The organism is Halomonas qinghailakensis, assembly GCF_025820815.1.
GTDB classification, from domain to species: Bacteria; Pseudomonadota; Gammaproteobacteria; order Pseudomonadales; family Halomonadaceae; genus Vreelandella; species Vreelandella qaidamensis.
The window spans coordinates 1,434,892-1,492,562 of the sequence record NZ_CP096973.1 but is presented as its reverse complement, the minus strand read 5'-3'; the positions used below and the strand labels follow the sequence as shown (position 1 = coordinate 1,492,562).

47 protein-coding genes and 4 tRNA genes (2 of these 51 only partly in view) are annotated in these 57,671 nt (G+C 52.8%); 29 read left to right on the top strand and 22 right to left on the bottom strand.

Going from position 1 to position 57,671, the window contains the following annotated elements; translation table 11 throughout:
- Positions 1–346, top strand: the 3' portion of a protein-coding gene (locus M0220_RS07045) for an OmpA/MotB family protein (RefSeq protein ID WP_030074253.1). It extends 326 nt beyond the left edge of the window; the window shows 346 of its 672 coding nt (coding positions 327–672); the start codon falls outside the window, past its left edge; its stop codon occupies positions 344–346.
- A gap of 23 nt (positions 347–369) precedes the next feature.
- The gene (locus M0220_RS07040; RefSeq protein ID WP_264019016.1) at positions 370–2,424 is read left to right on the top strand and encodes a sensor domain-containing diguanylate cyclase; all 2,055 of its coding nucleotides are present in this window, start codon (positions 370–372) and stop codon (positions 2,422–2,424) included.
- A gap of 31 nt (positions 2,425–2,455) precedes the next feature.
- Here M0220_RS07040 and M0220_RS07035 read toward each other — a convergent pair whose 3' ends face one another.
- Positions 2,456–3,010 carry a hypothetical protein gene (locus M0220_RS07035; protein ID WP_035536863.1) on the bottom strand — a complete coding sequence of 185 codons (555 nt, stop codon included), beginning with the start codon at positions 3,008–3,010 and terminating at the stop codon, positions 2,456–2,458.
- A 208-nt stretch (positions 3,011–3,218) separates the two neighbouring features.
- Between M0220_RS07035 and M0220_RS07030 the strand changes: the two genes are divergently transcribed.
- Complete coding sequence (locus M0220_RS07030) at positions 3,219–5,330, top strand: adenosylcobalamin-dependent ribonucleoside-diphosphate reductase (protein ID WP_264019015.1); 2,112 nt, start codon at positions 3,219–3,221, stop codon at positions 5,328–5,330.
- A 59-nt stretch (positions 5,331–5,389) separates the two neighbouring features.
- A complete protein-coding gene (locus tag M0220_RS07025) occupies positions 5,390–6,178 on the top strand; it encodes a hypothetical protein (protein ID WP_030074249.1) in 789 nt (262 codons plus the stop codon).
- Positions 6,179–6,273: 95 nt separating this feature from the next.
- Here M0220_RS07025 and M0220_RS07020 read toward each other — a convergent pair whose 3' ends face one another.
- Positions 6,274–7,011 carry a Crp/Fnr family transcriptional regulator gene (locus M0220_RS07020; protein ID WP_030074248.1) on the bottom strand — a complete coding sequence of 246 codons (738 nt, stop codon included), beginning with the start codon at positions 7,009–7,011 and terminating at the stop codon, positions 6,274–6,276.
- 192 nt (positions 7,012–7,203) lie between these two features.
- On the bottom strand, positions 7,204–10,053 hold the full coding sequence (gene uvrA / locus M0220_RS07015) for an excinuclease ABC subunit UvrA (protein WP_030074247.1): 2,850 nt from the start codon (positions 10,051–10,053) through the stop codon (positions 7,204–7,206).
- A gap of 170 nt (positions 10,054–10,223) precedes the next feature.
- Between uvrA and M0220_RS07010 the strand changes: the two genes are divergently transcribed.
- The 4 genes from M0220_RS07010 to M0220_RS06995 all read left to right on the top strand — a co-directional run bounded on the left by M0220_RS07010 (position 10,224) and on the right by M0220_RS06995 (position 14,109).
- Positions 10,224–11,603, top strand: coding sequence for an MFS transporter (locus M0220_RS07010; RefSeq protein ID WP_264019202.1), 1,380 nt, complete (start codon positions 10,224–10,226; stop codon positions 11,601–11,603).
- Between the two features lie 177 nt (positions 11,604–11,780).
- A complete protein-coding gene (locus M0220_RS07005; protein ID WP_030074245.1) occupies positions 11,781–12,413 on the top strand; it encodes a single-stranded DNA-binding protein in 633 nt (210 codons plus the stop codon).
- A 74-nt stretch (positions 12,414–12,487) separates the two neighbouring features.
- Complete coding sequence (locus M0220_RS07000) at positions 12,488–13,378, top strand: sugar nucleotide-binding protein (RefSeq protein ID WP_030074244.1); 891 nt, start codon at positions 12,488–12,490, stop codon at positions 13,376–13,378.
- Positions 13,375–14,109 carry a lysophospholipid acyltransferase family protein gene (locus tag M0220_RS06995; RefSeq protein ID WP_030074243.1) on the top strand — a complete coding sequence of 245 codons (735 nt, stop codon included), beginning with the start codon at positions 13,375–13,377 and terminating at the stop codon, positions 14,107–14,109. Before M0220_RS07000 ends, M0220_RS06995 begins: the two co-directional genes overlap by 4 nt.
- 99 nt (positions 14,110–14,208) lie before the next feature.
- Here the strand turns inward: M0220_RS06995 and fabB are convergent, their stop codons facing one another.
- Both fabB and fabA read right to left on the bottom strand, forming a co-directional pair.
- Positions 14,209–15,426 carry a beta-ketoacyl-ACP synthase I gene (gene fabB / locus M0220_RS06990; protein ID WP_030074242.1) on the bottom strand — a complete coding sequence of 406 codons (1,218 nt, stop codon included), beginning with the start codon at positions 15,424–15,426 and terminating at the stop codon, positions 14,209–14,211.
- Between the two features lie 12 nt (positions 15,427–15,438).
- Entirely contained in the window at positions 15,439–15,954 is a 516-nt protein-coding gene (gene fabA / locus M0220_RS06985; RefSeq protein WP_264019013.1) for a 3-hydroxyacyl-[acyl-carrier-protein] dehydratase FabA, read from the bottom strand.
- Between the two features lie 358 nt (positions 15,955–16,312).
- On the opposite strand from fabA, the gene M0220_RS06980 reads away from it, so the two are divergent.
- Positions 16,313–18,151, top strand: coding sequence for a putative bifunctional diguanylate cyclase/phosphodiesterase (locus M0220_RS06980; protein WP_030074241.1), 1,839 nt, complete (start codon positions 16,313–16,315; stop codon positions 18,149–18,151).
- Here the strand turns inward: M0220_RS06980 and M0220_RS06975 are convergent.
- The 9 genes from M0220_RS06975 to M0220_RS06935 all read right to left on the bottom strand — a co-directional run bounded on the left by M0220_RS06975 (position 18,148) and on the right by M0220_RS06935 (position 27,142).
- On the bottom strand, positions 18,148–18,666 hold the full coding sequence (locus tag M0220_RS06975) for a DUF2878 family protein (RefSeq protein ID WP_030074240.1): 519 nt from the start codon (positions 18,664–18,666) through the stop codon (positions 18,148–18,150). The genes M0220_RS06980 and M0220_RS06975 overlap by 4 nt on opposite strands.
- Positions 18,667–19,935 carry an SAM-dependent methyltransferase gene (locus M0220_RS06970; protein WP_030074239.1) on the bottom strand — a complete coding sequence of 423 codons (1,269 nt, stop codon included), beginning with the start codon at positions 19,933–19,935 and terminating at the stop codon, positions 18,667–18,669. It abuts the gene before it with no gap.
- The gene (locus M0220_RS06965) at positions 19,932–20,696 is read right to left on the bottom strand and encodes a DUF1365 domain-containing protein (protein WP_030074238.1); all 765 of its coding nucleotides are present in this window, start codon (positions 20,694–20,696) and stop codon (positions 19,932–19,934) included. Before M0220_RS06965 ends, M0220_RS06970 begins: the two co-directional genes overlap by 4 nt.
- Positions 20,693–22,045 carry an NAD(P)/FAD-dependent oxidoreductase gene (locus tag M0220_RS06960; protein WP_264019012.1) on the bottom strand — a complete coding sequence of 451 codons (1,353 nt, stop codon included), beginning with the start codon at positions 22,043–22,045 and terminating at the stop codon, positions 20,693–20,695. The genes M0220_RS06965 and M0220_RS06960 overlap by 4 nt, the downstream gene beginning before the upstream one ends.
- A complete protein-coding gene (locus M0220_RS06955; RefSeq protein WP_030074236.1) occupies positions 22,042–22,827 on the bottom strand; it encodes an SDR family NAD(P)-dependent oxidoreductase in 786 nt (261 codons plus the stop codon). The genes M0220_RS06960 and M0220_RS06955 overlap by 4 nt, the downstream gene beginning before the upstream one ends.
- A 59-nt stretch (positions 22,828–22,886) precedes the next feature.
- On the bottom strand, positions 22,887–23,318 hold the full coding sequence (locus M0220_RS06950; protein ID WP_030074235.1) for a nuclear transport factor 2 family protein: 432 nt from the start codon (positions 23,316–23,318) through the stop codon (positions 22,887–22,889).
- A 126-nt stretch (positions 23,319–23,444) separates the two neighbouring features.
- The gene (gene phrB, locus M0220_RS06945) at positions 23,445–24,857 is read right to left on the bottom strand and encodes a deoxyribodipyrimidine photo-lyase (RefSeq protein ID WP_264019010.1); all 1,413 of its coding nucleotides are present in this window, start codon (positions 24,855–24,857) and stop codon (positions 23,445–23,447) included.
- 65 nt (positions 24,858–24,922) lie between these two features.
- On the bottom strand, positions 24,923–25,843 hold the full coding sequence (locus tag M0220_RS06940) for a MerR family transcriptional regulator (RefSeq protein ID WP_030074233.1): 921 nt from the start codon (positions 25,841–25,843) through the stop codon (positions 24,923–24,925).
- A gap of 234 nt (positions 25,844–26,077) precedes the next feature.
- Entirely contained in the window at positions 26,078–27,142 is a 1,065-nt protein-coding gene (locus tag M0220_RS06935; RefSeq protein WP_264019009.1) for an NAD(P)/FAD-dependent oxidoreductase, read from the bottom strand.
- Positions 27,143–27,319: 177 nt separating this feature from the next.
- On the opposite strand from M0220_RS06935, the gene M0220_RS06930 reads away from it, so the two are divergent.
- Positions 27,320–28,222 (top strand): TIGR01777 family oxidoreductase, encoded by a 903-nt coding sequence (locus tag M0220_RS06930; protein ID WP_264019008.1) that lies wholly within the window; start codon positions 27,320–27,322, stop codon positions 28,220–28,222.
- Between the two features lie 10 nt (positions 28,223–28,232).
- On the opposite strand, the gene rapA is transcribed toward M0220_RS06930, so the two are convergent.
- Positions 28,233–31,178 (bottom strand): RNA polymerase-associated protein RapA, encoded by a 2,946-nt coding sequence (gene rapA / locus M0220_RS06925; RefSeq protein ID WP_264019007.1) that lies wholly within the window; start codon positions 31,176–31,178, stop codon positions 28,233–28,235.
- 114 nt (positions 31,179–31,292) lie between these two features.
- Positions 31,293–32,096: a TlpA disulfide reductase family protein gene (locus tag M0220_RS06920; protein WP_264019006.1), complete on the bottom strand. Its 804-nt coding sequence runs from the start codon at positions 32,094–32,096 to the stop codon at positions 31,293–31,295.
- Between the two features lie 66 nt (positions 32,097–32,162).
- Between M0220_RS06920 and M0220_RS06915 the strand changes: the two genes are divergently transcribed.
- Positions 32,163–32,408 (top strand): hypothetical protein, encoded by a 246-nt coding sequence (locus M0220_RS06915; protein ID WP_030074228.1) that lies wholly within the window; start codon positions 32,163–32,165, stop codon positions 32,406–32,408.
- Positions 32,409–32,505: 97 nt separating this feature from the next.
- The gene (locus M0220_RS06910; protein ID WP_030074227.1) at positions 32,506–33,714 is read left to right on the top strand and encodes an ABC transporter substrate-binding protein; all 1,209 of its coding nucleotides are present in this window, start codon (positions 32,506–32,508) and stop codon (positions 33,712–33,714) included.
- A gap of 107 nt (positions 33,715–33,821) precedes the next feature.
- Here the strand turns inward: M0220_RS06910 and M0220_RS06905 are convergent, their stop codons facing one another.
- From M0220_RS06905 to typA, 6 genes are all read right to left on the bottom strand, one after another.
- Positions 33,822–35,147, bottom strand: a complete 1,326-nt coding sequence (locus M0220_RS06905) for a branched-chain amino acid ABC transporter permease (RefSeq protein ID WP_030074226.1) — start codon at positions 35,145–35,147, stop codon at positions 33,822–33,824.
- Positions 35,147–36,151: a branched-chain amino acid ABC transporter permease gene (locus tag M0220_RS06900; RefSeq protein WP_030074225.1), complete on the bottom strand. Its 1,005-nt coding sequence runs from the start codon at positions 36,149–36,151 to the stop codon at positions 35,147–35,149. Before M0220_RS06900 ends, M0220_RS06905 begins: the two co-directional genes overlap by 1 nt.
- A gap of 16 nt (positions 36,152–36,167) precedes the next feature.
- Positions 36,168–36,896 carry an ABC transporter ATP-binding protein gene (locus tag M0220_RS06895; RefSeq protein WP_030074224.1) on the bottom strand — a complete coding sequence of 243 codons (729 nt, stop codon included), beginning with the start codon at positions 36,894–36,896 and terminating at the stop codon, positions 36,168–36,170.
- Positions 36,897–36,981: 85 nt separating this feature from the next.
- Entirely contained in the window at positions 36,982–37,752 is a 771-nt protein-coding gene (locus M0220_RS06890) for an ABC transporter ATP-binding protein (protein ID WP_030074223.1), read from the bottom strand.
- Positions 37,753–37,804: 52 nt separating this feature from the next.
- On the bottom strand, positions 37,805–39,238 hold the full coding sequence (locus tag M0220_RS06885; protein ID WP_030074222.1) for a sodium-dependent transporter: 1,434 nt from the start codon (positions 39,236–39,238) through the stop codon (positions 37,805–37,807).
- Positions 39,239–39,557: 319 nt separating this feature from the next.
- On the bottom strand, positions 39,558–41,384 hold the full coding sequence (typA, locus tag M0220_RS06880; RefSeq protein WP_030074221.1) for a translational GTPase TypA: 1,827 nt from the start codon (positions 41,382–41,384) through the stop codon (positions 39,558–39,560).
- Between the two features lie 163 nt (positions 41,385–41,547).
- Between typA and M0220_RS06875 the strand changes: the two genes are divergently transcribed.
- The 17 genes from M0220_RS06875 to fusA form a co-directional block, all read left to right on the top strand.
- Entirely contained in the window at positions 41,548–42,531 is a 984-nt protein-coding gene (locus tag M0220_RS06875; RefSeq protein ID WP_030074220.1) for a biotin--[acetyl-CoA-carboxylase] ligase, read from the top strand.
- Positions 42,528–43,367, top strand: a complete 840-nt coding sequence (locus tag M0220_RS06870) for a type III pantothenate kinase (protein WP_030074219.1) — start codon at positions 42,528–42,530, stop codon at positions 43,365–43,367. Before M0220_RS06875 ends, M0220_RS06870 begins: the two co-directional genes overlap by 4 nt.
- Before the next feature lie 139 nt (positions 43,368–43,506).
- Positions 43,507–43,590: transfer RNA gene (locus M0220_RS06865), tRNA-Tyr, on the top strand.
- A 105-nt stretch (positions 43,591–43,695) separates the two neighbouring features.
- A tRNA-Gly gene (locus M0220_RS06860) sits at positions 43,696–43,769 on the top strand.
- A 14-nt stretch (positions 43,770–43,783) separates the two neighbouring features.
- Positions 43,784–43,858, top strand: a tRNA-Thr gene (locus tag M0220_RS06855).
- A gap of 145 nt (positions 43,859–44,003) precedes the next feature.
- A tRNA-Trp gene (locus M0220_RS06850) sits at positions 44,004–44,079 on the top strand.
- Between the two features lie 73 nt (positions 44,080–44,152).
- Positions 44,153–44,536, top strand: coding sequence for a preprotein translocase subunit SecE (secE, locus tag M0220_RS06845; RefSeq protein ID WP_264019005.1), 384 nt, complete (start codon positions 44,153–44,155; stop codon positions 44,534–44,536).
- 8 nt (positions 44,537–44,544) lie between these two features.
- Positions 44,545–45,078, top strand: a complete 534-nt coding sequence (nusG, locus tag M0220_RS06840; RefSeq protein ID WP_009723912.1) for a transcription termination/antitermination protein NusG — start codon at positions 44,545–44,547, stop codon at positions 45,076–45,078.
- Positions 45,079–45,201: 123 nt separating this feature from the next.
- Complete coding sequence (gene rplK, locus M0220_RS06835; RefSeq protein WP_009098963.1) at positions 45,202–45,633, top strand: 50S ribosomal protein L11; 432 nt, start codon at positions 45,202–45,204, stop codon at positions 45,631–45,633.
- 2 nt (positions 45,634–45,635) lie between these two features.
- Positions 45,636–46,328, top strand: coding sequence for a 50S ribosomal protein L1 (gene rplA, locus M0220_RS06830; protein WP_030074217.1), 693 nt, complete (start codon positions 45,636–45,638; stop codon positions 46,326–46,328).
- A gap of 307 nt (positions 46,329–46,635) precedes the next feature.
- Complete coding sequence (rplJ, locus tag M0220_RS06825; RefSeq protein ID WP_030074216.1) at positions 46,636–47,139, top strand: 50S ribosomal protein L10; 504 nt, start codon at positions 46,636–46,638, stop codon at positions 47,137–47,139.
- Positions 47,140–47,251: 112 nt separating this feature from the next.
- A complete protein-coding gene (gene rplL, locus M0220_RS06820; RefSeq protein ID WP_030074215.1) occupies positions 47,252–47,623 on the top strand; it encodes a 50S ribosomal protein L7/L12 in 372 nt (123 codons plus the stop codon).
- Positions 47,624–47,973: 350 nt separating this feature from the next.
- The gene (gene rpoB, locus M0220_RS06815) at positions 47,974–52,050 is read left to right on the top strand and encodes a DNA-directed RNA polymerase subunit beta (RefSeq protein WP_264019004.1); all 4,077 of its coding nucleotides are present in this window, start codon (positions 47,974–47,976) and stop codon (positions 52,048–52,050) included.
- Between the two features lie 10 nt (positions 52,051–52,060).
- The gene (gene rpoC / locus M0220_RS06810) at positions 52,061–56,275 is read left to right on the top strand and encodes a DNA-directed RNA polymerase subunit beta' (protein WP_030074213.1); all 4,215 of its coding nucleotides are present in this window, start codon (positions 52,061–52,063) and stop codon (positions 56,273–56,275) included.
- Positions 56,276–56,473: 198 nt separating this feature from the next.
- Entirely contained in the window at positions 56,474–56,848 is a 375-nt protein-coding gene (gene rpsL / locus M0220_RS06805; protein ID WP_009098973.1) for a 30S ribosomal protein S12, read from the top strand.
- Positions 56,849–56,989: 141 nt separating this feature from the next.
- On the top strand, positions 56,990–57,460 hold the full coding sequence (gene rpsG, locus M0220_RS06800; RefSeq protein ID WP_009098975.1) for a 30S ribosomal protein S7: 471 nt from the start codon (positions 56,990–56,992) through the stop codon (positions 57,458–57,460).
- Between the two features lie 167 nt (positions 57,461–57,627).
- Positions 57,628–57,671, top strand: partial view of an elongation factor G gene (gene fusA, locus M0220_RS06795; RefSeq protein WP_030074212.1) — the 5' portion only. The gene runs 2,080 nt beyond the window's last position; only the first 44 of its 2,124 coding nucleotides appear in the window; the start codon lies at positions 57,628–57,630; the stop codon falls past the right edge of the window.

Here is a 57,671-nt window from a genome sequence, read left to right as displayed (position 1 = left end):
CGATAGTTTGCTTTTTCCTAGTGGAGACGCTGTATTAACGCCACAAGGGCAAGATGTGTTAGAAAGCCTTCTGACTGTATTAGATTCCTTTGATGGTCAAATTTCGGTAGAAGGCCATACGGATAACATTCCTATTGCCACATCGCGTTTCCCCTCAAACTGGGAACTGTCGGTTGGGCGTGCGATTGCCGTTGTCCGTCACCTTGAGCGTCAGGGAGTGGCTGTTTCACGCATGCGGGCAGTCGGCTATGCCGATACCCAACCCATGGAAAGTAACGCAACGCTGGAAGGCAGGTCTGCCAACCGGCGCGTTGAGTTGTTGCTACGGCAGCAGGCTGAGGGGTAAATAGATTTCTTGAGGCTATTTTTGTGTCGAAGCATCATCCGCTACTGCAGGCGTTCGGCGCCTTACTGGTTCTCGACGCTGATAGTCGACGCATCCAGGCCGTTAGTAGCAATTTGTCATCGCTGTTAAATATACCTATCCCTGACGTGCGTACCCAAACGTTAACGAGCGTGCTGGGCAAGCGCTTAAGCCAGCGCGTACGCTATGAACTACAGGGAAAGCAGCGCTTGTCCGGGCCGCTGACGTTTAAATGCCCCACCCGCTCTCAGCGTTTTCAACTCCATGCTTACCGTTCAGGGATGCATGTGGTGATTGAGATAGAACCTCTTCACACGTTAGGCAAACAGCGTTTACTCGGCACGGTGAATGAACGCTTGATGCGCCTAGCGGAAGCCACCCATCAAGAAGAGTTGCTCGACTATCTAGTGATGGCTGTGCAGGAGCTAACGGGGCATGACCGGGTGTCAGTGTGCCATTTCGATAGTGATTGGCATGGCTTAATTGTCGCGGAATCGTTGGCGACAGGCAGTGTTAAACCGGGTAGCGTTAGTCCAGGTAGAGAAGTGCCACTAGGCCGCTTACCTGCCTTGCTGGGTCAGCGTTTTCCCGCCAAGGACTTTCCGGTTGCGCTGCGGGGTGCCTACGAGCGACATCCGGTACGGCTTATTCAAGACGTTGCAGCACCCTGTGAGCACTTGCTGCCAAGGGGAGCCGTCGTAGACCTGAGTGATTGCTTCTTACGTGCTCCTGCTCCTGAACGGCAGCAGTATTTGCAGCGCCTAGGGGTACGCGGTGCGCTAAGCGTTGCTATGCAGGGCGATACTGGCCTATGGGGCCTGCTATTCTGCCATTCGGCATCTGCCTATCCGGTAACACCCCCGGTACGCGATGCAGTGCGCACCTTAGTACAAATGGCTACACAACGGTTGTTGTTACTGAGAGCCCGCCAGGAAGCACGCTATTTGCAGCGGGTACAAGATAGCTTGGTGCTTTCATCTAATAATCGGTTAAAGCCACAGAGTCCTTATCAGCTGTTTACGGAACACGCGGAGACATGGCAATCGCTCTTTCGTGCCCATGGCGTTGCACTGTGGGTAAAAGGCAGTGTCTATCAAGCAGGCAATACGCCTAAGCCTGAAGCCATTAGCCAGCTAGTGACGCGGATTGAAAAAGCACATGTCCATAGTGGTCCGTGGTGCACCCAAGAGACCGCAAAAGAGCCATTAACGTCCTCATTAGGCATGTCAGAGCAAAGTGGTGTGTTGGCAGTGCCGTTGCCTACTGACCCTTCTCAGCGTGGCTGGCTGATATTTTTTCGTCCTGAGCAAGTAGAAACCCTTTACTGGGCAATGCAGCCCCCTTCAGCGCCACTGACACCGATGATGATGCTGCCTTCTGCTGCATGGTGCGAAGAAGTCACGGGTAAAAGCGAAGCGTGGCAGCGGGTGGAACGTTTGGCTGCAATGGATCTAGGCGAAGATTTAACGCTGGCTATTTCCGCTTACGAAATTAGTACGCTTAACATGCACTTAGAGCGTGAGCGTAAGGCGCTGGCAGACGCAAATCAACGCTTAGAACAGCTGGCGCACTTTGACCCACTCACTCAAGTGTGGAACCGCTACCGCATTGAGCAAGCCATTGATGCGGAGCTGGTGGCGGCAAAGCGTTATGGAGCGGCGTTCGCCCTGCTATTATTCGATGTTGATCATTTTAAGCAGATTAATGACACTCTTGGCCACAGTGTGGGTGATGATGTGTTGATATCGTTGGCGCGCATGGTGGAAAGCTCCCTACGCGGCTGTGACCACTTAGGGCGCTGGGGCGGTGAAGAGTTTGTGGTGTTGGCAACCCACTCCAGTATGGACGCTGCTGAGGGGCTTGCAGAACGTTTACGTAGCCTAGTAGCCACACTTCAGGTAACAGGTTTGAACCAACCGATGACGGTCAGCATTGGTGTTGCCGTATGGCAACCCGATGATAGTTGTAAAACAATCATCGCCCGGGCCGATGCTGCGATGTACCGTGCTAAACGTAATGGTCGTAATCGTGTTGAAATTGCTGAAAAAAATGTGCAATAACAAGCAGCTTTGTTGATTGTCTGCACATGTGTTAATTATCAGCAGAGCTGCATAAGTGCTGCATTCTGTCGATGGCCTCATCTGCACCATCAAGGTTAAAGGTCATATACCACGGATCTCTATCTTGTTGGTCAAAGCCGAGAAACAGCTGCTCGCCTTGGCTCATTTGCGCCATCAGCGTGGGTAAGTCGTTCAGGTAGAAGTGTGCATAAAACCCATCATCCCCACGCTCGGTAATAAATTCCGCCATGGTGTCTATGATCGGCGTGTCATCTACCCGGATTCTGGTGGGCACTAAGTTTACCGCGCGGCTTTCGCCCTGCTGCTTATCCAAGGTAACGCGCATTTCCAACCACGGTAAGTCGCATACCCCCTGGGTTGCGTTAAGGCTTAGCGTGGCATCCGAATAACTATGGGTTTCCACGGCGCGAAAATGCCGTTCATCTCCTAATGAGAGCATCATTGATTGCCAGTGACCATGGGGCTGTATCGCGTCACTATTAAACGTGGCCGCAACACCAGACACGGCGGTACTGAGCAAGGTGGCGCTAAAGGCCGCTAACGCAAAAGGCTTTAAAGTAGGCATAAGGGTGGCATCGCACAAGAAAAATATTAGCCTATCGTTTGTTGAAGATAAGCAAAAGGTAACGCGCTGATTTTCCTATATGTAGTAGTCGTTAACAATAAGAGTGCCGCATATAGTGTGAAGTCATGTCTATACTTCATAGCCACAGGCCGTATAATCGCACCGTTTTGAGCGCTATATTCACCCCGTCGTGAAGGAGTTTCGCAAGATGAGCACCGCAACAAAGGCTATGAAAACCTCGAATGACGTCCCGCTACAGGTTCCCTCAAAAGATATCTGGGACGCTAAATATCGATTAAAAGATCGCCATAGCCAGCCTGTTGACCAGGATGTGGATGCCACCTTTGAACGGGTCGCGCGAGCGCTTGCGGCGGTTGAAGGAGACAAGGCCAATGAATGGCTGCCAAAATTTCGTTGGGCATTAGAAAATGGTGCCATTCCCGCTGGGCGTATTCTTTCCAACGCTGGTGCTGAAGCCTACAAACCTGCTGTTAGTCTAATTAACTGTACAGTCTCACGCACTATTCGTGATTCTATGCGCGATATCCTCGACTCGGTCGTTGATGCAGGCATGACGCTAAAGTCGGGTGCTGGTATTGGCTACGACTTTTCGACCCTGCGCCATAAAGGGGCGTTTGTGTTTGGCGCGGGTGCCGGTACTAACGGGCCGCTAGCGTTTATGGATATCTACGACAAGATGTGCTTCACCGTGGCATCGGCCGGAGGCCGGCGGGGTGCTCAGATGGGCACTTTTGACGTTGGTCATCCTGATGTTCGTGAGTTTATTCAAGCGAAGCGGGAAGCTGGTCGTTTGCGTCAGTTCAACCTAAGTCTATTGATTACCGACGAATTTATGGAAGCGGTGAAGCATAATGCCGACTGGCCGCTAGCGTTTCCATTACACCCGGGCGAAAAAGACGATGTAAAAGCCGGTGATTTGATTTACCGCGATTGGCCCGTTATAGAAGAAGGCTATAAGGTAGATGATGAAGGTCGCGTGGCTTGCCGTGTGGTTGAGGTCATTAAGGCCCGTGAGCTGTGGGACACCATTATGTCCTCGACATATGACTACGCCGAACCTGGGTTTATTTTGATTGATCAGGTCAATCGCATGAACAATAACTGGTTCTGCGAAGATATTCGCGCGACCAACCCGTGTGGCGAGCAACCGCTGCCGCCAGAAGGGGCTTGTCTGCTGGGTTCGGTTAACCTGACCAAATTTGTGATTGAGCCGTTTAGCGACAAGCCCCGCTTTGACTGGGAACGCTACCGTGAAGTGGTCGCTATTTTTACCCGCATGCTCGATAACGTGGTAGAAATCGCTGGCCTGCCACTGCCGCAGCAGCAGCGCGAAATTGAAGCCAAACGCCGCCACGGTATGGGCTTTTTGGGACTGGGTTCGACGATGACCATGCTCAAAATTCCCTATGGCTCTCAAGCATCACTGGCCTTTACCGAAGAAGTAAGCCGTCATCTTGCGCTGGAAGGCTGGAAGCAAGCGCTTGAACTCTCTAAAGAAAAAGGCATGGCTCCGGTGCTTGAGCAAGAGCACACGATTACACCGAAGATGATGCGTGAGCGCCCTCAGCTAGCGGCTGATGGCTATGAAGTGGGCGATAAAGTCCCAGGACGTATCCTGCATGCTCGCTATAGCCAGTACATGGCTAAAGTTGCCGAGCTAGCGCCTGAGTTAGTTGCGCAGCTGGCGGAACATGGCGCGCGCTTTACTCACCACAGCTCTATTGCGCCCACTGGAACCATTTCGCTGTCGATGGGGAATAATGCCTCTAACGGCATTGAACCCTCGTTCTCACACCGTTATTTCCGCAATATCATTCAATCGGGAAAGAAAACCAAAGAGCAGGTCGAGGTTGTTTCGTTCGAACTAGCTGCTTATCGCCACTTTATTGCCGCCGATGCAGTGGAAAGCGACTTGCCCGACTACTTTATTACCGCTGATTCAGTGACCCCTGAGCAGCACGTGGCTGTCCAGGCGGCGGCACAGCAGTGGATTGATTCTGCCATCTCCAAAACAGTCAACGTGCCGACGGAGTTCCCGTTCGAGAAATTCCAGGATCTTTACCTACAGGCTTATGAGAGTCGCCTGAAAGGCTGCACCACCTTCCGCTTTAATCCAGAAGCGTTCCAGGGCGTGCTGGTGCGTGAAGATGACTTGAAAAACACTACCTATGTGTTTGAGCTGGAAAGTGGCGAAACTATAGAGCTAGCCGGCGATGAAACAGTGGTCTACGACGGTGAAGAGCATAACGCCGCGAACCTGTTTGATGCCTTAAAAGAGGGCACCTACGGCAAATGGTAACGATGGGATGCGCTTTGTTAAGAACATTGCCCAATACCTTTTGCTAAGTGGAGAACATCATGGCTGTAGAAATTACTTCAAAAATAGTTGGTTACCGTATTAAGCAGCAGGAGCAGGCAGCCCCTGCCCCTGAACTTCCGGAAGAAGATCCGCTGACGGTAAGGATACCCTCGCGCCCAGAAGGAACGCTCGAAGCAGTATCTGAAAAGATCTCTTATGTAGGTGCAGAAGGGCGTAAAAAAGTTTATCTGCTAGTCTCGTTTATGCCGGTAGAAGGCGTGGTGGGTGGCCGACGTGTGGTGATTGAGCGCCCGGTTGAGTTCTTTTTCCCGTCAGGGCAGCTTTCCAGCGAGCATCAATGGATTACGGCGACGATGCGTAGCCTCTCCTTGGCTGCACGCGGGGGGTACGTCACCCAGGCGGTGGCTGACCTGCGCAAAGTTGCGTGGGATAAAGGGTTGGTGCGCTGTGGAATGAACCGCTGGAACAAGCCCATGTTCCACGATTCAGAAGTAGCGGCAATTGCCTGGTCGATCCAGCAAATTCTCTATCGGCGCGGTTTCTTGGACCAAGATGGCAATCAAGTGCCGGTAGAGACACTGGTAGCGCGCTATGCGCACCGTTTGCAACATGGCCATGCTTGGCAACCGCCGGTAGATGAACCAGAAAGCCACGTTGGTGCGGTTGAACCGATTGGCGGTGCCACTGAAACAGAGAACACTGCAAAAAAGCCTGAAGGCAGTGGCCCAGCTACCGTGGGTACCTGCCCTGAGTGTCGTGGTGACCTCATTATGATGGATGGCTGTCCAACCTGTTATGCCGGTTGTGGCTGGTCTAAATGCGGCTAAGCTAGGCTCACTAAGTCGAACATTAACAAAACCGCCGCGTGGCTTTTCAGGTCATGCGGCGGAGTTCGTTTAGATGAGGGAGCACGGCGTTTGATTTAGGCGCTAAGTAGCGGTCTGACATTATCCGTCAGGTAGCAGTCATCGAATTCACCTTCGGCAGCTAACGCTTTTAAGTCGGGAATCGTGACGTGATGGCGGTCACGGTATACCAAGCCATCTTCACTTAATGCACTGAACGTTCGGCTCACATGAACAGGGCTTAAGCCTAAAATGTCGGCTAACTGTTCTTGGGAGAGTGGTAGGCGGAACTGACCGCCAATGTCCTTATTGGTTTGGCGTAAGCGTAGGTACATTTCATGAAGGAAGTGGGCCATTTTCTGTCTAGCGCTACGTCTTGCTAAGTTAACCAATCGCTCGGTTAGCAGGGCCTGCTGGCGACTGCCAATGGCAAACATCACCGACGTGAGTGTCAGTGACTGCCTAAACAGGTCTAGCATGCGCTTATGGGGAAAGTGGCAGACTACGCCATCGGTAATCATGCGGACGTTTTCCAGTCGCTTAGAAAACGCAAACTCTCGCAATCCGATGATATCGCCAGGTAGAAATACTTCCAGAATTTGACGGTCGCCGTTTTCCAGGTGGCGATAAGAATAAGCCCAGCCACTGCGCAGGGTGCAGAACTCATTCGCGGGTGAGTCCACTTCCCACAGCAGCGCCCCCGCTTTTATATCGGTAGGGCTCTCTTCCAATTCGTTCAACAGCGCTTTTTCTTCTTCGGTTAGCGAGCAATAGTGACTGAAGTGCTTAATAATGCAGCTTTTATCCTGATCCACAGCTTCCTTCTCCTAAAAGGTTAGCAACGAAGGCTGCTTTGCTAGTAAATATAAACAGAGACAGCCAATGTTGCTTGCTCTTTTCGTAACGCTGGTTTTCTCTGTTGTTAGGGTTCGCTTGTTAGGGTTCGCTTGTTAGGGTTCGCTAGTTTTTATGTTCCCAGGTAAGGCGTGCTTGCCCTGGGAGCGGTGTTAGGATGTCTTTTTGGCACGATTGCCGCGTTTGAGCAGTGGGGCAAGGAAGCGACCTGTGTGCGATACGTCCTGTTTGGCAATCTGTTCTGGCGTTCCTTCGGCAATAATTTGCCCACCGCCAGAGCCACCTTCTGGGCCTAGATCAATAATCCAGTCAGCTGTTTTGATCACATCCAGGTTGTGCTCAATGACCACAATGGTGTTCCCGTGGTCACGCAGGCGGTGGAGTACCGTGAGAAGCTGGCGGATATCCTCAAAATGCAGCCCGGTGGTGGGCTCATCTAGAATATAAAGCGTTTTACCCGTATCACGTTTGGCTAACTCACGGGCTAGTTTGACACGCTGCGCTTCACCACCAGAAAGGGTGGTGGCACTTTGCCCTAGGCGGATATAGGAGAGGCCCACATCCAACAACGTCTGCAACCGACGAGCAATAGCAGGCACTGGGCTGAAGAATTCCAGGGCGTCCTCTACCGTCATGGCCAGCACTTCGTGAATCGTTTTGCCTTTGTAGTGGATATCCAGCGTTTCGCGGTTATAGCGCTTGCCTTTACACACATCGCAGGGCACATAAATATCCGGTAGGAAGTGCATCTCTACCTTGATCATGCCTTCGCCCTGGCATGCTTCGCAGCGGCCGCCTTTAACGTTAAAGCTGAACCGGCCTGGCTTATAGCCCCGCGAACGCGCTTCCTGGGTGCCAGCAAATAATTCTCGAATCGGCGTGAAGATACCAGTGTAAGTGGCTGGGTTTGAACGCGGCGTGCGGCCGATAGGGCTTTGATCGATATCGATCACTTTATCAAGCTGGTCCAGCCCTTCGATTTTTTGATAAGGCGCGGGGGTGAGCGTGGTCGCACGGTTTAGCTCACGGGCGGCGATGGGCATTAGGGTGCCGTTAATTAACGTTGATTTACCCGAGCCTGACACGCCGGTGATGGCGATAAATAGTCCGAGCGGAAGGCTAAGGGTGACGTCTTGCAAGTTATTGCCAGTCGCGCCGCGCACCACTAACTGTTTTTCAGGGTTACCAGGAATGCGATAGGGGGGAATGGCAATTTCCCGTGTTCCCGATAAGTACTGGCCCGTCAGTGAGTTGGGATTGTCCATCACATCTTGAGGCGTACCCTGGGCAACGATTTCACCACCATGGACACCGGCTCCTGGGCCAATATCCAGGACATGGTCAGCCGCGCGGATCGCGTCTTCATCATGCTCGACGACAATCACCGTATTGCCTAAATCCCGCAGGCGCTCCAAGGTTTTCAATAAGCGATCGTTATCCCGCTGGTGAAGACCAATAGAGGGCTCGTCAAGAATGTACATGACGCCTACTAGCCCCGCGCCAATTTGACTGGCGAGACGGATACGCTGGGCTTCGCCCCCCGAAAGCGTGTCAGCACTGCGCTCCAGGTTCAGGTAGTCGAGCCCTACATTAACTAAAAACTCTAGACGGGCATGGATTTCGTTAACGATTTTATCGGCAATTTCGCCTTTGCGGCCCGGTAGGGAAAGCTCGGCAAAGTAGCGCCACGCTTCGCCAATCGGTAAATGCACTATATCGGCAATGTTATGATCATCGACAAATACATGGCGTGACTCTTTGCGCAGCCGCGAGCCACCACAGGTGGCGCAGGGCTGCACGGCGATGTACTTAGCCAGATCGTCACGCACCATGTTGGATTCGGTTTCCCGGTAGCGACGTTGCATGTTGGGAAGCACACCCTCAAAAGCGTGCTCGCGCGTCACTTTTCGACCCCGGTCACCCACATACACAAAGGGAATCTGTTCGCTGCCACTGCCGTTTAAAATAATTTCACGCTCATGACTGGCAAGCTCGAGCCACGGCGTTTCAAGCTCAAACTGGTAATGTTTGGCGAGCGCTTGCAGTTGGGTAAAGTAATAAATGTTGCGCCGATCCCAGCCTTTAATCACACCTTCTGCTAGCGATAGTTCGGGATGGCTGATCAACTTATCAGGATCAAAATATTGCTGAACACCTAAGCCGTCACAGGTAGGGCAGGCTCCAGCGGGGTTGTTGAACGAAAACATCCGCGGTTCAAGCTCAGAAAGCGAATAGCCGCACACTGGGCAGGCAAAACGTGCTGAGAAGGCGAGGTCTTCCTGCTCGCCATCCATAAAGTGGATCATTGCCGTGCCGTCAGCGAGGTTGATGGCAGTTTCAAACGATTCTGCTAGGCGCTGGGCAATATCATCGCGCACTTTAAAGCGGTCAACCACGACGCTGATATCATGTTTTTTGCGCTTATCGAGCGGGGCAATATCGTCAAGTTCTAGCACCTGTCCATCAATCTGAACCCTGACGAAGCCTTGAGCCCGCAGTTCTGCCAGTAGCTGTAGATGCTCACCTTTACGACCTCTCACCACCGGCGCCAAAAGCATTAATTTGGTGCCTTCGGCCAGGTTCATGACCTGGTCGACCATCTGGGAAATGGTTTGCGCTTCCAGTTCTTCGCCGTGCTCTGGGCAACGAGGTGTTCCTGCTCTGGCAAACAGTAGGCGCAGGTAGTCGTAAATCTCGGTAATTGTGCCGACGGTAGAGCGGGGGTTGTGGGAAGTGGATTTCTGCTCAATAGAGATCGCAGGCGAAAGCCCTTCGATGTGATCCACATCGGGCTTCTCCATCATCGAAAGGAACTGACGCGCATAGGTGGAAAGCGACTCCACATAGCGTCGTTGCCCCTCAGCGTAGAGCGTATCGAACGCCAACGACGACTTACCCGAGCCGGAAAGGCCAGTTATCACGATAAGTTTGTCGCGGGGCAGCTCCACATCGATCTGCTTGAGGTTGTGGGTGCGTGCACCCCTGACCAGAATGCTGTCCATCAACACCTCGAATCGCGTGGCAAAAGTACAATTATACGTTTGCAGTACCCTTCCCGGCAAAACTCCATATCGATAGGCGGCTGCGCTTAGCGTTTCCAGCGTTGATACAAAGCGTTAGAATGGACGGTTATCTCGGGCTGTTCGGCCTCTTTATTGAGCACAAGGGTATTATGCGCAAGGTTTCCGCACTGCTGCTGGCCACTGAACGCCGTGCAATCAGCGGCTTAGCCGGGCTCTATGCGTCTCGTATGCTGGGGTTGTTTATGGTGTTGCCGGTGTTGGCGCTTTACGCCGACACCTTAAGTGGCACGACCCCTCTGTTAATAGGGGTCGCACTGGGTATCTATGGGTTAACCCAGGCAATGTTACAGATACCCTTTGGTCTGCTTTCAGATCGTATTGGTCGTAAGCGCGTCATTGCCATGGGCTTACTGATTTTCGCCGCAGGCAGCGTGGTCGCTGCCATGGCAGACTCCATAGGCGGGGTTATTGTGGGTCGTGCGCTACAGGGCTGTGGCGCCGTTGCCGCAGCAATTATGGCACTACTGGCAGACCAAACTCGCGAGCAGGTGCGTACGGCGGCGATGGCCACGATTGGGCTCTCCATTGGCGTGTCATTTGCTGTTGCTATGGTTCTTGGGCCGTGGCTGGCGGCGTGGGCGGGCCTGGCGGGGGTTTTTTGGTTTACGGCTCTGTTAACGCTCGTCGGCTTAGTGGTGCTGTGGCGGTGGGTGCCTCCTGCACCACGCCGTTTGCGCCACCGCGATGTGGGGATGGATCGCCAGCAGTTTAAAAGCGTTATTACACGCCCAGATTTATGGCGGCTAGATCTGTCGATTTTTTCGCTGCATCTGGTGTTAATGGCGATTTTTGTGGCGGTGCCGTTTCGGCTGTTAAATGCAGGGGTCGCCATCGAGTATCACGGACTGGCTTACCTGGCGATTATGGCGCTGTCGTTTATTGCTATGGTGCCGCTGGTGATCGTGGCAGAGAAACGCCAACGCATGAAAGTAATGTGCTTGCTGGCCATCAGCGCTATCGTGATTAGTTTGGGCAGCCTTGGCCTGCCATTCTCCCAAGAGAGCTGGCTGTTTGCATGGCTATTTGTTTTTTTTACAGGATTTAACTTGCTCGAAGCCACGCTGCCATCAATGCTCAGTAAGCTGGCACCCGCGGGAGCCAAAGGCACGGCGATGGGGGTTTACTCTACCAGCCAGTTTTTGGGCGCCTTTTTAGGAGGCACGCTGGGGGGCTTGTTGTCGAATCTTTGGGGACTCGATGCAGTGTTTTTCGGCTGTGCAGGGCTAGCGCTGCTGTGGTGGCTGGCAATGTTACGTATGCCGTCGCCACCGCCTCTCTCTAGCGAAGTCGTTGCATTGCATGATACTCAGCCTGATGCATTAAATCTGTTGATGGAACATCTGGCGGATGTCGTTGGTGTAGAAGACGTGATGGTGGTGCCGGAAGAGCGCTTGATGTACCTAAAAGTGAATCGCCAAGAACTTGATCAGGCAGCGCTGACGAGGTTGTTATCACCACCTAAAACGTAACCCGTGTAGGGTGTTTTTATTCTTCGCTACCGCAAACGTTTAAGCACCTAGGCTTTGGGTAGCTACCGACGCTTTTATACACATTTGCTGTATGGCATCGAGGCCTAGCAGCCGTATCAGTGATACCCTTGACAGCACTGATAGTGATAGATGACCGATTATTGAAAGGAGCGAGCTATGGCGCGCGGTATTAACAAAGTGATTTTGATTGGTAACTTGGGCCAAGACCCTGAGGTACGGTTTACACCTTCGGGAACGGCGGTGGCAAACTTGAATTTGGCAACCTCTGATACTTGGATGGATCGCCAGAGTGGCCAGCGTCAAGAGCGTACCGAATGGCACCGCATTGTGTTGTTCAATAAAACTGCTGAGATTGCCCAGCAGTACTTGAAAAAGGGTTCTAAGGTGTACATTGAAGGTCGCCTGCAAACCCGAAAATGGCAAGACCAAAATGGCCAGGATCGCTACAGTACGGAAATCGTAGCTAACGATATGCAAATGCTCGATAGCCGTGGCGGTGATTTCCAGGGTGGCGGCGCTCCTCAGGGGGGGTACGCGCAAAATAACCCTGGGCAAGGTGCTCCTGCTCAGCAGCACCCGGCTCCTCAGAACCAGCAAGGTGGCGGTATGCCTCAGCAGGGTGGTTATCCTCCCCAAGGCGGTGCACCCCAAGGTAACTATGGTGGAGCTGCTCAGCAGCCTGCACGCGGGCCGCAGCAAAATCAGCCAGCCCCTGCTAACCAAAACAGCAATTATGGTGCCCCTGATCCTGGCAACTTTGATGATTTTGACGATGAAATTCCCTTCTGATCGCCTAGTCTGACTAGTTTTTCATAACCCTGGGTACGCCTCGTCCTAGGGTTCGATGAGGGGGGAGGGCTGTCTTGAAGCTGCTGATACTAGATGCAGGGCACTGTTTGAGTTTGGCATTAGCCCGAGAAGCCAGTCGTCGAACAGACACTGAGCTTGTTATTGAGCAAGGCAACACAATTACATCCACTCAACTCCAGGCGATAGCACCTGACGCGGTCGTTATTCCGCCGTTGGCACATCCGCTTAGTATGGCACCTGCCGATGTGACAGCTCACGCTGATGCTGTAGATGCCTGTATGGATGCTTGTCAGGCTCAAGGAATTGCCTTGGTATGGTGTGTTTCCGACCAGCTTTATGAAGACGGGTTTGAAATACCTATCGATGAGCATGTCGTGCCTGCTCCTCGGGATGAAAGTCTGCGCCGCTTAGTGCAAGCAGGCGACCGGATACGTGCTGAGTATCATCGACATTTAATTGTTCGTTTAGGCCCCTTGTTTGCATTGGAAGGCAGCCATGCGTGGCTAAATGAAATAATCGATAGCTTGATGATAGGACAACCCGCTCGTGCAGCGGAGGACGTCATTTTTTGCCCAACGTCCGCTGACGCCGTTGCCATGGCATTAATCGGTATGTTGCAGCAGCAAGTTTGCGGAGCAGATGCCTGGGGGGCTTACCACTTGGCGGGCACCGAGCCGGTGAGTGCATTTACGTTTACCTCAATGGTGCGTACTCAACTAGCAACCCATTTGGAAGGGCGTGGCGAGAGTGTGACGCTTGGCGATGTACAGGCACTCAACCATCACCATGATGCCAAGCTGCGCCGGGTATTAAATTGTCGACGTGTACTTGATGTGTTTGGCGTACATCAAAAACCGTGGCGGCTTGAGGTAGGACGCATGCTAGACGCTTGGTGCTTAACGCGTGATCAACAGCAAGGTGACGAAACAGGAGAGCTGGCTTGATCAATTTGGTACGCAGCTTGGTTTTTTACGCGGGATATTTTTCTGCCATGCTGTTGATTGGCATTCTTTTTTTGCCAATTGCGCCGTTTTTGCCGTTGGCTGCCCGTTATCGCTTATTGAACCTCTATAACCATTTTTTGATGATGTGGTTTAAAGTGGCTTGCGGTGTTCGTTATGACATTCAGGGGCGCGAGAATATTCCTTCTGGCCCTTGTGTGATTCAAGCGAATCATCAGTGTGAGTGGGAAACGGTGTTTCTGCAGGTTATGAAACCACCCGTTTGTACGGTGTTAAAGCAAGAGCTCCTGCGTCTACCCATTTTTGGCTGGGGGTTACGCCTATTGCGGCCGATTAGTCTAGATCGCTCGAAACCTGCCCGCGCGATGAAACAGGTACTAACGCAAGGTGTCGCGCGACTGGGGACAGGGCTATCGGTGCTTATTTTTCCAGAGGGAACGCGGGTCGATCCAGGGGTCCGAAAGCGCTACAACAAGAGTGGTAGCGTAGTGGCCTGCCGAGCAGGCGTGCCGGTGCTGCCAGTGGCACATAATGCTGGTGAGCGCTGGCCTGGCCGTCATTGGGTAAAGCGTCCTGGCGTTCTGAGAGTGCGTATCGGAGCACCTATAGAGACCGCAGGCCGTACGCCAGACGAAGTGTTAGTCGATGTTGAAGCCTGGATTGAAGGCCAGCTGCAAGAGATTTCAGAAGTGCCTCGGCCGATCTCTCGTTAAGCCATTTTTGCGCTAAATAACCTCATGCTTAACATAAAAACGGCGCCGAAAAGGCGCCGTTTTTATGTTTGCATCGCAAGGGCATCGCATTACTGGCAATCAGGCGTTAAAGCGCTGAAAGACCAAGCAAGCATTCGTACCGCCGAAGCCAAAGCTGTTAGAGAGTACGCGATCGATAGTAACGCCATCACGTCGCTCCTTAACAATATCGAAGCCATCCGCCTGTTCATCAAGGTGCTCGATGTTAGCTGAGGCAGCGACGAAGTCATTTTGCATCATTAGCAGCGAATAAATCGCTTCTTGAACACCGGTTGCGCCTAATGAGTGGCCAGTGAGCGACTTGGTTGAACTCATAGCGGGTGTGGTATTGCCAAACACCTCACGGATTGCCTTTAGCTCTGCAACATCGCCCACTGGTGTGGATGTACCGTGGGTGTTGATGTAATCAATATCGCCCTGAACCGTTGCCATCGCCTGACGCATGCAGCGTGTTGCACCTTCACCAGAAGGAGCAACCATGTCGTGGCCATCGGAAGTAGCGCCGTAACCAACCAGTTCGCCATATATTTTGGCACCACGGGCTTTTGCATGTTCGAGCTCTTCAAGTACTAACATGCCGCCACCACCAGCGATGACAAATCCATCACGCGCTTGATCATAAGGGCGAGAGGCTTTTTCCGGCGTATCGTTGTAATGGGTCGATAGGGCGCCCATGGCATCGAACAAGCAAGAAAGGGTCCAATGCTCTTCTTCACCACCACCAGCAAACACGACATCCTGTTTGCCCAGCTGAATCTGCTCCATCGCGCTGCCAATACAGTGGGCTGATGTCGCACAGGCCGAGGAGATAGAGTAATTGACGCCTTTGATTTTGAAAGGCGTAGCCAAGCATGCCGATACGGTGCTGCCCATGGTGCGGGTAACCCGGTAAGGCCCCACACGGCGCAGGCCTTTCTCGCGCATGACATCCGCTGCTTCTACCTGATTGGCGCTAGATGCCCCGCCAGAGCCGGCAATAAGCCCAGTACGTTCGTTGGATACCTGCTCCTCAGAAAGCCCTGCGTCTTCAATTGCTTGTGCCATCGACACATACGCATAGGCAGCTGCGTCACCCATAAAGCGGCGCAGCTTACGGTCAATGAGTGTATCAAGGTCGATATCGACGCTACCCGCGACATGGCTACGAAAGCCGCGTTCAGCATACTCTTCCTTAAAACGAATACCGCTGCGCCCGTTTTTAAGCGCGTCCAAGACCTGTTGCTGGTCGTTGCCTAAGCACGACACGATGCCAAGGCCGGTGACTACCACTCGTCGCATGGAAGCCTCCTGTTAGAAATTCGCAGTGGAGGTGAATAGGCCAACGCGCAGGTCATTAGCCTGGTATATATCGCGTCCGTCGACGGACACGGTGCCGTCGGCGATGCCTAGGATAAGCCGACGGGTAATAATGCGTTTCACATTAATGTGATACGTCACTTTTTTCGCGTCGGGCAAAATTTGGCCGCTGAATTTAACGTCACCACAGCCAAGTGCACGCCCACGGCCTGGATGGCCAAGCCAGCCAAGGTAGAAGCCTACCAGCTGCCACATGGCATCTAGCCCTAAACAGCCGGGCATGACTGGATCACCTGGGAAGTGGCAATCAAAAAACCACAGTTCCGGGGTGATGTCCAGTTCAGCGATTAACTCGCCTTTACCATGCTCACCACCTTCTTCGTGAATGTGCATGATGCGGTCAAGCATCAGCATGTTGGGAGCTGGAAGCTGGGCGTTGCCAGGGCCAAATAGCTCGCCGCGCGAGCAGGCCAGCAGTTCTTCGCGATCAAAGGAATGTTGCTTGGTCACTGAATCGTTCCGAGTATCAAAATGGTTGTTGGCCGCGTGCGGCACCAAGAGCCGAGGCATAGCATCGGAGCATAGCACAGGAGTCGAGCGCCGAGGCACGGTCCACAAGGCCAACCCTAGTCTACTTCCCGAAACCACTGAATGCACGTTGTCGGTTATTTATCGTGTTATCTACAGCTTTTTTATGATGTGCCGATAACCTTCTATGGCCGCTGTTATTCCATAAGTTACGAATTCGTACAACAAACGCCTTATAAACGTAATATTATGTGTCCAAGTTTTTTGCTAAGCGGCATGATGGCATGCCAGTAACGTTTCATGCCTCGTTAAACTTATTTACAGGACATCGTTAATCGCCATGTGGCTGTCTGTTTCTCTTAACCGTCCATTGGTTTGGATGGCATTAATGGCATTACCCGCCTGTGTGTGGATACCTGATACGGCACTCCGTATGGTGTCAGCCAGTATGGTTGCCTGTGGTTTGTGGGATGTTTGGAGGCAGCTGCGACAGCAGCAGTTGCGACTGCGTCTTTCGCAAGATGCGATAGGCTTGGCAGGTGATGCCATTGTGATCAGCGATGTACATAACCGTGTATTAACGGTCAATCCTGCTTTTACCCAAATTACCGGTTATGAAAGCCAGGAAATGATTGGCCGTAAGCTCGAAACGTTGGCCGCTGCGCGTCATGATAAAGCGTTTTATCAAACATTTTGGAGCACGTTAAAGGCGACAGGCCGTTGGGAAGGCGAGATGTGGAATCGTCGCAAACATGGCGATGAATACCCTGAGTGGCTAAAAGTCCGTGCGGTTACCGACAAGCGTGGCAACATCACTCATTTTATTAGTTTATTTACCGATATCTCTGCCCAGAAAACCCGTGAGCGTGATTTGCGCCGTATCGGTTATGAAGATCCTTTGACGGGCCTGCCAAACCGTCGGCGGTTGCACGACCTGATGGCTTCTCGGCTGCGCCATTTGCGTGCAGGTGAAAGTTTAGATACGGCGCTGATTGATATTGATGGACTCAAGTCTGTTAACGATAGCTTAGGTGTAGAGCAGGGGGATCGTCTGCTCGCGCGCTTTGCTCAGCGGTTAACCAGCTATATGGCAGGCAGCGTCGTAGGTAGGCTCGGTGGCGATGAGTTTATGGTGATTCGTACGACTACCTTCGATGATCACGATAAGTGGGTAGCCATGCTTCGCGAGCATATGAGTCGCCCGTTTGAAATCAATGAACAATCTTTGCGCTTAGGATTAACTATTGGCAGCTGCCGTGCTCCAGAAGATGGGCGGGACTCAGGCGTGCTGTTTCAGCGGCTAGAGTCTGCCTTATATAGTGCTAAGCGCCTGGGGCGTAACCATAGCCAGCGGTTTCGCCCCGCGTTAGATAAACAAGATAATCCCCAGCTCGCGCTGGTGAGCGATTTGCGGGCAGCGCTGATATCAGGCGATCAACTAGAGCTGCACTATCAGACACAGCATCATCCAGGAACTGGCGATTTAGTAGGCATGGAAGCATTACTGCGCTGGCGCCACCCTCAGGATGGGATGATTTCACCAGGAGATTTTATTCCACTAGCAGAGCGGCATGGGCTTATGCCTGAGCTGGGTAGCTGGGTGATTGAAAAAGCGTGTGCTCAGCAAGCGCATTGGCAGCACAGCGGAATGCCAAACGTGACGGTGTGGATTAATATTTCCGCGCTGCAACTTTTTCAGGGAGATCTCGAAACCCAGCTATCTAGCTGTTTAGAGCGATACCAGTTAAAGCCATCCCAAATTGGCTTAGAGTTAACTGAATCTGTTTTATTAGATGAGCGTGCAGGCGATATGGGGCCTCGTTTGCAGGCGCTACGTGATCAAGGCTATGCCATTGCTATTGATGATTTTGGAACAGGTTACTCATCGCTTGGTTACTTGAAGCGACTGCCGGTGGATAAGATTAAGCTGGATCGCGCCTTTATCCGTGAGTTGCCTAACGATCAAGCCGACGCTGCTATTGTCACGGCTGTCTTGGCGATGGCAGAGGGCATGGGGCTAGAGGTGGTAGCAGAAGGTGTCGAAACCCAAGCGCAGTGTCAGTTTCTTATTAACGCTGGTTGCACTTTGGTACAAGGTTTCTATTTTGCGAGGCCGCTACCTGCTGCCGAGCTTGAACAGCGTTGGGTGCCGCAGACGTTGACTGAAGAAGCCTCTTAGCGAGTGTTAAAAACAGTGGTTTTTTGATTGGCATAACGGCTAATGCCAAAACAGAGCACTGCCCAAATAAGGGCTTGTGCTGGCAATAGCCAGGGGGCCAAGCTAACGCCGGTGAGTGCAGCGCCACCAACATACGATAATGGCCCGCTGACCGCCCCACAAAGCGCCGCAATGCGTGGGTATTGCCACAGCCAGGCAAGTGAGTGAAATACCAGCGTTGCAAACAGAGGCCACAGCATCCAAAGCCATAGTGGCAACAATCCTGCCACCAGGGGTTGTTCACCGAAGTCGAATCCTCCCGCGACATGTAGGCCGCCGTCTAGCGCCAACCCAAGTAGTGCAAATACACCAATGAAGCGCCATTCGCCGGGTTTGGCACAGCGCCAAAAATGCCAGCCGAGCAGTATGCTCCCGGTAATGGCCGCTATCCATGACCCTCCTAATACGCACAGTAGCCAGCCCGCTTCAAAGCGCAGTGCGTTGAACAGCAAACCTTGCCAGCGTGGGCTAGCCATTTATAGCGCGCCTGTTAGCGGTTCAGGTTTGGCGGCTGGTTTCGCCAGCAACAAGTGGCACGTGCCAATAGAGCGCTCAATAAAACCTCCCTCGCAATAACACAGGTAGTAGCGCCACATGCGGATGAAACGCTCGTCGTAGCCTTGCTGGCGGACTTGCTCCAAGCTTGCTTCAAAGCGGTGCCGCCATTCACGTAATGTACGGGCATAGTGCTGGCCGATTTCATCGAGCGCTACCACGTTCAGTGAGGTTTTGCGCATCACGCTGGTTAGCATAGCGTGATGGGAGGGCAAAAAACCGCCGGGAAAAATATAGCGCTTAATAAAGTCCATATCCCGTTTAGCTTCTTCAAACCGCTGGTCTCGGATAGTGATGGCTTGCAGCATAGCTTGACCATCATCCGTCAGTAGGCTGTCGACTTTTGCAAGGTAGGTGTTTAAATACTGATGGCCGACGGCTTCAATCATCTCAACAGAAATCAGTCGATCGTAGCGTCCCGTCAACTCACGATAATCTTGCTTTAGCAGGGTGATTTTATCGTCGAGTCCCTCTTCTTGGATACGGCGGGCGGTATGGGCGTACTGCTCTTCAGAAATGGTGGTGGTAGTAACATGGCAGCCACGGGTTTTAGCGGCGTGTATTGCAAGACCACCCCAGCCTGTACCAATTTCTAGCAAACGGTGTTCTGGGCGTACATCTAGCTTTTCGAGCATGATGTCGAGTTTGTAGGTCGACGCTTCTTCTAGGCTGGCTTCTGGGTAGGGGAAAACAGCGCTTGAGTACATCCAGTGACGTTGATCAAGAAACGTGGCAAATAAGTCATTTCCAATATCGTAATGTGCAGAGATATTACGCTTTGACCCGGAAAGACTATTACGTTGGAAACGATAGGCAGCGCCAAGCAGCCAGCGGGTAAAGCGAGCACTCCCATTTTCCATGTTACCGTTTACATGATCCAGGTTGGCCGCAAACAAACGCACCAAGGCCACTAAGTCATCAGCATCCCAGTCGCCATCCATATAGGATTCAGCTGCACCAACCGTGCCGCCAAACGCGAGCCTTTTCCATGCGCGGGAGTGGCGTATCACGACGGTCACTTGAAGCGGCCCTTCTTGACCAAGATGATGACACTGATTGCCTTCAATTAAGGTGATACGACCACCCTGGAAGGCATCTAACTGAGCCAGCAGGCGGGGTTTTAACCAGCGGGTGAAACGATCCTGGTTAACCGGTTGTATTTCGGGGGGCGTAGAACGCAGGGTCGTCATTTTGAAGTCTCCTTGCGCTTAGGGTGGTTATAAACGGGGACGCGCTTAAGCCAAAGGCGAAACGCTTCAAAATGAATTCCCGCGACTGTTTTAAGGCTCATCCAGGGTTGCCGTGCGAGTGTTGCTAATAAAACGCGACGTGTGGCGGGCGCTGCTTCAAGGGTAAGCGTGGCATCGAAATGACGTTGCCCGCTTTGCCAGTTTTCCATGTGAAGATAGAGCTGGTCGCTGGGTGAGTTGAACTTCCAGCGATAGGTCATTTCCATGGGATTAAACGGCGAAACATGCATGGCTTTATCAAAGCTTGCATGGTGGCTATGCCGAGCCGTGTCGACCTGGCAGGCATAGCAAATACGTTCCTTCCAGGGCATATTGGTAACTTCACCAACGACAGCCGCTAGTCTGCCTACATGGTCGTAGGCGTAGTACATCGAAACGGGATTGAAGACAGTGCCAAAAGTACGTAACTGGGTGAGTACGTAAATCTTGCCATCAGGTGCACTACCTAGCTGACGAATCAGCTCCTCACGAACTGCGGTACGTAATGGCTTGTCGGTAGGGCCGAGATAATCCTCGCGCCTAAAACGCGCTAGGGCGGGCCTTCGAGCGCTAAAGCAAGGCACATTATCAAACAGTGTTGGCAACTCATCGAGGTCAAGCCATACCATCCACATGCGGTAGCTAAACGCGTGCGCTTTCGGTGTAAAGCGACGATGACGTAGCGTGCCGCGATAAATACGCGAGCGAGGTGCAGCAATCATCCTAGCCCCTCCCCTACGCCGTTGGCAGGCATAAGGTCATGGGCTGGTAGCGACGTGGGCGTTGAGGGTGGCGCCGCTGCTTCATCACACCCTAATGCTTGAGCAACCCGCAGTGCGCTCCATACCCCATCTTCGTGAAAGCCATTGCGCCAGTAAGCGCCGCAGAAGTGAGTACGACGCGCGGCCGACGAAATCTCGCTATGACGCGCTTGTGCCACTTGACCTGCTAGGGTGAACTGGGGATGGGCATAGGTATAGCGGCCTAACACCTTGGCAGGATCAATGCTGTCGGAATCATTGAGGGTGACGCAAAATGTGGTATCGGATGTCAAACGCTGCAGGATGTTCATGTCGTAAGTGACAGAGACACGCTCTTCTGAGCCGCGCCCATCGAGCCGGTAGTTCCAGCTTGCCCAGGCGCGCTTGCGCCGTGGCAGCAGCGTTGTGTCGGTATGCAGTACGACCTCGTTATCCTGATAAGGCATGGCGGCGAGGATGTCTTGCTCGGCGGGTGTCGGGTCGCCGAGCATCGCCAGTGCTTGGTCGGCATGGCATGCTAGTACCACCTGATCAAAGTGTTGAGTGCCTTGCGCTGTGGTAATCATCACGCCCGTGTCGCTGCGTGTAATCTGAGTGACAGGCGTGTTGAGATGAATACGCGCTGCATAAGGCGCCGTCATACTAGGAATGTAGCGTTTCGAACCGCCAATTAGGGTGTACCACTGTGGGCGGTGATTCACCGATAGCAGCCCATGGTTACGGAAAAAACGCACAAAAAACGTCAGTGGGAAGGCGCGTAAATCACCGATACTAGCTGACCAAATCGCCGCCCCCATGGGCAATAGATAGCGCCGTTGAAAGGCATCACCGTAACCATTTTGGTCAAGATACTCGCCTAGCGTCATATCATTTGCTAACCGCTGGCTCTCTAAATCAGCGGTTGCCTGTTTATTGAAACGTAAAATATCCCGCAATAGACGATAAAATGCGGGACTAAGTAAATTACGCCGCTGAGCAAATAGTGACCCTAATGTATGACCGTTGTATTCAAAGTCGACATCGGTTTCGTGCACTGAAAAACTCATTTCAGTGGCCTGACTCGGCACACCAAGGGTTTCTAGTAAGCGCTGGAAGTGGGGGTAGGTCCAATCATTGAAAACAATAAAACCGGTATCGATGGCGTAAGTGTTGCCGCCAACCTCAACATCCATGGTGGCTGTGTGGCCGCCAAGACGCTCGTCTGCTTCAAACAGAGTGACTTCATGCTGTGACGATAGGTACCACCCGGCAGCCATACCGCTAATGCCACTACCAATAATTGCGATGCGTTGTGACGCCATGCCGCTCATTGTTGCTCCTCTTGACGCCTTGTCATGCGTAGACCTATGTGACGACGCAGCGCAGGCGGTAAAATTCCTAAACATTTCACGAGATAGGTAAAACGGCGTGGAAAGTGTATATCTAGTCGCCCTTTAACGAGGCCTGCAATGATCGCATCAGCTGCTTGATCGGCGGTGACCTGCATGGGCATAGGGAAATCATTACGATCAGTTAAGGGTGTTTTCACAAAGCCGGGGTGAATCAAGCTAACGTCAATGCCTTCTTGATCAAGGTCAAGGCGTAATGATTCCAAGAAGTAGCTGATAGCTGCTTTTGAAGCGCCATAAGCCTCTGCACGAGGCAGTGGCAAATAGGCAGAGGCACTGGAGGTGGCGGCAAGGCGAGCTGGTTTACCTTCTTTACGGGCAGCTCTCAATAGCGGCAGTGCCGCTTCGACGCCATAGAGGGTGCCAAACAAATTAGGCGTAAAGACTCGCTCAATCAGTTCCATGTCAAAATGCTGAGCATCGAGGTATTCGCAGGTGCCTGCATTGAACAGCGCAACATCCAGTGCGCCGAGCCAAGTGTTGATCTGCTCACCCGCTGCAATCACTGCTTGGCGATCGCTTACGTCAAGGGGTAGCGAATAAGCATTGGAGTGGCCTGCACACAGGCTGTCTAACGCTGCTTGGTTACGAGCGCTAAGCACGACGTGGTGACCTTGGGCGATGAGCTTTTTGGCAAGCGCTTCGCCAATGCCTGACGTAGCCCCTGTTAGCCAAATGCGTTGGGGCGTTTTCCATGTGCTCATCGTGTTCTCCTGTGGCGGCCTGTTAGCACGCAACCTGCGTGCTGATGACGGGTCAAGGGTTAGCCAAGGCGCCGTTTCAGCCAGCGTATGGCGCGTCCCATCAATGGTAAGTGTTCGTATAACATCGCCCCTGCATCAAAGTAGTCACGATGCCGCGATACTCTTCCATCGTCTGCAAATGTTAGCGCGCTGCACCCGGCAACACGGATAGGGTTACCGTGGGCCAGGCGTGGATGAACAAACTCCATTGTCCACGTTACAAACGCTTGGTTAGCCTGTTGTTGCTGCATGTGATAGGTGAATTGGCAGCGTTCGACGTTTTCATACATCGTTGCGAAATAGCGCTCGAGTGCCGCTCGCCCTTCAATGTGGTGCAGTGGATCGTTGAAAACAATTTCTTCAGTATATACCTCGTATAGTTTTTCTGTACAGGTGTTGTCTAGTTTATTGAAGAAGGCGCAAAAATTCGCCAAAGCTTGGTCGTTAGGCATTACGCGATCCTTTGGTGGTTAAGCAACTTGAAAAATAAAGAGGAGGTAAAAAGAACGTTTAAAGAGTGAGAGGGATGACAGTCAATTTGCATCGCTGCTGCGCAGACGATGCAAAAAGTAGAGTAGCTATTTAGTTAGCGCTTTAAAGGCATCCAAAGCACGCTGGCGCGCAGCTTTATGATCAACGATAGGCGGTGGGTAGTCCGTTGGATTTAGCATATCCTGAGGCGGCGCATGGCGCGCTTTAGCAGGCAATGCGCTAAGAGTTGGCAACCAGTGGGCAATAAATTCGCCATCCGGATCAAAGCGCGTTGACTGGGTAGTAGGGTTAAAAATCCGGAAGTAAGGCGCTGCATCCGTGCCCGTTGATGCCGCCCACTGCCAGCCACCGTTATTCGCGCAAAACTCACCATCGACCAAGTGGCGCATAAAAAATGCTTCACCACGTCGCCAGTCGATCAGTAGGTGCTTACTTAAAAACATTGCGGTGATCATGCGCAGGCGGTTGTGCATCCAGCCTGTGGTCACTAGTTGGCGCATGGCCGCATCCACAATTGGATAGCCGGTGCGGCCTTCACACCATGCATTAAAGCCTTTGTTGTCGTCACGCCAACGAAGCTGCTTGGTGTGCTCCTGAAATGGCTGATAGCGGCAAACTTGGGGGAAACCTACTGCAACATGTTGATAAAACTCACGCCAAATAAGTTCATTGACCCATGTTGTCAGTCCGGCATCACCGTCAGCTAAATGTCCCCCATTTTCGCTCATCACTGCCTGGAGACATTGGCGGTGAGAGATCATGCCTAGTGCCAGATAGGGTGAAAGTTCACTGGTGCCGCGTACCTTAGGGAAGTCCCGCTGCTGCTGATAGTGCCGACCGCGAAAGCGTAAAAAGCGTTCAAGATTGTCGCTAGCCGCATTTTCGCCAGCCGGCCATAAGCGGCCATCCACGGCAGTATCGTCAAGATTAGGCAGTGCGGGAAGTGAGTCGCTGTCAATCTCTAGTGGCGATTGCACCTTCGGCGTGTCGCGAAGCGCTAGTTGTTCCGCAGTCACCTGCTTATGCCACGCTTTTGAGAACGGAGTAAATACGCCGTAATAGTCGCCTTTTCCCGTTAGCAAGCTGCCAGGTGCAAAAGCAACGGCATCGTGGTGGCCTTGGGCGGTTATCCCTTCTTTTTCAAACGCCTCAAGCACAGCATGATCGCGGCGCTGCTCATTCAATGCATATTCGTAATTAAAATGAAGCTGGGTTATCTGATACGTGCGGGCGATATCCACTAGTGTGCTAGCCGCTTCATCGTAATGGTCGATGTCGCGGTGTAGGAGTGGAATGTTCAGCCCATTCAGCGATGCTTTAACCGCAGCCACGCCGCGAGACCAGAAGTCGAGTTTGTTAGCACCATGTCCATGTTCTTGCCACTGAGCTACGCTGCGCAGGAATACGGCTACCACGGGGCCTTTGGCAGCAGCAGCGGCAAGCGCGGAGTTATCGTGAATGCGTAAGTCACTACGCAGCCAAACAAGCTGCAAATTCATGCTATATCCTTACCCGCGGTGATATTCAATAGCGCTCAATCTTCGGTGTTCAAAAGGGCAATGCCTCAAAGGATCCCCGACTCGCGAAGCAGGGGGCGAAGCCGTGCGATGGCTTGCGGTAAATCATCGCCCAGCATATGTACAGGGCCGTCACGTAAGTCGTTCTCTCTGAGCTTTGCTACTTCACCGCAAACGCCAATCGGCACATTTAACGTTTCTGCTGCCTTGGGAAGTGTTTGGCGAATGTAGTCATCGCTTTCACGCTGGCCGCTGGAAAGTAATACCATTGATGAGTGCAGTCGAGACACCGCGTTAGGTAGTTCCTTCAGCGCCAACGAACGATCAAACATTTGTACGCGATAGCCTTGTTCGCTAGCCATTAATGCACACATCAACACCCACAATAGGCCGGGGTCTTCGGGCATGGCGCTTAACAAAATGAGCGGCCCGCGCGTTGCCTGATTAGCATAATGCAAGCGGATGCCTACCTGGCTCCGCAAAAAAGCCTCAAAGGTGCGGCGCACAAGCTCATCAGGCTGGTCTGCCCATTTGGCCTCCAGCGATAGAATCACCGGCTGCCAAAGTTCGTTAATAGCAACACTTAATGGATATAACGCTAAGCTTTGATGATAAAGCGTCTCCAATTTTGGGAGATCAACCGCTTCAATGGTTAGTTGAAGCTGTTGACGTTGGCTGGCCCAGTCGCCTGCATCCTGGGTGGGCGTTTCCACGGTTTCTGGTTGATCAAGTAAATCGGCTACCTGGCTAACCGGTACACCGCGGTTCAGCCATTGTAAAATTCGCTCAATACGGGTGATATCATCTTGCGCATATAACCGATGTCCCTTTGGGGTGCGCTGTGGGCGGATTAAACCGTAGCGACGCTCCCAGGCACGTAGTGTGACCGAGTTAACACCCGTTAAACGGGAAACTTCCCTGATAGGATAAAGTGGGGTGTCGGGTGGGTGGGTCGCCTTATTACTCATGGGCGCCATTGCCTCTTGGTTGCCTGCAGCAATTGCTGCAGGGGTCTGTCAATAATTACCGTGGCGTTGTATCAGCGCCTAACCGGCGATCTGCAACATAGTTGGGAAGCTACTAAGCATGTAGTATTAATCATGTAGATAGCGTCACGCTATTATAGCCACCTTTGTACAACTTGTGGCTTCTGGGTACAACCTTTCCCACGTGCTCATAAATGTTAAGCTTTCTTTCTAATTTTAGACCGACTGGCCTAATAGGGCTCTTCCTAATTCGTCGCCAGATAACCAAGCATCTTCTACACGACTGCCCCTGAAGCTATCCCCGCAAAGTGCTAATCCACGTGTGCTGTACAAGTATGATTGTTGGCCTGCCTGGGCTGGTTGGGCATAACGCCAGCGATGCGCGCCTATCTCAACGATCTTAGGCAGTGCGGTTTGTTCTGGCAGCAGCGACATGAAAGCTTCCAGCAGCTGTTGGGCAACGGTGTCGTTGTCACTCTCGATATGGTTATCGCTCCAGTCTAACTGGGCAAGTAGGCTGATACTTTCTGGCTGTTGCTCACGACCTGGCTTAGTGTGATTGCGCGACACTAGCCGCAGTGCAGGGTGATGAGTGTGAACGGTATGCCAATCCGAGGCCACTTTTTCTATTGTCGGTAGTGGTTCTTCAAAAATAGCCCAACCTGCCCAGCATCCTCGTTGTGGCTTTGCTTCGCAGGCAGCGGCTAATGTTGGTTCCCACGCGGCTAATAATGTGTTGGCTTGTGGCGGCGGAGCGCTAATAACCACCAGGTCAAAAGGCCCATGTATTGACCCGTGGCTATCGTGTAACTTCCAGCCAGCAGCCGTTTTATCTAACCCAGTAATGTGGGTTTCAAGCGTAATAGCTGCATTAGGAAGAGCACTAAGCGTATCGGCTAGGTAACGGGTTAAGGCACTCATGCGTGGTGCGCCGGTGTAACGCAGCTGATCGTCATTGTGTGTTTGCCAGCCGGATGCGCTAGCCTGATAACGTAACGTTGGCCAAATAGCAACGCAGCCGACGGCTTGCCACTCGGCGACTTTTTCGGCAAACCGTTTATCGCGAGTGGTAAAAGCTTGTGCGCCCAGGTCTAGTGTCGCTCCAGGACGTTGTTTACTTGACATACGGCCGCCTGGTCCGCGTGCTTTATCAAATAGCGTCACATTGATTCCCTGACTGGCAAGTTGGTGACCACAGGCCAGGCCAGATAAACCTGCACCAATAATCGCTACTGTATGGGCATCAGAGAGCATTGAAGGCACAGGTAATCGTTCAGACATAGGAACTCGCAGCGGCTAATTAAATGTGTAATGATCAAGGTGTAGTGCTTGTGTATAGATATCGTACAATAAAACGCTATGCAATGATCATTTAAACTGCGGTTATCCCCAAGAGGGCAGTTTAACGTCGGCACAGGCACGCGCTACCCCTCTCAGTCAGGCCATAGGAGTGACACCATGCGGGTATTAATCACCGGAGGTAGCGGCTTTGTTGGCCAGCGACTCTGCCAACAACTTCTCGCTCAAGGGCACGAGGTACAAGTCGTTTCCCGAACGCCCCACCAAGTGCGTGATCGGTTGCCTAAGGCCTGCGACATACGTGATAGTGCCCAGGCATTTATGGACACGCCACCGGAGGTGTTGATTAACCTTGCCGGTGAGTCAATTGCGGCAAAGCGCTGGAGTGATAGCCAAAAAGAGACACTGATCCGTTCTCGGGTCGACAGCACTCAGCAGCTAATTACGCTCTGTGAGCAGCTGGAAGCTAACGGACAAGCGTTACCCAGCGTGATGATTAGCGGCTCTGCGATGGGGTATTACGGAGATCAAGGCGACAAGGTGGTGGATGAAACAACGTCGCCAAACGATGAGTTCGCTCATCGTCTTTGTGCGCAGTGGGAAGCGGCGGCAAAACCGATCGAGGCGATGGGCGTTCGCTTAGCGATACTGCGTATTGGGTTAGTGCTTGAAGCAGGGGGCGGTACGCTGCAGAAAATGCTGCCACCATTCAAGCTCGGACTCGGTGGGCGTTTTGGAAGCGGCAAACAGTTTATGCCCTGGATTCATCGTGACGATCTGGTGGCAGCGATTATGTTTTTGATGAACGAATCAACGCTTTCAGGCGCGTTTAATGGCAGTGCGCCGCATCCGGTAACAAATGCTGAGTTCACGAAAACGTTGGCTAAGCAGCTTCACCGGCCGGCAGTTTTCCCCGTACCCGCTTTCGTACTAAAAGCGGGCTTTGGAGAGATGTCACAGCTGTTGCTGACTGGGGCTGATATGCGACCTGCACGTCTGATCGAGGCCGGGTTTACCTTTCAATACCCGACACTCGATAAGGCGTTAGAGGCCATTCTTTAGTTTTTTAGGGTCAGGCATTGGGGTCGACAGTGATAATCACCCGCACGGAATCGAGCCGCAGGCGGGTGTTTTCTATTGCGTCGCTAAGTGCTTTACGTTCTTGCTTCAATGCCTCCAGTTCTTCACTACGAACCGCTGGATTGTGCTCTGCCAGGGCGGTTAAGCGAGCAAGTTCTGCATCAAGTTGGGCACGCATGCGTGTTTCAGCGTTTTCTACGATGCTGGGTAACTCACGTTCAGCTTCACCTTCACCCTGAATAAGCAAGCCGCGCAGTTGGTCATGGCGGCTTTTGATCAAGTCCCTTGCCAGCGACTTGTTCACTTTCTGCAGGTTTTTGCCAAGTCCGGTGAAGGAGATCTTGCTAGTTAGGTTTGCGCCTGATTCATCAAGCAGGACACGCACAGCAGTAGGCGGCAAGAAGCGGTTGAGGTGGAGTGATTTGGGGGCAGGGCAGTGGGTGCGGAAGACCAATTCAGCCATTAAGCGGCCACTGGGAATCGCTGGATGGCGCAGTAGCGCAAGCGCCGTATTACCCATAGTGCCATCTAATATACGCTCCATCATTTCGCGCAGCAGCGGGTGCTCCCAAGAGAGCCGCTGAATATCGTCTCGTGCAAGTGCCAGTGCGCGGCTATAAGTGGCTGAAAAGCCCTCTTCCCCCTTCACCAGCCCTGGTAAGCCGTCCAGCATGTGTTGACTAGGCTGCAAATAAAGTAGGCCATTGCCAATGTCTTGGCTATCTACCCCAAAAATATCCAGGGCGCGCTCTACAAAACGTGGCAACGCTGGATCTTCGTCCAACTCACGCACCGCCTCAATGACCTGCTGAGCACGGGCAGGGCGACAGGCGTTTAGCTCTAACAGCCGGTTACGGCCAGCATCCCGCTCAGCCAGTTTCGCGGTGAACATTTGGCGGGTTTCGTCGATGATTTCATCAAGCATTTCATCGTCGAGTAGGGCATCAGCCAAAGCATCACCAAAGGCATCATACAGATCGCTGCCAATGCCGTGAGGAGCACTGAACGCGTCCATGCCCTCATGATACCAGCGCAGTAGCCGTTCGCCTGGGCTGCCAGTGAAGGTGGGGACATGAAGTTCAATGGCGTGGCGCTGCCCTATCCGGTCGAGGCGGCCAATGCGCTGCTCCAGCTGGTCGGGGTGCTGGGGCATATCAAACATCACCAAGTGGCGGCAGAACTGAAAGTTGCGGCCTTCTGAGCCGATTTCAGAGCATACCAGCACTTGGCAGCCGTCTTCTTCATCAGCAAATGCCGCTGCGGCACGGTCACGCTCCACCAGCGATAATCCTTCGTGGAACACCGGTGCGTGATAGCCGCCTAGGACGCGCAATCCTTCGGCAAGTCCTTCAGCGGTTTCTCTATGGTGAGCAATAATCAGTACTTTATCGTTGGCGAAGCCACTTTCGCTATCGTCACTCAGCTTTTCCAGTAGCCAGTTTACCCGTGGGTCGATATGCCACCAGGATTCGGTGTTAAGCGGATCATTGCTGAGCTCGCGATACATACTGTCTGGATAAATCAACACGTCGGGATGATCCATGCCCGTTTCAATCAGCAGTTCATCCAGGTAATCATCATCGCGTTCTAAGCGGCGCAGCACGCGCCGGTAGGCTGATGGCAGTTCCAGCTGGGCAAGGTGCAAACGACGTTCCGGGAACCCTCCCACATGCCGACGGCTGTTGCGGAACATGACTCGTCCAGTACCGTGACGATCAAGCAGCGCATCGCGCAACTGAGCGCGGGCAGCATCTTGCTGTTCAGCACTTGCCTCAGGGTTGCACAACGTTGCTAGCAACGCCTGGCTGTCACGGTCGTCCGCTACATTATCTACCCGTTTACGCGCCTCGCCGTTATCGGGTAGCTCATCCAAGGCATCAATGGCTTGAGCGACAGCGATGTAATGATGTTCTTCGTCTTTAAAGCGTTCGATATCGTGGTAACGCTCGGCATCTAGCAAGCGCAAGCGAGCGAAATGACTCTCAACACCCATCTGCTCTGGCGTAGCCGTCAGCAGCAATAAGCCAGGAATATCAGCAGCAAGCTGCTCAACACACTGATAGCCTGGGCCGCTGCCATCAGGGCTCCAGTCAAGATGATGGGCTTCATCAACGATCAATAAATCAAACTGGCTCGCCTGGGCCTGCTCTTGGCGGTGAATATTGGCGAACAGCCAACCTTGGCTAGCCAATACAATTTGGGCGCTTTCAAATGGATTGGCACTGCCGTGGGCGAGACTTTGGTGCTCATCCAGCAGGCTAACATTGAGTGAGAAACGGCGTAACAGCTCGACCAGCCATTGGTGGGTAAGGCTGTCTGGCACCAATATCAACGCGCGTTCTACTCGGCCAGCCAGAAGCAGACGGTGCAGAATCAGGCCCGCCTCAATCGTTTTACCCAGCCCAACTTCGTCTGCAAGCAGTACGCGCGGGGCATGGCGACCTGCCACTTCGTCAGCGATATACAGCTGGTGAGGAATCAGGTCGATGCGCGGCCCCGCAAAGCCCAGAGCGCTGTGCTGCTCGATGCGCTGATAGTGGTGCAGCGTGCGAAAGCGCAGATCAAACCAGTCATTGCGGTCAACTTGGCCGGTCAACAGTCGATCGCGCGCCTGATCAAACTGCATGGTGTCGGCAAGCTTTGCTTCAGAGAGCTCACGAGGAAGGCCGCTGCTATCTTCACCAATGTAGGTGATTAAGCCATTGGTCTCTTTGCTATCGTCTACGATCATCTGCCAGCCATCAGCAGAAATTACGCGGTCGCCGCTGCCAAACATGACGCGGGTCAAGGGCGCTTGGCGGGTGTTGTAGGTACGGGTTTCCTGGCTGGCACTGAACAAAATGGTAACGCTACGGGCGTCGCAGTTAAGCACGGTGCCGAGTCCAAGCTCAGCCTCGCCGTCGCTAATCCAGCGCTGGCCGGGAGAAAAATCGCTCATGATGCCTCGAGGAAGTCTACAGAAACAGGTTGTACGCCACCGGGGCAGGTCGCCGGTGGCAACAGGGCGAGGGATTCTAACGCAAAGGAGCGGGGGGATTAAGGTCTATCGTGGTCAATCTTCCAACCATTGTTCCAGCTGTGCGCGGGTTAATTCTCCTACGTGTACATCCAACGTGTTGCCTTGTCGGTCAAAAAGCACTGTAGTGGGCAGGCCTGGAGCTTGAAATTGTGCCATTAGCGTTTGGCTCGGATCACGCAGTGCGTAGCGAAAATCCAGCCTCTGCTCGTCTAGATAGCGCACTATCGGCAGTAAGTCTTCGCCTTGGTTAGCGACTACCACGCTCACGCCCTCACGCTTTGCTGCTTCTTCGAGCAACGGCATTTCGCGCAGGCAAGGAGGACACCAGGTAGCCCATAAGTTAACGATAATCAGGTCGCCGCTTTCAGTCAGCGAAGAGAGATTCACCGCATTGCCGTCCATATCTTCCAGGGTGATCTCTGGTAGTGCGTCAATGGCGAAGTCATTGCCTAAGGGGGCAAGCGTTACCAAGACCAGCCACAGACTTGTCGTGCCGACCAACATGGCAAGGCCGCCGATGAGCGCCAATAGTCGCTTACGTAGCGCCCAGGCTGTCCAAATTAACCCTGCAATTAAGCCACCCAGCGCATTGTAGCCGGGTTGCCATACTTTCAGTGCTTCCAGCGGTGCTGCGCTGTAGCTTTCCCAATTGAGCGCTACAAAAACAATCCGCGCTCCCAGCAGCCATATCACCATTAGCCCGTTGAACCAGCGCCCATGCTGTGAAGGCGTTAACCCCAGCAGGTAGCGGCTAACCAGTAATAACAGTAGCGCGCAGCCTAAGGCATATAGCCGAGGGGTGGAGATCAGCAGTGGGCCAATGGCAATCGCATTCATGATTTTTCCGTTAAACAGGTACACTGGTAAACCATACCACGCACGTTAAAAATTACGGAGATGTCTATGCCTCAACCCGCTTTCGACATGCTGCGGGCGCTGGCCATTGGGTCGCAGGCGCTGGGTTTAATGCTGATTATTACTTTGGAAACTGTAATGGGCGATGCAGCTCGTCTCTGGCAAGGGGGTGTGCTGGCTGTCATGGTTGCTGCCGCACTGACGATCGCGTTAATAAGGCTGTACCGCAATAAGCGTTACCAAAAACAGCTGGCTGAGCGTCGCCAAAATGCTGATGAGACGGAAGAACGTTAGAAAGCGTTGCTTGTGTTTTTAGCGTTCCGGTTCCAGATTAAGAGAAGTCCCGCGCTGGACCGTCGGGGCACTCAACATACTGGGAGCGACAAATAATATGATTAATAAGCGCGCATTAGCCACCGCCGTTGCGGCCTCATCTCTTGCTTTAGCGGGCATGGCCCAGGCGGAGGTCAAAGTTGGCTTCTTGGGCGGTTTTACCGGGGGAATTGAAAGCCTGACACCACCTATTTTTGCGGGTGCTCAGCTTGCCGTCGAGCAGATCAATGAGCAGGGCGGTATCTTAGGCGGGCAAACATTGGAGATGCCTTCTGGGGATACCACCTGTTCGGATGCATCAGCTGCCTCTAACGCTGCAGATCGTATGGTGAACTCTGAGCAAGTCACCGCGATTGTCGGCGCTTTATGTACTGGGGCAACGATTGCTGCTGCTAATAACGCAGCAATTCCAGGCGGTGTGTTGATGGTCTCACCTGCGTCAACGGCGCCCGCCGTTTCTGAGCTGGATGACAACGACTTAGTTTTCCGTACCGTGCCATCGGATGCTTTCCAGGGCGAAATGCTTGCTAAGCTACTGCTTGATAAAGGTATCGACTTTGTCGCGGTGACCTATGTTAATAACGACTATGGTCGTGGCTTGTCGGATGCCTTCAGTGACGCCTTTGAAGCGGGCGGTGGCGAAATAGCAGAAAACCTCGCACATGAAGATAACCGTGCCGACTACCGTTCTGAGCTTGGCTCGCTCTCTTCGAGTGGCGCAGACACGCTGGTCGTGCTGGCCTATGCCGATACCTCCGGTCAGACGGTACTTCGCCAAGCCTACGAAAGCGGCATGTTCACCCAGTATGTGGGTGCCGATGGTATGGTTGGTGATAGCTTAGTAGAAGCGATTGGCGCAGATGTGCTGGATGGAATGATCGCCACACGTCCTGGCAGCCCTGATCTCCCCGGGACAAACATTTTCAATGAAGCGGCTGAAGCGGCGGGCATTGATCCTAGCGCCGTATTCGCTGCCCAGGCTTATGATGCGGCCTTCCTAGTGGCGTTGGCTATTGAGCAAAATGGCAGTGCCGAGCGTGAGGGGCTTTCTGAAGCGCTACGCAGTGTTTCCAGCGCGCCAGGTGAAGTAATACTGCCGGGCGAGTGGGAAAAAGCGGTTGAGTTGATCGCAGCAGGTACTGAGATAAATTACGAAGGTGCCTCTGGCTCTCATGAATTTGACGAAAACGGCGACGTGCCCGGCGTTGTTGTGGAAATGGTGGTAGAAGAGGGCTCGTTCACTAGCAAAGGTTTGGTTGAACTCTAGTCAACATAGCGGTAATTGAGAAGTAACCAAAACGCCCCAGGCAACGAGCTTGGGGCGTTTTTTTAGCACTGTGTTTTTAGCACTGTGTTTTTAGCACTGCGAGGGCGTTAACCGTGGGTTTTTATTTTCTCTGGCAGCAAACCTTTCGGAGCAAAGCGTAGTACCAGGGTAATCAACATGCCGATTACCAGAACCCGTGCTTGCAGTGCCCGGCTATCCATATTGCTAGGCGCTTCCCAGCCGAAGGCGTTCTCTCCCAGCGTGACCGCTAGTTGCATTAAAAATAGAGCCAGTGGTTCTGACATAATCCAAATAATATAAACCGCGACTGCCCCAAAAATGGTGCCAAGGTTATTACCTGGGCCACCTAAAATAACCATGACCAGCACCAGGAAGGTGTGATTGAGAGGCAAGTAGCCTTGAGGATCAAACAGGCTGTTAAAGGTGCCCAGCATGCCGCCGCCAAGGCCCATCAAAATACAGCCTAATACGAAAATTTCCAGGCGCCGCTTGTTGATATCTTTACCCATGGCCGCTGACGAGACTTCGTTATCGCGAATTGCACGAATCATTCTTCCCCAGGGGGCGTGGTACGCCCGATGGAGTAAAAAGAAAATCACTGCGATCACGACAGCCGTCACAGAAAGATAAATCGCTCGGGAAAGCGTAAAGCCGAGTTCCGCCGGGCCAGGGGTAGGCCAAGGAAGAGGCGATACTGTGGCAGTGCCGCGTGTCAGCCAGTCGGAATTTTTCAAAAAAGCTTTGATGATTTCCGCGATACCCAGTGTGGCAATGGCGAGGTAGTCACTGCGTAGGCCAAGACAAACGTGGCCAATAAAGTAACCAACGCCGCCAGCAAGGGCGCCACCGACAATCCAGCCTACCCAGGCAGGTAAGCCAAAACCGCCAATAAAGCCCGCCTGAGACTGTATTTGACTGGTCACCTCGCGAAGCAGGCTGATGACAATCAAATAGAGTACGATCCCGATCACGACGGCGAGCACGGTACGCAGCTTTTTCGGCACGCCGAACCTATCAAGCTTTGTAACTCCGACGACGATCAAGGTTGCCGCAATGCCATACAGCAGAACTTGGCCGAGTTCTCCCGGTAGTTCAGTACCCCAGAATGCGTCATTCACTGGGACGCTAAACAGCATGGCGCAGAAACCGCCGAGTGCGACGAAGCCCATGACACCAGCATTAAACTGTCCGGCGTAGCCCCATTGAATCGTTAGGCCCAGAGCAAGAATGGCGTAACAAGCAGCTTCTACCAGCATGCGCGTACTGTAGGCTGCGCCCATTGCCGCGTAGACTGCTAGCACGGCAGCTAATAGAGCGCCAAATAGCACCAGCTCGCGCAGCGGAAAGCGCCGCTCAGGAGTGGCATCTTTGGGCGTGTAGGCAGGGTTGTGGTTTTTTGTGGAATGGCTCATTAGATCACCTTGCCTTTAAACAGGCCGGTAGGACGCCACACTAAGATGGCCACCAAAATAAAGAACGGCACCACGATTTTGTACTCAGTGCCTACAAAGGCGAGGTTAGAGGGGAGCTCCAGCCAAGTAGGTAGGCTGTCGCGGAAGGGACGTAGGAGAACATTCCAGTTAAATACCGCCAGGGTTTCTGCAAAGCCGACGACAAATCCCCCTGCAATGGCCCCGTACGGGTGGCCTACGCCTCCGACAATGGCCGCCGCGAAAATAGGCAGTAGCAGGAAGAAACTTAGGTCGGGTTTAAACGTGACATCTAGTGACAACAGGGTGCCCGCAATTGCCGCCAGCCCGCCTGCAATCACCCATGTGACGGCCACAATGGTGTTGGTATTAATACCAGATGCCTGAGCAAGTTCAGGGTTGTCTGACATGGCGCGCATGGCTTTGCCAAGTCGCGAGCGATTGAGGAATAGGTGTAGGGCGACCACTGCCACTAACGTAATCACAAACAAGTAAATCTGAGGCTCGGTAATCACGATGGGGGCTCGAACTCCCTCGAAAGGTAGCGCGATGCGGAAAATTTCCTTGCGGTCATCGACGTACAAGCTTTGACCACCGGTGCCGGAAAATAACCGGATAAGCCCTTGAAGCATGAGCGTTACGCCCAGCGAGCCAATCACCATCACGATAGGTTTGACGCCATGGGCGCGTAGCGGTTTATAGAACGCTTTATCAATGCCCACCGCCAGCGCTGCCGTCAGTAACATGGCTAACGGCAGCATGATAAGCGCCGTTGGTACGCCGATACTGGCGCCTGCCGCTGGGAAGGCAGTTGTCAGTAGTAGCACCATAAAGGCACCAAAGGTCATTATGTCGGCATGGGCAAAGTGGGCAAAGCGCATAATGCTAAAGATTAGCGTGACGCCAATGGCACCAATGGCATAAATAGAGCCAGTGACGCTACCTGCAATCACTACGTTATTGATAAAAAAGACCAGTTCGTTCACGCGTTTCTCCCCCGGGCTAGCCGCCCAAAAAGCTTTTGGCGACGTCAGGGTCAGCCAGTAACGCAGCCCCCGTGTCTGTAAAGCGGTTCTGTCCCGCCGCCAGCACAAAGCCTTTATCGGCAATGGCTAAGGCCTGTTTAGCATTCTGTTCCACCATCAAAATGCCCACGCCAGCGGCGTTAATTTTTTTAACCCGATCAAAAATTTCATTCATGTAAAGGGGCGACAAGCCAGCTGTTGGCTCATCCAGTAGCAGCAGACTAGGTTCAGCCATTAACGCACGGCCCATGGCGACCATTTGGCGCTGACCACCGGAAAGCTCTCCCGCGGGCTGGTGACGCTTCTCAACGAGAGGGGGGAAGAAGTCGTAAACTTGCTCCAGCATGCGCTTTACGTTTTGAGGTTTAAGATAGGCACCCATTTCCAGGTTCTCTTTAACCGTCAGGCTGGGGAAAACGTTTTTCTCCTGGGGGACAAAGCCCATGCCACGCTCAACCAATTGATTCGGCGGCAGGTTATGGATCGGCTGTCCGTTAAGCAAAATCTCGCCCTGATTAACGTTCAACAGCCCAAAAACTGCTTTTAGCATCGTGGATTTGCCTGCGCCGTTAGGGCCAACAATGACACCAACTTCATCGGCATACAGGGTCATATTGACCCCATTAAGGATATTCATACTGCCATAACCGCCGTGCACATCGCGTGCCTCAAGCAGTGGCTGTGGGGATGACGGTGTGGATGACATAGGCGCGTCTCAGCTGGGCCGCACTGTGGTGAACAATGGCGACCATGTTGTTGTGGCTGTTATTTAGGTGACAAACTCAGCGTTATCAAGCGGCATCAGTGCCGAAATATGCTTCTATAACGGCCGGATTGTTTTGTATTTCTTCAATTGAACCCTCAACCATGACGCTGCCTTGGGCCAGTACAATCACTGGATCGCAGAGCCGCGAAATCATATCCATATCGTGCTCAATCACCAGAAAGGTATAGCCCATTTCGCGATTTAAACGTTCGATATTGCCCATTAAATCGCCAAGTAGCGTGCGGTTTACACCAGCGGCGATTTCGTCTAACAGCACGACTTTGGCATCGGTCATCATCGTGCGGCCTAGCTCTAGCAGTTTTTTCTGACCACCCGACAAGTTGCCCGCAAGCTCGTTACGTACATGATGCAAGCCAACAAACTCAATGACTTCCAGTGCGCGGCGGCGCACCTCTGCCTCCTGGCTGCGTACCAGTGCGGGCTTGAACCAGGTATTAAATAGATGTTCCCCTGCTTGATTGGGTGGCACCATCATCAAGTTTTCCAGTGCGCTCATTTGGCTAAACTCATGGGCGATTTGGAAGGTGCGTAGCAAGCCTTTGTGGAAGCGTTGATCAGCGCTTAGCGAGGTAATGTCTTCACCATCCAACAGAATGCGGCCACTATCTGGCGTAAGTGCGCCCGCAATTAAATTGAAGAGCGTGGACTTACCTGCTCCGTTGGGGCCGATCATGCCGGTAATTGAACCTTTTTCAACCCGGATTGAGCAGTCGTTGATAACGTGCAGCCCGCCGAAGGCTTTGTTGACGTGTTGTACCTCGATAAGGGGAGTCATCATGTCCTCGCGCCGCAGGCGACCTTTGGCCGCCTGGGTTATTAGCATTATATTAAGCAGGCTTACGCAGCCGCTGACTCAAGGCAAACGCACCGACAATGAGCAGTGCGCCGAGGGTTGGGATAACGTAGCCTTCCACTTGTGGGAGAGTGCGTAAAAATACAAATGATACGGCAGCAGGACCCACAAAGCGCACCAAGAAACGCCAGGTTTTAAACCATGTAAGGTTGGTACCAAGCTCTTTCATCACTTCGCTTTGGGTCAGTGCCCAGCCTGCAAATAGAGCGATCATTAGCCCGCCCAGCGGCATAAAGATATTGGTCAACAGCTCAATAAATTCAAAAGCGCTGCGGCCAAAGAGAGCGTGGAAAATCGTCCCTTCGGCCCATATGTTGAAGCTCACTACGGTGAGTAAGCCCATTGCCCAAGCCGCGACGACCATAATGGTGACCGCCTGGGGGCGGGTCATATCAAAACGCTCGACCAGAAAGGCCGCAACAGGTTCTATTAACGAAATAGACGAGCTAACCGCAGCCCCCAGCACCAAAATAAAGAAGACCCCGCCCACCAGAGCACCAAATGGCATGTCAGCAAATGCTAGCGGCAAAGTGACAAACATCAGGCCAGGACCCTGACCGGTTTCTAGGCCTGCCCCAAATACCAGCGAGAAAATTGCTAGCCCTGCCACCATGGCAACCGCAGTATCTACAAACGCCACGGCGATAGCTGTTCGGGTCAAGGAGGCTTCGCTGGACATATAAGCGCCGTAGGCCATGATGGCACCCATCCCAAGGCTCAGGGTGAAGAAAGATTGCCCCATTGCCTGTAACCAACCCTCTAAGCTGAGATCGGCAATATTGAACGTAAACAAGAAGCTTGCTGCCGCTCTCACGTCGCCATTAATGACGCCGTAGATAAGTACCACGATGAGAATCACAAACAGCGCTGGCATCATGATGCGCAGCCCTGACTCGATCCCTTTATGAATCCCCATGCCGACAATTAACGCCGAGAAGGCGATAAACAGCGTGTGATAAAGCGTCATCAGGCCCGGAGACGCTAGCAACGCATCAAAGCCAGCGCTAATCGTTGCAGCATCGGCACCGACTAATGAGCCAGTTAGCATCAGCCACGTGTAGTGCAGTGCCCAGCCAGCAATGACAGAATAAAAACTCAAAATTAAAAAGGCGGAAGCAGCGCCCAGCCAGCCAATGGATTCCCAGGCACGGGAGGTCTTATGTGTTTTGGTTAAATGGCGCATCCCCATAATGGGGCTTTGGCGACTGGTTCGCCCAAGCATTGTTTCCGCAATCAAAATGGGGATGCCAACCGCAAAAATGGTCAGTGCGTAAATTAAAATAAATGCACCACCACCATTTTCCCCTGTGAGATAGGGAAAGCGCCAGAGGTTGCCTAGGCCGACGGCAGAGCCAACCGCTGCTAGCAAAAACGTGCCTTTGTGAGTCCAGACGTTATGACCGCTCATGTGGAGGAGTGTCCATGTCGTGGTGAAAGGATGGGGGTAAATATCCAAACACCTGTATGAATTATAGGTTGCCAGTGCTCCAGGGCCGCACTGAGATAAGTACTACTTTGCGATAGAACGCCTACGCTTACCAGCCTGCTAGCGTTAAGGCTGCGTTTATGACGCCGCTTGGCGTAGGGCACGGGGCATGGGGGGAGGCGAAAGCGAGAAAAGTGTGAGGGAAGAGCGTTATCAACCCCATAAAAAAAGAAGCCCGCACATGGCGGGCTTCAGGGACTTGCTGTCGATCATTTACTATCGAGCGTTGACTGGCAAAGAGTTATTTCTTGCTAGCACGCTTACGCTCGTTTTCGGTTAAGTGCTTTTTACGCAGACGAATATGGCTGGGAGTAACTTCTACCAATTCATCAGAATCCAAGAATTCGATGGCCTGCTCAAGAGTGAACTTGATCGGCGGCGTCAACACGATGTTTTCATCATTACCCGTTGAGCGCATGTTATCGAGTTTTTTGCCTTTGGTTGGGTTAACTACCATGTCGTTGGCACGGTTGTTAATACCAATCAGCATACCTTCGTATACTTCGGTCGCATGATCAATAATCAGCTTGCCGCGTTCTTGCAAGGCGTAGAGCGCGTATGCAAGGGCTTTACCGCCGACCATAGAAACTAGTACGCCATTGCGACGCTCGATAGACGCATCGGGCTTAAGTGGTCCATAGTGGTCAAAGCGGCTAGTCAGGATGCCGGTACCTGAGGTCAAGGTTAAGAACTGACCACGGAAACCGATCAAACCGCGCGCCGGAATAATAAAGTCCAAACGAACACGACCTTTGCCATCAGGGTTCATGTTAGTTAGCTCGCCCTTACGGTAGCCAAGCTCTTCCATGATAGAGCCTTGGTGCTGCTCTTCACAGTCGATGATGACCTCTTCGTAAGGCTCTTGCTTAACGCCATCGATCTCTTTAATGATAACTTCTGGGCGGCCAACCGCCAGCTCGAAGCCTTCACGGCGCATGGTTTCGATCAATACCGACAAGTGCAATTCACCACGGCCAGATACCTTGAACTTCTCAGGCGTTTCGCCCTGCTCAACGCGTAGTGCTACGTTGTGAATCAGCTCTTGTTCCAGGCGATCTTTAATATTACGGCTGGTGACGAACTTGCCTTCTTTGCCAGCAAACGGGGAGTCATTGACCTGGAACGTCATTGAAACGGTCGGTTCGTCAACAGACAGTGGCGGCAATGCTTCAATGGCACTTGGATCGCACAGCGTGTCAGAGATCGATAGATCTTCAATGCCAGTAACGCAAACGATATCGCCTGCGGTAGCTTCTGTCGTTTGGACGCGCTCAAGACCCATATGGGTCATAACCTGGCCGATCTTACCCTTGCGGGTAGAGCCATCAACGCTGATAACCGAGATTTGCTGGTTAGGCTTCACCGAGCCACGCTTGATACGGCCAAGGCCGATAACGCCCACGTAACTATTGTAATCCAGCGCCGAGATTTGCATCTGGAACGGACCATCAATCTCAACGGCGGGTGGCTCGACGATATCGACAATCGCCTGGAACATGGGGTCCATGTTGTCAGCCAACTCTTCCGGATCCATGCCAGCAATGCCGTTCAGCGCCGAGCAGTAGATGATTGGGAAATCAAGCTGGTCGTCGGAAGCACCGAGGTTGTCAAACAGATCAAAAATCTGATCAATAACCCAGTCAGGGCGAGCGCCGGGACGGTCAATTTTATTGACGACGACGATCGGCTTTAGGCCCTGGGCAAATGCTTTCTGAGTAACGAAGCGCGTTTGCGGCATAGGGCCGTCAACGGCATCTACCAGAAGCAGTACCGAGTCCACCATGGACATGACCCGCTCAACCTCGCCACCAAAATCGGCGTGTCCAGGGGTGTCCACAATGTTGATGTGGTAATCCTTACCATTGCCATCTTGCCACTGAATAGCAGTATTTTTGGCCAGGATGGTGATGCCACGCTCTTTTTCCTGGTCATTGGAGTCCATGATGCGCTCTTGGCCTTCGGCCTTGCGGTCGAGCGTTCCGGACTGGCTTAACAGCTTGTCTACCAAGGTAGTTTTACCATGGTCAACGTGGGCGATGATGGCAATGTTGCGAAGATTCTCGATCACGACGCGATCCTGCTAGAAAAATAGGGCGGCATTATAGGGTCTGGGTGCGGTTCACTACCAGTGCTGTCTTAAATAAAGGTGCAAGTCAATAACCTAAACATGGCAGTTTTCGCTCTAGCGGTGCTTCCGTTAAGATAGGTGTTTTCCCAGTTGGGGCAAGCACATGACCATCGGTAACCTGATGCGTTTGTTAAGCGATGGCGAGGTTCATTCCGGTGAACAATTAGGTGAAGCGCTGGGCGTTTCCCGAGCCGCCGTATGGAAACAGCTAAAAAAATTAGACGCATTGGGCGTTGAGCTGGTGGCTGTGAAAGGTCGCGGTTATCGACTTGCCTATCCGTTAGAGCCGCTGGATGGGGCAAAAATTGTAGAGCGTTTGCCCGCGAATGCTCGCCATCTCTTATCCAGGCTATTCATTGAAGACCAGCTGCCATCGAGTAATGAATATATACGCCAGCGATTTGCGCAGGGAGCAGGGCACGGTGAAGTATGCTTTGCTGAGCTACAAACCGCCGGTCGTGGCCGTCGCGGGCGCGTATGGTCTACGCCTTGGGGGCAGAGCTTAATGCTTTCGCTTGGCTGGCGTTTTGAGTCAGGGGTTAACGCCCTGGAGGGGTTGAGTCTTGCGGTTGGCGTGGTGGTTGCTCAAGTGCTGGAGCAGTATGGGGTTTCACCCAAATTAAAATGGCCTAACGACATATTGCTGGCAGAGAAAGGTAGTGAGCTTGGCAAGCTGGCCGGTATTTTGATTGAAGTCACTGGGGATGCAGCAGGTCCGTGTGAAGTAGTCATTGGGATTGGCATGAATCTGTCGCTACCCGATAGTCTGCGTGCCACTATTGATCAGCCTGTGGCGGCGCTGTTTGATGCAAAGGCGGGTATTTCGCGCAATCAGTTAGCTGCGGATATGGTATCTGAATTATTGGATATGCTGGCAGGCTTCGAAAGCGAAGGGTTTACCCCTTGGCGAGACGAATGGAATAGTCGCCATGCCTATGCAGGGTTGCCGATCCGTATTATTCAGGGTGAGCGCTCAAGTGATGCAGTGGCTAGAGAGGTAGATGAGAGTGGTAATCTTTGGGTTACCGAAAATGATCACTCGCGACGCCTGTCGGGCGGTGAGATCAGTGTACGCAGGCGCCTATGATTTTGGATTTGGATATCGGCAATACGCTATCAAAGTGGCGGTTAAAAGATGCCGAAAGTAGTGAGATACGTTCACGAGGTGCGGTGTGGACGCGAGAAGAGTGGCGGCCAGGGGCAGATATTCCGAATCTTGACGTAGTAGAGGCAGTACGTATTTCCAGTGTTGCCAGAGCTACCGTGCTGGAAGAGACCGTTGCTTTGCTGCGTCGCCAAGTACGCCAGGTCTATGTGGCGCGCTCTACGCCTGAAGCGTTGGGCGTTATTAATGGCTACGAAGAGCCTGGGCGCTTAGGGGTGGATCGTTGGATGGGCGCATTGGCTGGCTATCAATTGGCTGGTGGCTGCTGTGCTGTCGACTGCGGTAGTGCGATAACGATTGATTTTGTACTGCCTGGCGGTGTTCATCTTGGTGGGTTTATTGTGCCTGGTTTGCGGCTGATGAAAGAGAGCCTTAAGTTAGGCACCCGTAACGTGGCGATTGATCCAGAAAGTGAAGCTGACGCGCTACTCGAGCCGGGGCGGCGCACGGTCGATGCGGTGAATCACGGCATCTACATGGCGGCAGTTAGCGCAATTAATCGAATTTATAGCGAGGTGTGTGATCAGCAAGGTGTCGCGTTGCCCATGATGCTAACGGGTGGAGACGCCAGAGTGGTTTCTCGTGGTGTGCAAGTACCCCACGCTGTATGGCCAGACATGGTATATGGCGGATTAGAGGCTAGTTTTCCGCTTACCTTTGCAGAGCGTGCTGGCAAAATGTCAGGCGCGCCAAGCGTGCCTGAGCCTGTTTCGTTAGAAAAAATTCGCGCGGGTCTTGCATTCTCAATGCTGCTTTGACAGAATGCAGCGCGTTCCAAGGCATAAGCCACGCTAAGTATTAGTGTGCAAGTGTTGATAAGTTCACAAGCTTTGAAAAAATAAAGAGTTTGTAAGCTTGACACCGTTTTGGAGGCTGGCATAATGTGCCGCCACAGCTGGAGAGGTTCCCGAGTGGCCAAAGGGAGCAGACTGTAAATCTGCCGCGAAAGCTTCGAAGGTTCGAATCCTTCCCTCTCCACCAGTTTTATCAAGCAGTGACTAAGTCATTGCTTGGGAATGAAAGGCCGGTAAGCGGGCTTAGCTACTGTATCTCGTGCAACGGATTGTCATTCCATAGGCAAGTTCGGCGGGCGTAGTTCAATGGTAGAACCTCAGCCTTCCAAGCTGATGGTGCGGGTTCGATTCCCGCCGCCCGCTCCAGTTTGATGTGTTTGGCTCATGTAGCTCAGGGGTAGAGCACACCCTTGGTAAGGGTGAGGTCGACGGTTCAATTCCGTCCATGAGCTCCATATTGCATAAAAGCGAGCTAAGCTCGCTTTTTTTGTTTTCACTCGTCAGTTTTGATGGGTGTTGAATGGGGTTGTCAAGTGGAGAGTTATCCGCTATTATGACGCCCGCTGTTGCGCAGGCATTTGTTTGTGCACATGACGATACAGGCCAGTAGCTCAATTGGCAGAGCAGCGGTCTCCAAAACCGCAGGTTGGGGGTTCGATTCCCTCCTGGCCTGCCAACCTTCCCCAGGTTGGTATGTCTTTTTCTAGAATTCCTTTGTCGCTCGCTGCACCCTTGGGAGTCTCGTTTTTATGAAGCCTAGTTCCGTAAAACATGGCGAAGAGGTGCAACAGTCGCGCCATGACGGGCTCAAGTGGGCGGCGGTTGTGGCGCTGCTTGTTGTTGCAGTTGTTGGTAATACCTATTTCGCTGATATTGGCCTGCTCTACCGCGTATTGGGTGTGGTGGTGTTTTGTGCGATTGCGGGTTTGATCGCGCTGACCACTGCTAAAGGTCGCGATTTAGTAGAGCTTGCCGTAAGCGCCAAGAAAGAGATACAGCGCGTTGTATGGCCGACTCGCCCTGAAACCATTCAGACGACAGCTATTGTGTTGGCGGCTGTTGTGGTGGTGGGTTTGATGCTGTGGTTGATTGATACTCTTCTTGGCTGGGCGATGTCCGGCGTCATTGGTTAGGAGCTTTCATGTCCAAACGTTGGTATGTCGTCCACGCTTATTCCGGCTTTGAAAAGCATGTCATGCGTTCGCTTATCGAGCGTGTGAAAATGTATGGCATGGAAGATCGCTTTGGCGAAATTCTAGTGCCAACGGAAGAAGTCGTCGAAGTGCGTGACGGAAAGCGCCGTAAGAGTGAGCGCAAATTCTATCCAGGTTACGTGCTGGTCGAGATGGAAATGGCCGACGAAACTTGGCACCTCGTCAATGAAACTCCGCGTGTAATGGGGTTTATTGGTGGCACGAAAGAGAAGCCTGCTCCAATTACTTCGCGTGAAGCAGACGCTATTCTGCGTCGGGTGAAAGACGGTACTGATAAGCCGCGGCCTAAAACGATGTTTGAGCCGGGTCAATCGGTTCGCGTTGTTGATGGCCCGTTCGCCGACTTCAATGGCGTGGTTGAAGAAGTTAATTACGATAAGAGCCGTTTGCAGGTCAGTGTGTTGATCTTCGGGCGTGCAACACCTGTGGAACTTGAGTTCTCTCAAGTGGAAAAAGAGTAAGTTTAATTAAGTGGCGGGATGGCGTGCATTGCATGTCATCCCTGCATTATGTGAAGCAGCTAAGCGCTGCTTTATGTGTACCGGGGAGCCGTAAGGCGCTATCACCCAACTGGAGTCTTTAACATGGCCAAGAAAGTACAGGCTTATATCAAACTGCAGGTTGCTGCAGGTAAAGCCAATCCAAGTCCGCCCGTTGGCCCTGCGCTGGGTCAGCACGGCGTGAATATTATGGAATTCTGTAAGGCGTTTAACGCAGCGACTCAAGAAATTGAGCCTGGTCTGCCGACGCCTGTCGTGATCACCGTCTACTCTGACCGTAGCTTCACGTTCGTCACTAAGACGCCACCTGCTGCCGTGCTGCTGAAAAAAGCAGCGGGCATCAAGTCCGGTTCTGGTGAGCCGAACAAGAAGAAGGTTGGTACCGTGACGCGTGAGCAGCTTGAAGAGATCGCTAAAACGAAAGAGCCAGATATGACGGCTTCTGATCTCGATGCCGCGGTGCGCACCATCGCTGGCAGCGCTCGTAGCATGGGCCTAAATGTGGAGGGTCTCTGATCATGGCTAAACTAACTAAGCGCGCGAAAGTTATTCGCGAGAAAGTAGACCCGAACAAAGCTTACTCTCTTGAAGAAGCGGTTGCGCTGCTCGCTGAGCTGTCTACCGTTAAATTCAAAGAGTCCTTGGATGTAGCGATCAATCTTGGTGTTGATCCGCGTAAATCTGACCAGGTTGTACGTGGTGCTACTGTAATGCCTAACGGTACTGGCAAAGACGTGCGTGTAGCGGTCTTCACTCAGGGTGCTAACGCCGATGCTGCTAAAGAAGCAGGCGCTGACATCGTAGGTATGGAAGATTTGGCTGAGCAAGTCAAAAAAGGCGTAATGGATTTTGACGTCGTGATTGCTTCTCCAGATGCTATGCGTGTTGTTGGTCAGTTGGGTCAAATTCTTGGTCCGCGCGGCCTGATGCCTAACCCGAAAGTTGGCACCGTTACACCTGACGTTGCTACTGCGGTTAAAAATGCTAAGGCGGGTCAGGTGCGTTTTCGTACCGACAAAAACGGCATTATCCACACAACGTTGGGTAAGGCTGATTTTGAAGCATCCGCTGTTCTGGGTAACCTGGAAGCGCTGGTTGCTGACCTTAAGAGACTCAAGCCGAGCTCTTCTAAAGGTATCTACTTTAAGAAAGTCACCCTGTCCACTACCATGGGCCCAGGTCTGACTATCGACCACTCTGCGTTGGTATAAGCAAGTAGTCGTACGTTTCGTAAGAGCTGATTAAGTAAGAACCGAGCAAGAACTTTGCGGTCCCCTGTGAATGCGTAAGCCAAGCAGGGCATCGTCAAAGACCGCAGGTGCCGCATCTTTTAAGGGTGCGGCTTAATCGCCCTAAAAGCGCCTGCGCAGATGGTGTGGCCGCCAGTTGGTTGAGGTTTTTAGCCAAACCGCTTTCTGGTGAGCACCATCCCCCAAGGCTTCCAGCGTTGTTTTTCGTCTGGAAGAGATGGTAACCACCGGAGCCTGTTGTGGGTTCCGGCACGAAGGAGTGATCACTGTGCCACTAGCACTTGAAGGCAAGAAAGCGATTGTTGCCGAGGTCAGTGAAGCGGCCAAGGGCGCACTCTCCGTCGTAGTTGCCGATTCTCGCGGCGTTACAGTCGGTAAAATGACCGACCTGCGTAAGCAAGCGCGTGAGAATGGCGTCCAGCTGCGTGTTGTTCGCAACACTCTGGCACGCCGCGCCCTCGAAGGTACTCAGTGGGAGTGCCTGAACGAGAGCTTTGTTGGTCCTACTCTGCTGGCTTTCTCTACTGACCACCCGGGCGCTGCTGCTCGTTTGTTCAAAGAGTTTGCAAAGCAAGATCAGAACTTCGAAGTGAAGGCGCTGGCCTACGAAGGTGAGCTGATTCCGGCTGCTGACATCGATCGTCTGGCAACCCTACCGACTTACGACGAAGCAATTGCCAAGTTGATGTCGGTAATGAAAGAAGCCTCCGCTGGCAAGCTGGTTCGTACTCTGGCCGCCCTGCGCGATCAGAAGCAAGAAGAAGCTGCATAAGCAGGCCTTTTTGCAAGCAGTCTGTGCTGCATAAGCAGGGCGCTGCTTGAACCATGCAATGAATCCTGAGCACTCGGCAAACCGAGGCTCCCGCAAAGTTAGGAACGAGACAATGGCACTGACCAAAGACGATATCATCAATGCTGTAGCCGACATGTCCGTAATGGAAGTTGTCGAGCTAATCGAAGCAATGGAAGAGAAATTCGGTGTTTCTGCAGCAGCAGCCGTAATGGCTGGCCCGGCTGCAGGCGGCGAAGCAGCTGCTGAAGAGCAGACTGAATTTGATCTGGTACTGACCTCTGCTGGTGACAAGAAAGTTAACGTCATCAAAGCAGTTCGTGAAATCACTGGTCTTGGCCTGAAAGAAGCCAAGGGCGCAGTTGATGGCGCGCCAGCTACTATCAAAGAAGCAATGTCTAAAGAAGACGCTGAAGCAGCTAAAACCAAGCTGGAAGAAGCGGGCGCAAGCGTCGAGCTCAAGTAATTCTTGTGCTGACGGCTTTACGCGCTGCGTAAGCTTCCACGGCTGGCGGCGGGCTTATCCCGCTGCCGGCCTTTTTCTGTTGTATCATGTTGCTTGGCAGCATTGCAGCAGAAAAGCTGCCGTATAAAGCAGCAAAACAGTAAGACCGTTGTTGTGAAGCGTAAGTTGTGAAGCGTAAGTTGTGAGCGCGAGTGATAGCAAAGCGCTAACAGCACTACTGTAACACTGTTATCTATCAAGATTTTTGACGGCGAGCTACCGATTTAGGAGCTTGCTGTCTGCGTCTGAAACGCCCGCGGGGCAGATGACCACGCATCGGTCACCCATGGTGAACAAGCTGGGGAATACAGATGGCTTACTCATATACTGAGAAAAAACGCATCCGCAAGGATTTCGGCAAACTGCCCCAAGTGATGGATGTGCCTTACTTGCTGGCCATCCAGCTTGATTCCTACTACGACTTTCTCCAGCAGGATCGTTCGCCCGACGAGCGCCACGAGATTGGTCTGCACGCGGCGTTTAAGTCCGTGTTTCCGATCGAGAGTTTCTCTGGGAATGCGGCGCTGGAGTATGTCAGCTACCGTTTCGGCACGCCGGCGTTCGATGTAAAAGAGTGTCAGCTGCGTGGCGTGACCTATTCCGCCCCGCTGCGTGTCAAGGTTCGCTTGATCATCTATGATCGCGACTCCTCGAACAAGGCAATCAAGGATATTAAAGAGCAGGAAGTCTACATGGGGGAAATCCCCCTGATGACCGAGAACGGTACCTTTGTTATCAATGGTACTGAGCGGGTTATCGTTTCTCAGCTCCACCGTTCGCCGGGTGTGTTCTTTGATCACGACAAAGGTAAGAGCCACTCCTCAGGCAAGCTGCTCTACTCTGCCCGAGTGATTCCTTATCGTGGTTCCTGGTTGGACTTCGAATTTGACCCTAAAGATAACGTCTTTGTGCGTATTGACCGTCGCCGGAAACTTCCTGCGTCAGTGTTAATGCGTGCCTTGGGTATGAATACCGAAGAGATCCTTGCGGAGTTTTTCGAAACTAGCAAGTTTAGCATTGAGAAAACCGGCTTCTTTGTAGAGCTGGTGCCGTCACGTCTGCGCGGTGAAACCGCTACCTTCGACATTAAAGATGGCGAAGGTAATGTCATTGTTGAAGAAGGGCGTCGTATTACCCAGAAGCACATCCGTCAGCTGGAAAACGCTGGTCTGGATCGTCTGGAAATACCGATGGAGTATCTGTTTGGTAAAACGTTGGCCAAAGATCAGATCGATACTAAAACTGGCGAGCTGATTTGTCCGTGTAATACCGAAATTACGCCTGAAGTACTCGAGCGTATGGCGCAGGGTGGCATCACCCACATCGAAACGCTCTACACCAACGACCTCGACTGTGGTTCGTTTATTTCCGATACGCTGAAGCTAGATTCTACAGGCTCTGCGCTTGAAGCGTTGGTTGAAATTTACCGCATGATGCGCCCTGGTGAGCCGCCTACTAAAGAGGCTGCTGAGACGCTGTTTAACAACCTGTTCTTCAGCGAAGATCGCTACGACCTGTCAGGCGTAGGTCGTATGAAGTTCAACCGCCGACTGCGTCGCGATACCGACACAGGCTCTGGCGTACTGGATCGTAAAGACATTCTTGATGTTCTACGCGAGCTGATCAATATCCGTAACGGCTTCGGTGACGTTGATGATATCGATCACTTGGGCAACCGCCGTATTCGCTGCGTTGGCGAAATGGCAGAAAACCAGTTCCGCGTTGGCTTGGTTCGTGTAGAGCGTGCGGTGAAAGAACGTCTTTCCATGGCGGAAAGCGAAGGCCTGATGCCGCAAGATCTGATCAACGCTAAGCCGGTCGCGGCAGCGGTGAAAGAGTTCTTCGGTTCTAGCCAGCTTTCCCAGTTTATGGATCAGAACAACCCGCTTTCTGAGGTTACCCACAAGCGCCGTGTGTCTGCACTCGGCCCAGGTGGTTTGACCCGTGAGCGTGCTGGCTTCGAAGTGCGCGACGTACACGCCACGCACTATGGTCGCCTTTGCCCGATTGAAACGCCGGAAGGCCCGAACATCGGTTTGATTAACTCGTTGGCGACGTACAGTCACACCAACAGCTATGGCTTCCTCGAAACGCCATACCGTAAGGTCAACGCTGGGCAAGTGACAGACGATATTGTTCACCTGTCGGCGATTGAAGAGGGCGACTTTGTTATTGCCCAGGCATCTGCTGGTGTGGATGAGTCCAACAGGCTGAGTGATGACTTGGTTCAGGTGCGTCACCGTGGTGAAACCACCTTTATGCGTCCTGAGCAAGTCACGCTAATGGATGTGTCGCCGCGTCAGGTAGTTTCGGTAGCAGCTGCATTGATTCCGTTCCTGGAACACGATGATGCTAACCGTGCCTTGATGGGTGCGAACATGCAGCGTCAGGCGGTACCGACCCTGCGCGCTGACAAGCCGTTAGTGGGCACCGGTATGGAGCGCTTTGTTGCGCGTGACTCTGGCGTTTGCGCCGTGGCACGTCGTGGTGGTGTGATCGACTCGGTTGACGCGCGTCGTGTGGTGGTGCGAGTGCATGAAGATGAAATCATCGGCGGCGAAGCTGGTGTTGATATCTACAACCTGACCAAGTACACCCGTTCTAACCAGAACACCTGTATGAACCAGCGCCCCATTGTGCGCCCTGGTGACAGCGTAGCCCGTGGCGATATTCTTGCTGACGGCCCGTCTGTTGACATGGGTGATTTGGCGCTAGGTCAGAACATGCGCATCGCGTTCATGCCCTGGAACGGTTACAACTTTGAGGACTCCATCCTGCTATCTGAGCGGGTGGTTCAAGAAGACCGCTTTACTACAATTCATATTCAGGAGCTGACCTGTGTATCACGCGATACCAAGTTAGGGCCGGAAGAGATCACCGCCGATATTCCCAATGTTGGGGAGTCTGCGCTGGGTAAGTTGGACGAAGCTGGTGTTGTTTATATCGGTGCTGAAGTTGGCCCCGGCGATATTCTGGTCGGTAAGGTAACACCGAAAGGTGAGACCCAGCTGACGCCGGAAGAAAAGCTGCTGCGTGCCATCTTCGGTGAGAAAGCATCTGACGTTAAAGACACGTCGCTGCGCGCGCCGACTGGTATGAAAGGTACCGTCATCGACGTTCAGGTATTTACCCGCGACGGCGTTGAAAAAGACTCTCGTGCGCTTGCTATCGAACAGATGCAGCTGGATGAAGTGCGTAAAGATCTTCAGGAAACCTATCGTATTGCTGAAGACGCTACCTTTGAGCGCCTGAAGCGTACGCTGGAAGGTCAGGCTGTTAATGGCGGCCCGAACCTGAAGAAAGGCGATGTACTTGACGAGGCTTACCTCGACGAACTGCCGCGCCAGCAGTGGTTCAAACTGCGTATGCAGGATGAGGCTTATAACGAGCTGTTGGCTCAAGCCGATGAGCAGCTCGAAAACCGCCGTAAAGAGATGGACGAGCGCTTTGAAGATAAGAAGCGCAAGCTGACCCAGGGCGATGATCTCGCACCGGGCGTGCTGAAAATCGTCAAGGTTTACATGGCGGTTAAGCGTCGCATTCAGCCAGGCGACAAGATGGCAGGCCGTCACGGTAACAAAGGTGTTATCTCAGCGATTATGCCCATCGAAGATATGCCGTTCGATGAGAAGGGCGAGCCGGTTGATGTGGTATTGAACCCGCTGGGTGTTCCGTCGCGGATGAACGTTGGTCAGATTCTTGAAACTCACCTGGGCATGGCTGCCCGCGGTTTGGGTGTCAAGATCGACGCGATGCTACGCGATGCACGTGGTCAGCAAGTTGCTGAAATTCGTGACTTCCTAGGCCAGATATATAACACGCCAGGAACCCGTGTTGAGGATATTGATTCGTTAAGTGATGAAGAAATCATTGCGCTAGCGAAAAACCTCAAAGGCGGTGTACCTATGGCAACGCCGGTATTTGACGGTGCTAAAGAGCACGAGATCAAACACCTGCTGAAGCTTGCTGACATTCCTGAGTCTGGACAGATGACGCTGTACGATGGCCGTACTGGCGATGCGTTTGACCGCTCGGTGACCGTTGGCTACATGTACATGCTCAAGCTGAACCACTTGGTAGACGACAAAATGCACGCGCGCTCTACCGGTTCTTACTCGCTAGTGACTCAGCAGCCGCTGGGTGGTAAGGCGCAGTTCGGTGGTCAGCGCTTTGGTGAGATGGAAGTGTGGGCGCTGGAAGCTTACGGTGCCGCGTATACGCTGCAAGAGATGCTCACCGTCAAGTCGGACGACGTCGAAGGCCGCACCAAGATGTATAAAAACATCGTGGATGGCGACCACACCATGCAGGCAGGCATGCCGGAATCCTTCAACGTACTCGTGAAGGAAATCCGCTCGCTGGGCATCGATATCGAGTTAGAGAGCTAGGAGCCGTCCCATGAAAGATTTGGTGAAAGTACTCAAATCGCAATCTCAGTCCGAAGAGTTTGACGCGATCAAGATTACCCTGGCGTCGCCGGACATGATTCGCTCCTGGTCGTTTGGCGAGGTGAAGAAGCCTGAGACCATCAACTACCGTACCTTTAAGCCGGAGCGGGATGGTCTGTTCTGCGCCAAAATTTTCGGCCCAGTAAAAGACTATGAGTGTTTGTGCGGTAAGTATAAGCGCATGAAGCACCGCGGCATCATTTGTGAGAAGTGTGGCGTTGAAGTCACCAAAGCTGCCGTGCGCCGTGAGCGCATGGGCCACATTGAGCTGGCATCGCCGGTTGCTCACATTTGGTTTTTGAAGTCACTGCCGTCTCGTATCGGCATGTTCCTCGATATGACTCTGCGTGATATCGAGCGCGTGCTGTACTTCGAAAGCTTTGTCGTCATCGATCCTGGTATGACCACGCTGGAGCGTGGTCAGTTACTCAACGATGAGCAGTACTTTGAGGCGCTAGAAGAGTTTGGCGATGACTTTGACGCCCGTATGGGTGCCGAAGCTGTCCAAGAGCTGCTGAAAGATATCGATCTGGAAGAAGAGATTAATCACCTGCGTGAAGAGATTCCGCAGACTAATTCTGAAACCAAGATTAAGAAGCTTTCAAAGCGTTTGAAGCTGCTTGAAGCGTTCTACCACTCCGGCAACGCGCCAGCGTGGATGGTCATGGAAGTGCTGCCTGTGCTGCCGCCGGATCTTCGTCCGTTGGTACCGCTGGACGGCGGCCGCTTTGCGACCTCAGATCTGAACGACCTTTATCGTCGCGTTATCAACCGTAACAACCGCCTGAAGCGTCTGCTTGATCTTAATGCGCCGGATATTATCGTGCGCAACGAGAAGCGCATGCTGCAAGAAGCGGTTGATGCGTTGTTGGATAACGGCCGTCGTGGCCGTGCCATTACAGGTTCTAACAAGCGTCCGCTGAAATCCCTTGCCGACATGATCAAAGGTAAGCAGGGTCGTTTCCGCCAGAACTTGCTAGGTAAGCGTGTCGACTACTCCGGCCGTTCGGTTATCACTGTGGGGCCGACCTTGCGTCTGCACCAGTGTGGTCTGCCCAAGAAAATGGCGCTTGAGCTGTTCAAGCCGTTTATCTACTCCAAGCTGCAGTCGTTGGGCTACGCCTCAACGATTAAAGCTGCCAAGAAGATGGTTGAGCGCGAATTGCCTGAGGTGTGGGACATCCTTGCCGATGTTATCCGTGAGCACCCGGTGCTGCTTAACCGCGCACCGACGCTCCACCGTCTTGGTATCCAGGCGTTTGAGCCGCTGTTGATCGAAGGTAAAGCGATCCAGCTGCACCCGCTGGTATGTGCCGCCTACAACGCCGACTTTGACGGTGACCAGATGGCGGTACACGTACCGCTGACCCTGGAAGCCCAGCTTGAAGCGCGTGCGCTGATGATGGCTACCAACAACGTGCTGTCACCCGCCAACGGCGAGCCGATCATCGTTCCATCGCAAGACGTTGTTCTGGGTCTGTATTACATGACCCGCGAAAAGATCAACGCTAAAGGCGAGGGCATGGTGTTCTCTGACCTCAATGAGGTAGAGCGCGCCTTTGGTACTCAGTCGGTATCGCTGCATGCTCGCGTGAAAGTGCGTCTGGACGAAGTCGATGTCGAAGAAGAGACCGGCGAGCGTAGTTTCCATCGTCGCATCTATGACACGACGGTTGGCCGCGCACTACTGTTCCGTATTTTGCCGGAAGGCGTGCCGTTCTCGCTAATCGATCAGCCGATGAAGAAGAAGGCGATCTCTAGCTTGATCAATGAGGTCTACCGTCGTGCTGGCTTGAAGCCTACGGTTATCTTCGCTGACCAACTGATGTACACCGGTTTCCGTTTGGCAACGTGGTCGGGCGCCTCTATCGGTGTTAACGACTTCGTTATTCCTGATGCGAAAACCGAGATTGTTGATGCTGCAGAAGCAGAAGTTAAAGAGATCGAAGACCAGTTCTCTTCTGGCCTAGTAACTGCTGGTGAGAAGTACAACAAGGTTATCGATATCTGGTCGAAGGCCAACGATAAAGTTGCCAAAGCGATGATGGTGGGTATCTCAAAAGAGACCGTCATTGATCGTGAAGGCAACGAAGTCGAGCAGGATTCGTTCAACAGCGTCTTCATCATGGCTGACTCCGGTGCGCGTGGTTCTGCCGCCCAGATCCGTCAGTTGGCGGGTATGCGTGGTTTGATGGCTAAGCCGGATGGCTCAATCATCGAAACGCCGATCGTCGCTAACTTCCGTGAAGGTCTAAACGTACTGCAGTACTTCATCTCGACCCACGGTGCACGTAAAGGTCTTGCGGATACGGCCCTGAAAACGGCCAACTCTGGTTACCTGACTCGTCGTCTGGTGGATGTTGCTCAGGACTTGGTTATTACTGAGACCGACTGTGGCACTGAAAACGGCTTGACCTTGCACCCGATCATCGAGGGCGGCGACATTATTGTACCGCTGTCTCAGCGCGTACTTGGTCGTGTTGTTGCGATTGATGTGATCGATCCTAGCAATGATGAAGTGCTTATTCCGCGCGGCACGTTGCTGGACGAAAAGTGGTGTGCGTCGCTAGACACCATGGGTGTCGACGAAATTATCGTTCGTTCTACCATTACCTGTGACACTGCCCACGGTGTCTGTGCTTCCTGTTACGGACGTGACTTGGCACGTGGCCATCAGGTCAACATTGGTGAGTCTGTCGGTGTTATCGCTGCACAGTCCATCGGTGAGCCGGGTACACAGCTGACCATGCGTACGTTCCACATTGGTGGTGCGGCATCGCGTTCATCAGCAGTGGACAGCGTTCAGGTCAAGCATGGCGGTAAAGTACGCCTGCACAACATCAAGCATGTAGAGCGCGCTGACGGTAAGCTGGTGGTTGTTTCTCGCTCAAGTGCACTGGCGGTTGCTGATGACCATGGTCGTGAGCGTGAGTACTATAAACTGCCCTACGGTGCCGAGCTGTCTGTTCGTGACGGTGACGTGGTTGATGGTGGTGCGATTGTCGCGAAGTGGGATCCGCACACCCATCCGATTATTGCTGAAGTAGAAGGTAAGGCGCAGTTTATCGACCTTGATGAAGGTGTCACCATGCACCGCAGCGTCGATGAAATGACTGGCCTTTCATCTATCGAGGTGATTGAGTCAGCAGCCCGCCCGATGGCCGGCCGCGATAAGCGCCCGATGGTCATGCTGCAAGACGCGGCGGGTGAGTACGTGTCGGTATCTGGCTCGAATACGCCAGTGCAGTACTTGCTGCCAGGCAACTCGATTATCTCTGTCGACGATGGATCTACCATTGGCGTGGGCGAGGTGGTCGCACGTATCCCGGTAGAAGCATCAGGTAACAAAGATATTACTGGTGGTCTGCCACGCGTTGCTGATCTCTTTGAGGCGCGTAAGCCGAAAGAGTCGGCGATTCTGGCTGAAATCAGCGGTGTTATCAGCTTCGGTAAAGAGACAAAGGGTAAGCGTCGTTTGACGATTACACCGGAATCTGGCGATCCGTTTGAAGCACTGATCCCGAAGTGGCGTCAAATTGCTGTTTTCGAAGGTGAAGCCGTCGAGAAGGGTGAAGTGATTTCGGATGGACCGAGCAATCCCCACGACATCCTGCGATTACTGGGTGTGGCGGAACTGGCCAAATACATCACTGCTGAAGTACAAGATGTCTACCGTCTGCAGGGTGTTGGCATCAACGATAAGCATATCGAAGTCATTGTTCGTCAGATGCTGCGTAAGGTAGAGATCTCTGATTCAGGTGACTCTGACTTTATTACTGGCGATCAAGCCGAACTTGTACGCGTACTAGAGCAGAATGCGCGTCTTGAGAAAGAAGGTAAATTCCCAGCCAAGTATCAGCGCTTGCTGCTGGGTATCACTAAGGCCAGCTTGGCCACTGAGTCGTTCATTTCAGCGGCATCGTTCCAGGAAACGACCCGTGTATTGACCGAAGCAGCGGTGACAGGCAAACGCGACTATCTGCGCGGCCTGAAAGAAAACGTGGTGGTTGGGCGTCTGATTCCGGCAGGTACCGGCCTGACTCACCACGCAGAGCGTCGTCGCAAACGTGAAGACGTTGAGCGCTTGTTCAACCCCTCGGCTACCGAAGTTGAGCAGGAGCTTGGTGCTCAGTTAACTGCCCTTGATTCAGACGACGAGCTGTAATTAGCGGTAAGGCAAACGAGTAACAACGAGTCGCTGGTCCTTATGGCGCAGTCTTGCTGGTTAAACCGCCAGCAAGACTTGACGCCACCTAGGGTCAGCCTTTAGAATGCGCAGCCTTTAACAGTGGGGCGGGTGCGCCCGCATCCGCTGCTCGTATTTGTTGAAAGGCCAGGCAACCATTGGAGTCAGCTAAACACCATGGCAACGATTAATCAGCTAGTGCGCAAGCCGCGCAAGCGCCCCGTCACTAAGAGTGACGTACCTGCGCTTCAGGCATGCCCGCAAAAGCGCGGCGTATGTACGCGCGTTTATACTACTACCCCTAAGAAGCCGAACTCGGCCCTGCGTAAGGTTTGCCGTGTGCGCCTTACCAACGGTTTCGAAGTGTCTTCTTACATTGGTGGTGAAGGTCACAACCTGCAAGAGCACTCTGTTGTTCTGATCCGTGGCGGTCGTGTAAAGGATTTGCCAGGTGTGCGTTATCACACCGTTCGTGGCGCACTCGACACCTCCGGCGTACAGAACCGTAAGCAGGGTCGTTCTAAGTACGGTACCAAGCGTCCGAAGTCCTAAGGCGTCTTGTTGCAGCGTTTTACGATGCTGTGTTGTTACCTTAATACGAATATGACGGTCTGATAAGAGTAAGGTCGGGCGGTGCAATTAGCACACATTAGTTCCGGGTTTACCTGAAGGATCCTTAATTGAGGGCTTATCATGCCTAGAAGAAGAGTTGTAGCTAAACGCGAAATCCTGCCGGATCCTAAGTTCGGAAGTGAGCGTCTGGCGAAGTTCATGAACCATCTGATGGTCAGCGGCAAGAAGTCCATAGCTGAGCGCATCGTCTACGGTGCGTTGGACAAGGTTGCCGAGCGTAGTAATGAAGAGCCGCTGGAAATCTTCGACAAAGCGCTGGAAACCATCCAGCCGATGGTCGAAGTTAAGTCGCGCCGCGTTGGTGGTGCGACCTATCAGGTGCCGGTCGAAGTTCGTCCTTCGCGTCGCCAAGCCCTAGCAATGCGCTGGTTGGTGGACGCTGCGCGTCGCCGCGGTGAAAAAACGATGGTTCAGCGCCTGGCAGGTGAAATGCTGGATGCCGCTGAAGGCAAAGGCTCGGCTGTTAAGAAGCGTGAAGATGTGCATCGTATGGCAGAAGCCAACAAGGCCTTCTCTCACTATCGTTTCTAAACTCGGCGTTTCTAAGTATGTATTCATTTTTGCTGGTTGCGCTGCGTTAAAGAATTTTTTCGCCATGTTGCAACACGTCGCCGCTATCGTTGTCGATGGCGGCAGTAGCATACGCAAAATGAATACTGCTGAATTAACGAGCATCGCCAACTAACGGGAGCTTCACCGTGGCACGCAAGACTCCACTTAATCGTTATCGCAATATCGGTAT

Excerpts from the sequence above, each read along its gene's own strand:
- M0220_RS07005 (WP_030074245.1), top strand. The coding sequence starts at position 11,781 with ATGGCGCGCGGTATTAACAAAGTGATTTTGATTGGTAACTTGGGCCAA.
- rpoB (WP_264019004.1), top strand. The coding sequence starts at position 47,974 with ATGGCTTACTCATATACTGAGAAAAAACGCATCCGCAAGGATTTCGGC.
- fabB (WP_030074242.1), bottom strand. The coding sequence starts at position 15,426 with ATGCGACGAGTGGTAGTCACCGGCCTTGGCATCGTGTCGTGCTTAGGC.
- M0220_RS06885 (WP_030074222.1), bottom strand. The coding sequence starts at position 39,238 with ATGAGCGGTCATAACGTCTGGACTCACAAAGGCACGTTTTTGCTAGCA.
- M0220_RS06965 (WP_030074238.1), bottom strand. The coding sequence starts at position 20,696 with ATGATTGCTGCACCTCGCTCGCGTATTTATCGCGGCACGCTACGTCAT.
- uvrA (WP_030074247.1), bottom strand. The coding sequence starts at position 10,053 with ATGGACAGCATTCTGGTCAGGGGTGCACGCACCCACAACCTCAAGCAG.
- rapA (WP_264019007.1), bottom strand. The coding sequence starts at position 31,178 with ATGAGCGATTTTTCTCCCGGCCAGCGCTGGATTAGCGACGGCGAGGCT.
- M0220_RS06930 (WP_264019008.1), top strand. The coding sequence starts at position 27,320 with ATGCGGGTATTAATCACCGGAGGTAGCGGCTTTGTTGGCCAGCGACTC.
- rplA (WP_030074217.1), top strand. The coding sequence starts at position 45,636 with ATGGCTAAACTAACTAAGCGCGCGAAAGTTATTCGCGAGAAAGTAGAC.
- M0220_RS06940 (WP_030074233.1), bottom strand. The coding sequence starts at position 25,843 with ATGAGTAATAAGGCGACCCACCCACCCGACACCCCACTTTATCCTATC.
- M0220_RS06905 (WP_030074226.1), bottom strand. The coding sequence starts at position 35,147 with ATGAGCCATTCCACAAAAAACCACAACCCTGCCTACACGCCCAAAGAT.
- M0220_RS06895 (WP_030074224.1), bottom strand. The coding sequence starts at position 36,896 with ATGTCATCCACACCGTCATCCCCACAGCCACTGCTTGAGGCACGCGAT.
- M0220_RS06950 (WP_030074235.1), bottom strand. The coding sequence starts at position 23,318 with ATGCCTAACGACCAAGCTTTGGCGAATTTTTGCGCCTTCTTCAATAAA.
- rplL (WP_030074215.1), top strand. The coding sequence starts at position 47,252 with ATGGCACTGACCAAAGACGATATCATCAATGCTGTAGCCGACATGTCC.
- M0220_RS06910 (WP_030074227.1), top strand. The coding sequence starts at position 32,506 with ATGATTAATAAGCGCGCATTAGCCACCGCCGTTGCGGCCTCATCTCTT.
- M0220_RS06980 (WP_030074241.1), top strand. The coding sequence starts at position 16,313 with ATGTGGCTGTCTGTTTCTCTTAACCGTCCATTGGTTTGGATGGCATTA.
- M0220_RS07035 (WP_035536863.1), bottom strand. The coding sequence starts at position 3,010 with ATGCCTACTTTAAAGCCTTTTGCGTTAGCGGCCTTTAGCGCCACCTTG.
- M0220_RS06975 (WP_030074240.1), bottom strand. The coding sequence starts at position 18,666 with ATGGCTAGCCCACGCTGGCAAGGTTTGCTGTTCAACGCACTGCGCTTT.
- rplK (WP_009098963.1), top strand. The coding sequence starts at position 45,202 with ATGGCCAAGAAAGTACAGGCTTATATCAAACTGCAGGTTGCTGCAGGT.
- M0220_RS06935 (WP_264019009.1), bottom strand. The coding sequence starts at position 27,142 with ATGTCTGAACGATTACCTGTGCCTTCAATGCTCTCTGATGCCCATACA.
- rpoC (WP_030074213.1), top strand. The coding sequence starts at position 52,061 with ATGAAAGATTTGGTGAAAGTACTCAAATCGCAATCTCAGTCCGAAGAG.
- secE (WP_264019005.1), top strand. The coding sequence starts at position 44,153 with ATGAAGCCTAGTTCCGTAAAACATGGCGAAGAGGTGCAACAGTCGCGC.
- M0220_RS06890 (WP_030074223.1), bottom strand. The coding sequence starts at position 37,752 with ATGACTCCCCTTATCGAGGTACAACACGTCAACAAAGCCTTCGGCGGG.
- M0220_RS06955 (WP_030074236.1), bottom strand. The coding sequence starts at position 22,827 with ATGAGCACATGGAAAACGCCCCAACGCATTTGGCTAACAGGGGCTACG.
- M0220_RS06970 (WP_030074239.1), bottom strand. The coding sequence starts at position 19,935 with ATGACGACCCTGCGTTCTACGCCCCCCGAAATACAACCGGTTAACCAG.
- rpsL (WP_009098973.1), top strand. The coding sequence starts at position 56,474 with ATGGCAACGATTAATCAGCTAGTGCGCAAGCCGCGCAAGCGCCCCGTC.
- M0220_RS06960 (WP_264019012.1), bottom strand. The coding sequence starts at position 22,045 with ATGAGCGGCATGGCGTCACAACGCATCGCAATTATTGGTAGTGGCATT.
- M0220_RS06875 (WP_030074220.1), top strand. The coding sequence starts at position 41,548 with ATGACCATCGGTAACCTGATGCGTTTGTTAAGCGATGGCGAGGTTCAT.
- M0220_RS07010 (WP_264019202.1), top strand. The coding sequence starts at position 10,224 with ATGCGCAAGGTTTCCGCACTGCTGCTGGCCACTGAACGCCGTGCAATC.
- M0220_RS07025 (WP_030074249.1), top strand. The coding sequence starts at position 5,390 with ATGGCTGTAGAAATTACTTCAAAAATAGTTGGTTACCGTATTAAGCAG.
- M0220_RS07030 (WP_264019015.1), top strand. The coding sequence starts at position 3,219 with ATGAGCACCGCAACAAAGGCTATGAAAACCTCGAATGACGTCCCGCTA.
- phrB (WP_264019010.1), bottom strand. The coding sequence starts at position 24,857 with ATGAATTTGCAGCTTGTTTGGCTGCGTAGTGACTTACGCATTCACGAT.
- rpsG (WP_009098975.1), top strand. The coding sequence starts at position 56,990 with ATGCCTAGAAGAAGAGTTGTAGCTAAACGCGAAATCCTGCCGGATCCT.
- M0220_RS06920 (WP_264019006.1), bottom strand. The coding sequence starts at position 32,096 with ATGAATGCGATTGCCATTGGCCCACTGCTGATCTCCACCCCTCGGCTA.
- nusG (WP_009723912.1), top strand. The coding sequence starts at position 44,545 with ATGTCCAAACGTTGGTATGTCGTCCACGCTTATTCCGGCTTTGAAAAG.
- M0220_RS06915 (WP_030074228.1), top strand. The coding sequence starts at position 32,163 with ATGCCTCAACCCGCTTTCGACATGCTGCGGGCGCTGGCCATTGGGTCG.
- M0220_RS06870 (WP_030074219.1), top strand. The coding sequence starts at position 42,528 with ATGATTTTGGATTTGGATATCGGCAATACGCTATCAAAGTGGCGGTTA.